General features: G+C 67.2%; 49 protein-coding genes (1 of these 49 only partly in view). 11 read left to right on the forward strand and 38 right to left on the reverse strand.

What is annotated here, in order from left to right; all coding sequences use genetic code 11:
* From EAH76_RS03595 to EAH76_RS03630, 8 genes are all read right to left on the reverse strand, one after another.
* A protein-coding gene (locus tag EAH76_RS03595; protein ID WP_140848158.1) for a S41 family peptidase crosses the window boundary here: on the reverse strand, positions 1 to 727 show its 5' portion. 611 nt of this gene lie to the left of the window's left edge; 727 of the gene's 1,338 nt are visible here — the first part of the coding sequence; the start codon lies at positions 725 to 727; the stop codon falls past the left edge of the window.
* A 131-nt stretch (positions 728 to 858) separates the two neighbouring features.
* Positions 859 to 2,043: a murein hydrolase activator EnvC family protein gene (locus EAH76_RS03600; RefSeq protein ID WP_140848159.1), complete on the reverse strand. Its 1,185-nt coding sequence runs from the start codon at positions 2,041 to 2,043 to the stop codon at positions 859 to 861.
* A 3-nt stretch (positions 2,044 to 2,046) separates the two neighbouring features.
* Positions 2,047 to 2,469: a 23S rRNA (pseudouridine(1915)-N(3))-methyltransferase RlmH gene (locus EAH76_RS03605; protein WP_140848161.1), complete on the reverse strand. Its 423-nt coding sequence runs from the start codon at positions 2,467 to 2,469 to the stop codon at positions 2,047 to 2,049.
* Positions 2,470 to 2,631: 162 nt separating this feature from the next.
* On the reverse strand, positions 2,632 to 3,033 hold the full coding sequence (gene rsfS / locus EAH76_RS03610) for a ribosome silencing factor (RefSeq protein ID WP_140848163.1): 402 nt from the start codon (positions 3,031 to 3,033) through the stop codon (positions 2,632 to 2,634).
* 8 nt (positions 3,034 to 3,041) lie between these two features.
* A complete protein-coding gene (locus tag EAH76_RS03615) occupies positions 3,042 to 3,659 on the reverse strand; it encodes a nicotinate-nucleotide adenylyltransferase (RefSeq protein WP_140848399.1) in 618 nt (205 codons plus the stop codon).
* Positions 3,656 to 3,940: a type II toxin-antitoxin system RelE/ParE family toxin gene (locus EAH76_RS03620; protein ID WP_140848165.1), complete on the reverse strand. Its 285-nt coding sequence runs from the start codon at positions 3,938 to 3,940 to the stop codon at positions 3,656 to 3,658. The genes EAH76_RS03615 and EAH76_RS03620 overlap by 4 nt, the downstream gene beginning before the upstream one ends.
* Positions 3,937 to 4,203 carry a CopG family transcriptional regulator gene (locus tag EAH76_RS03625; protein ID WP_140848167.1) on the reverse strand — a complete coding sequence of 89 codons (267 nt, stop codon included), beginning with the start codon at positions 4,201 to 4,203 and terminating at the stop codon, positions 3,937 to 3,939. The genes EAH76_RS03620 and EAH76_RS03625 overlap by 4 nt, the downstream gene beginning before the upstream one ends.
* 31 nt (positions 4,204 to 4,234) lie before the next feature.
* Entirely contained in the window at positions 4,235 to 5,503 is a 1,269-nt protein-coding gene (locus EAH76_RS03630) for a glutamate-5-semialdehyde dehydrogenase (RefSeq protein ID WP_140848169.1), read from the reverse strand.
* 77 nt (positions 5,504 to 5,580) lie between these two features.
* Between EAH76_RS03630 and EAH76_RS03635 the strand changes: the two genes are divergently transcribed.
* Entirely contained in the window at positions 5,581 to 6,642 is a 1,062-nt protein-coding gene (locus tag EAH76_RS03635) for a DUF3667 domain-containing protein (RefSeq protein WP_140848171.1), read from the forward strand.
* Positions 6,643 to 6,992: 350 nt separating this feature from the next.
* Here EAH76_RS03635 and ftsH read toward each other — a convergent pair whose 3' ends face one another.
* The 12 genes from ftsH to EAH76_RS03695 all read right to left on the reverse strand — a co-directional run bounded on the left by ftsH (position 6,993) and on the right by EAH76_RS03695 (position 19,001).
* Positions 6,993 to 8,960: an ATP-dependent zinc metalloprotease FtsH gene (ftsH, locus tag EAH76_RS03640; RefSeq protein WP_140848173.1), complete on the reverse strand. Its 1,968-nt coding sequence runs from the start codon at positions 8,958 to 8,960 to the stop codon at positions 6,993 to 6,995.
* Positions 8,961 to 9,051: 91 nt separating this feature from the next.
* Positions 9,052 to 10,161 (reverse strand): tRNA lysidine(34) synthetase TilS, encoded by a 1,110-nt coding sequence (tilS, locus tag EAH76_RS03645; protein ID WP_140848175.1) that lies wholly within the window; start codon positions 10,159 to 10,161, stop codon positions 9,052 to 9,054.
* 1 nt (position 10,162) lies between these two features.
* Entirely contained in the window at positions 10,163 to 11,158 is a 996-nt protein-coding gene (locus tag EAH76_RS03650) for a tetratricopeptide repeat protein (protein ID WP_140848177.1), read from the reverse strand.
* A 64-nt stretch (positions 11,159 to 11,222) separates the two neighbouring features.
* The gene (locus EAH76_RS03655; protein WP_140848179.1) at positions 11,223 to 12,185 is read right to left on the reverse strand and encodes a helix-turn-helix domain-containing protein; all 963 of its coding nucleotides are present in this window, start codon (positions 12,183 to 12,185) and stop codon (positions 11,223 to 11,225) included.
* A gap of 106 nt (positions 12,186 to 12,291) precedes the next feature.
* Positions 12,292 to 14,559 carry a phosphoenolpyruvate--protein phosphotransferase gene (gene ptsP, locus EAH76_RS03660; protein WP_140848181.1) on the reverse strand — a complete coding sequence of 756 codons (2,268 nt, stop codon included), beginning with the start codon at positions 14,557 to 14,559 and terminating at the stop codon, positions 12,292 to 12,294.
* 178 nt (positions 14,560 to 14,737) lie between these two features.
* Positions 14,738 to 15,760 carry a Holliday junction branch migration DNA helicase RuvB gene (gene ruvB, locus EAH76_RS03665; RefSeq protein WP_140848183.1) on the reverse strand — a complete coding sequence of 341 codons (1,023 nt, stop codon included), beginning with the start codon at positions 15,758 to 15,760 and terminating at the stop codon, positions 14,738 to 14,740.
* A complete protein-coding gene (locus tag EAH76_RS03670) occupies positions 15,757 to 16,017 on the reverse strand; it encodes a hypothetical protein (protein ID WP_140848185.1) in 261 nt (86 codons plus the stop codon). The genes ruvB and EAH76_RS03670 overlap by 4 nt, the downstream gene beginning before the upstream one ends.
* A 90-nt stretch (positions 16,018 to 16,107) precedes the next feature.
* The gene (gene ruvA / locus EAH76_RS03675; RefSeq protein WP_140848186.1) at positions 16,108 to 16,701 is read right to left on the reverse strand and encodes a Holliday junction branch migration protein RuvA; all 594 of its coding nucleotides are present in this window, start codon (positions 16,699 to 16,701) and stop codon (positions 16,108 to 16,110) included.
* 43 nt (positions 16,702 to 16,744) lie between these two features.
* Positions 16,745 to 17,230: a crossover junction endodeoxyribonuclease RuvC gene (gene ruvC, locus EAH76_RS03680; RefSeq protein WP_140848188.1), complete on the reverse strand. Its 486-nt coding sequence runs from the start codon at positions 17,228 to 17,230 to the stop codon at positions 16,745 to 16,747.
* A gap of 319 nt (positions 17,231 to 17,549) precedes the next feature.
* Positions 17,550 to 18,293, reverse strand: coding sequence for a YebC/PmpR family DNA-binding transcriptional regulator (locus EAH76_RS03685; protein WP_140848190.1), 744 nt, complete (start codon positions 18,291 to 18,293; stop codon positions 17,550 to 17,552).
* 111 nt (positions 18,294 to 18,404) lie between these two features.
* The gene (locus EAH76_RS03690) at positions 18,405 to 18,644 is read right to left on the reverse strand and encodes a DUF2312 domain-containing protein (RefSeq protein WP_010185731.1); all 240 of its coding nucleotides are present in this window, start codon (positions 18,642 to 18,644) and stop codon (positions 18,405 to 18,407) included.
* A 63-nt stretch (positions 18,645 to 18,707) separates the two neighbouring features.
* Complete coding sequence (locus EAH76_RS03695) at positions 18,708 to 19,001, reverse strand: DUF1244 domain-containing protein (RefSeq protein ID WP_140848192.1); 294 nt, start codon at positions 18,999 to 19,001, stop codon at positions 18,708 to 18,710.
* A gap of 79 nt (positions 19,002 to 19,080) precedes the next feature.
* On the opposite strand from EAH76_RS03695, the gene pyk reads away from it, so the two are divergent.
* Positions 19,081 to 20,538 carry a pyruvate kinase gene (gene pyk, locus EAH76_RS03700; RefSeq protein ID WP_140848194.1) on the forward strand — a complete coding sequence of 486 codons (1,458 nt, stop codon included), beginning with the start codon at positions 19,081 to 19,083 and terminating at the stop codon, positions 20,536 to 20,538.
* A 144-nt stretch (positions 20,539 to 20,682) separates the two neighbouring features.
* Here the strand turns inward: pyk and EAH76_RS03705 are convergent, their stop codons facing one another.
* Positions 20,683 to 21,303 carry an HAD family hydrolase gene (locus EAH76_RS03705; protein WP_140848196.1) on the reverse strand — a complete coding sequence of 207 codons (621 nt, stop codon included), beginning with the start codon at positions 21,301 to 21,303 and terminating at the stop codon, positions 20,683 to 20,685.
* Positions 21,304 to 21,308: 5 nt separating this feature from the next.
* A complete protein-coding gene (gene ykgO / locus EAH76_RS03710) occupies positions 21,309 to 21,434 on the reverse strand; it encodes a type B 50S ribosomal protein L36 (RefSeq protein WP_010160916.1) in 126 nt (41 codons plus the stop codon).
* Positions 21,435 to 21,606: 172 nt separating this feature from the next.
* On the opposite strand from ykgO, the gene EAH76_RS03715 reads away from it, so the two are divergent.
* Genes EAH76_RS03715 through gpmA form a run of 3 tightly spaced genes read left to right on the forward strand, consistent with a single transcriptional unit; the run spans position 21,607 to position 24,067 of the window.
* On the forward strand, positions 21,607 to 22,242 hold the full coding sequence (locus EAH76_RS03715) for a DUF4136 domain-containing protein (RefSeq protein ID WP_140848198.1): 636 nt from the start codon (positions 21,607 to 21,609) through the stop codon (positions 22,240 to 22,242).
* Positions 22,239 to 23,357 (forward strand): M14 family metallopeptidase, encoded by a 1,119-nt coding sequence (locus EAH76_RS03720; RefSeq protein WP_140848200.1) that lies wholly within the window; start codon positions 22,239 to 22,241, stop codon positions 23,355 to 23,357. The genes EAH76_RS03715 and EAH76_RS03720 overlap by 4 nt, the downstream gene beginning before the upstream one ends.
* Positions 23,358 to 23,380: 23 nt before the next feature.
* The gene (gpmA, locus tag EAH76_RS03725; protein WP_140848202.1) at positions 23,381 to 24,067 is read left to right on the forward strand and encodes a 2,3-diphosphoglycerate-dependent phosphoglycerate mutase; all 687 of its coding nucleotides are present in this window, start codon (positions 23,381 to 23,383) and stop codon (positions 24,065 to 24,067) included.
* Between the two features lie 201 nt (positions 24,068 to 24,268).
* Here the strand turns inward: gpmA and EAH76_RS03730 are convergent, their stop codons facing one another.
* Positions 24,269 to 24,907: a hypothetical protein gene (locus EAH76_RS03730; protein WP_140848204.1), complete on the reverse strand. Its 639-nt coding sequence runs from the start codon at positions 24,905 to 24,907 to the stop codon at positions 24,269 to 24,271.
* 120 nt (positions 24,908 to 25,027) lie between these two features.
* Here EAH76_RS03730 and purE point away from each other — a divergent pair, with 120 nt between their 5' ends.
* Positions 25,028 to 25,519, forward strand: a complete 492-nt coding sequence (purE, locus tag EAH76_RS03735) for a 5-(carboxyamino)imidazole ribonucleotide mutase (RefSeq protein ID WP_140848206.1) — start codon at positions 25,028 to 25,030, stop codon at positions 25,517 to 25,519.
* Between the two features lie 157 nt (positions 25,520 to 25,676).
* Positions 25,677 to 26,747 carry a 5-(carboxyamino)imidazole ribonucleotide synthase gene (locus tag EAH76_RS03740; RefSeq protein ID WP_140848208.1) on the forward strand — a complete coding sequence of 357 codons (1,071 nt, stop codon included), beginning with the start codon at positions 25,677 to 25,679 and terminating at the stop codon, positions 26,745 to 26,747.
* A 226-nt stretch (positions 26,748 to 26,973) separates the two neighbouring features.
* Here EAH76_RS03740 and EAH76_RS03745 read toward each other — a convergent pair whose 3' ends face one another.
* From EAH76_RS03745 to EAH76_RS03770, 6 genes are all read right to left on the reverse strand, one after another.
* Positions 26,974 to 28,863 (reverse strand): CocE/NonD family hydrolase, encoded by a 1,890-nt coding sequence (locus EAH76_RS03745; RefSeq protein ID WP_140848210.1) that lies wholly within the window; start codon positions 28,861 to 28,863, stop codon positions 26,974 to 26,976.
* A 307-nt stretch (positions 28,864 to 29,170) separates the two neighbouring features.
* Positions 29,171 to 29,473 carry a hypothetical protein gene (locus EAH76_RS03750; RefSeq protein ID WP_140848212.1) on the reverse strand — a complete coding sequence of 101 codons (303 nt, stop codon included), beginning with the start codon at positions 29,471 to 29,473 and terminating at the stop codon, positions 29,171 to 29,173.
* 23 nt (positions 29,474 to 29,496) lie between these two features.
* Positions 29,497 to 32,307, reverse strand: coding sequence for a M16 family metallopeptidase (locus EAH76_RS03755; protein WP_140848214.1), 2,811 nt, complete (start codon positions 32,305 to 32,307; stop codon positions 29,497 to 29,499).
* 226 nt (positions 32,308 to 32,533) lie between these two features.
* Entirely contained in the window at positions 32,534 to 34,675 is a 2,142-nt protein-coding gene (locus tag EAH76_RS03760) for a penicillin acylase family protein (RefSeq protein WP_140848216.1), read from the reverse strand.
* Between the two features lie 47 nt (positions 34,676 to 34,722).
* Complete coding sequence (locus EAH76_RS03765) at positions 34,723 to 35,793, reverse strand: hypothetical protein (protein ID WP_140848217.1); 1,071 nt, start codon at positions 35,791 to 35,793, stop codon at positions 34,723 to 34,725.
* 159 nt (positions 35,794 to 35,952) lie between these two features.
* Entirely contained in the window at positions 35,953 to 38,286 is a 2,334-nt protein-coding gene (locus tag EAH76_RS03770; protein ID WP_140848219.1) for a TonB-dependent receptor, read from the reverse strand.
* Between the two features lie 215 nt (positions 38,287 to 38,501).
* Between EAH76_RS03770 and clpB the strand changes: the two genes are divergently transcribed.
* Positions 38,502 to 41,081, forward strand: coding sequence for an ATP-dependent chaperone ClpB (gene clpB, locus EAH76_RS03775; RefSeq protein ID WP_140848221.1), 2,580 nt, complete (start codon positions 38,502 to 38,504; stop codon positions 41,079 to 41,081).
* 64 nt (positions 41,082 to 41,145) lie between these two features.
* On the opposite strand, the gene EAH76_RS03780 is transcribed toward clpB, so the two are convergent.
* The 5 genes from EAH76_RS03780 to xseA all read right to left on the reverse strand — a co-directional run bounded on the left by EAH76_RS03780 (position 41,146) and on the right by xseA (position 50,173).
* Positions 41,146 to 44,190, reverse strand: a complete 3,045-nt coding sequence (locus tag EAH76_RS03780) for a TonB-dependent receptor plug domain-containing protein (protein WP_241659538.1) — start codon at positions 44,188 to 44,190, stop codon at positions 41,146 to 41,148.
* 271 nt (positions 44,191 to 44,461) lie between these two features.
* A complete protein-coding gene (locus EAH76_RS03785; RefSeq protein ID WP_140848225.1) occupies positions 44,462 to 47,425 on the reverse strand; it encodes a TonB-dependent receptor plug domain-containing protein in 2,964 nt (987 codons plus the stop codon).
* Between the two features lie 205 nt (positions 47,426 to 47,630).
* Positions 47,631 to 48,569, reverse strand: coding sequence for a M23 family metallopeptidase (locus EAH76_RS03790; RefSeq protein ID WP_241659539.1), 939 nt, complete (start codon positions 48,567 to 48,569; stop codon positions 47,631 to 47,633).
* The gene (locus EAH76_RS03795) at positions 48,566 to 48,766 is read right to left on the reverse strand and encodes a DUF2093 domain-containing protein (protein ID WP_140848227.1); all 201 of its coding nucleotides are present in this window, start codon (positions 48,764 to 48,766) and stop codon (positions 48,566 to 48,568) included. Before EAH76_RS03795 ends, EAH76_RS03790 begins: the two co-directional genes overlap by 4 nt.
* A gap of 12 nt (positions 48,767 to 48,778) precedes the next feature.
* Positions 48,779 to 50,173 (reverse strand): exodeoxyribonuclease VII large subunit, encoded by a 1,395-nt coding sequence (xseA, locus tag EAH76_RS03800; RefSeq protein ID WP_431357968.1) that lies wholly within the window; start codon positions 50,171 to 50,173, stop codon positions 48,779 to 48,781.
* Here xseA and purD point away from each other — a divergent pair.
* Positions 50,173 to 51,438, forward strand: coding sequence for a phosphoribosylamine--glycine ligase (gene purD, locus EAH76_RS03805; RefSeq protein ID WP_140848229.1), 1,266 nt, complete (start codon positions 50,173 to 50,175; stop codon positions 51,436 to 51,438). The genes xseA and purD overlap by 1 nt on opposite strands.
* Positions 51,439 to 51,476: 38 nt before the next feature.
* Positions 51,477 to 52,109 carry a helix-hairpin-helix domain-containing protein gene (locus tag EAH76_RS03810; RefSeq protein WP_140848231.1) on the forward strand — a complete coding sequence of 211 codons (633 nt, stop codon included), beginning with the start codon at positions 51,477 to 51,479 and terminating at the stop codon, positions 52,107 to 52,109.
* Between the two features lie 189 nt (positions 52,110 to 52,298).
* Here the strand turns inward: EAH76_RS03810 and EAH76_RS03815 are convergent, their stop codons facing one another.
* Entirely contained in the window at positions 52,299 to 53,432 is a 1,134-nt protein-coding gene (locus EAH76_RS03815) for an acyltransferase family protein (RefSeq protein ID WP_140848233.1), read from the reverse strand.
* Positions 53,433 to 53,792: 360 nt separating this feature from the next.
* Complete coding sequence (locus EAH76_RS03820) at positions 53,793 to 55,118, reverse strand: hemolysin family protein (RefSeq protein WP_140848235.1); 1,326 nt, start codon at positions 55,116 to 55,118, stop codon at positions 53,793 to 53,795.
* Positions 55,119 to 55,286: 168 nt separating this feature from the next.
* Here EAH76_RS03820 and EAH76_RS03825 point away from each other — a divergent pair, with 168 nt between their 5' ends.
* Positions 55,287 to 55,964 carry an OmpA family protein gene (locus EAH76_RS03825; protein ID WP_140848237.1) on the forward strand — a complete coding sequence of 226 codons (678 nt, stop codon included), beginning with the start codon at positions 55,287 to 55,289 and terminating at the stop codon, positions 55,962 to 55,964.
* Positions 55,965 to 56,113: 149 nt separating this feature from the next.
* On the opposite strand, the gene EAH76_RS03830 is transcribed toward EAH76_RS03825, so the two are convergent.
* Together EAH76_RS03830 and EAH76_RS03835 are read right to left on the reverse strand one after the other, a co-directional pair.
* Positions 56,114 to 56,542 carry a nucleoside deaminase gene (locus EAH76_RS03830; RefSeq protein ID WP_140848404.1) on the reverse strand — a complete coding sequence of 143 codons (429 nt, stop codon included), beginning with the start codon at positions 56,540 to 56,542 and terminating at the stop codon, positions 56,114 to 56,116.
* Positions 56,543 to 56,600: 58 nt separating this feature from the next.
* Complete coding sequence (locus tag EAH76_RS03835; protein ID WP_140848239.1) at positions 56,601 to 56,888, reverse strand: hypothetical protein; 288 nt, start codon at positions 56,886 to 56,888, stop codon at positions 56,601 to 56,603.
* Between the last annotated feature and the right edge of the window lie 177 nt (positions 56,889 to 57,065).

Genomic DNA, 57,065 nt, shown 5'->3' on the forward strand with positions numbered 1-57,065 from the left:
CGCGCAACCCCCCGCCATTGCCGCGCAGATCGACGACATAGCCGAGCGGATCGTGGCCGAGCTGCTTGACGATGCCGCGGATCGCGGCGGTGACGGCGTCGCCGGTATGTTCGGAAAACGCCGTGATGGTGATCAGCCCGACGCCATCCTTGACGCTCCATTTGACGGGCCGCTGGACGACCTTCTCGCGCACCAGGGCGACCACGATCGGCTTGTCATGCCCCGGACGCAGCAGCGTCAGCGTGACCTTGGTGCCGGGGGTGCCGCGCATCTTGCCGATCGATTCGTCGAGCGTGTCGCCGAAGATCAGTTTGCCGTCGATATGCGTGATGTAATCGCCCGACTTGATCCCGGCGCGCGCGCCCGGCGCGTCGGGCTGCGGCGACACCACCTTGACCGCGCCGTCCTCCATCGTGACGGTCAGGCCGAGCCCGCCATAGCTCCCCATCGTCTGGATGCGCAGATTGTCGTAATCGAGCCCGGTCTCGTACGCGCTGTGCGGATCGAGCGCGGCGAGCATGCCTTCGATCGCGCCCTTGACCAGCACCTTGTCGTCGACCTTGTCGACATATTCGGCCTTCACGCGATTATAGACGTCGAGGAACACCGCCATCTCGCGATAGGTGCCGTTGTCGACCGCCGCCATCGCGCTCGTCCCGACGGGCACGATCGCCAGCACCGCCGCGATTGCGGAGGCGTGAAGCAGCGAAGTGGTGAAACGCGACATCGATCAATACTCGGCAGGCAGGAGGTCTTTCAGGCACCGTAGCGGGGTTTGCGCAGGGATCAAAGCGGGGCGATGATTGCCGCATTCGGGGTGAACCGAGGCTGACCGGGATTGTCCGCCAGTGGCGCGCCTCATCCGACCAACGCCGTCAGATCGACCGCGCGATCGCGCCGGCGCAGCTCGACCGTCACGCTCGGCGCGTCGCCGCGCGGCGCTTGCCCGATCGGCGCGCCCTGGCCGAGCCTTTCGCCGATCCGCGCGCTGGTGCTGCCGAGGCCGGAGACGAGCGTCGTCCAGCCGCCACCATGATCGAGGATCACGATCGTGCCATACCCGCGAAACGGCCCGGCAAAGGCGACGCGTCCGGCGGCGGGCGCGACGACCTGCGCGCCCGCCAGCGGCACGATCGTCAGCCCGCGCGAATGGACGCCGCTGTCCGACAGCTCGCCGAGCCCGGTGACGATCCGGCCCTGCACCGGCAGGCGATAGGGCGGCGCGCTGTGTGACCAGGCGACCGAAGCGACCGGGGCGGCGATGGCGCCGGGGCGCGGCGGGCGTGCCAGCGGCCCTGGCAGGCTTTCGAGGCTTTCGCGCGTCGCGGCCTGGTTGCCGATCGTGTCCATCAGATCGACGATGTCGCGCGCTTTCTCGCCGAGCGCGATCGCACGGTCGGATTCGATCAGCGCGTCGCGTCCGAATGCCCGCGAGCGCAGCCGGTGCGCCGCCTCGAGCCGGGTCAGCGCGAGCCGCTGGGTCTCGAGCCGCGACCGGCTTTCGGCAAGCGCCCGCGTCGCGAGCGCGCCGGCCGCCTGGAGTTGGCGCGTGCGGGCGAGATCGGCGCGGACATCGGCGGTCCGCGCGCGGATCACCGGCAGCGTGTTCGCCAGCACCGCGCGGACATGGACGAGATCGTCGACCGATCCGGGTTGCACCAGGCTGATGATCGCGGGTCGCCGGGCCAGCGATTGCAGCGCGCCGAGCAGCCGCGCGACCGGCACCTGTTTCGCGGCGAGCCGGGTGCGTTGGGCCGCGAGCAGACGATCGACGATCGCGAGCCGCGCCTGCCCGGCGGCGATGTCGGCCTCGGCCTGCTGGATGCGCGCGGCGACGGCGGCTTCCTGCGCCTGCGCCTGGCGCGCCTGGTCGCGTTCGGCGGCGGCCTGGCGTTCGAGCGCGGCGGAGCGGCGGGCGGCGGCGTCGGACTGCGCCTTGGCGGCGGCGAGTTGCGCGCGCTGGTCGACGGGGGCCTGCGCCAGCGCGATGCTTGCGCCCATCACCCCCACGACACCTGCAATGACCAGACCCCGCCCCCGCATGGCCTATCCTTCGCGGTGATAGGGGTGATTGGCAAGGATGCTCGTCGCGCGGTACAATTGCTCGGCGAGCATCGCGCGGGCGAGCAGATGCGGCCAGGTCGCGCGCCCGAAGCTGAGCAGCAGATCGGCCGAAGCGCGCTGCGCATCGTCGAAGCCGTCGGCCGCCCCGATAAGGAAGCGCGCCTCGCGCACGCCGCTGTCGCGCCATTTCTCGAGCGTGGCCGCCAGATCGCGCGACGGGAGCACTTGCCCCGTTTCGTCGAGCATGACGATCCGGCAGCCGGGTTCGACCGGCGGCATCTTGCCGCCGGTGTCGGGCAGTTCGGTCATCTTGTACGGCCAGGACAGCCGCTTGGCATAGCGTTCGACGAGCTCGGCCTCGGGCCCCCGCCCGATCCGCCCGCGCGCGACGATGTGGAGCAGCATGCTTGCCTCCGTTGCGGACGACGCTCAGCGTTTCGCCGCTACACGTTTCCCGGCGGAGGCCGGGGCCCAGCCGCGAAGGTCGCTATAGGCGAGCGCTGCGCACTCCGCCGCACCGCTTGCTCCTGGACCCCGGCCTTCGCCGGGGAGCAGGAGATACAGTGATCAGTCTTCGATAACCGGTGCGGCCGGCGGGGTCGGCGCATCGCCGAACGCCCACATCCGCTCGAGATTGTAGAAGGTGCGGACCTCGGGGCGGAACAGATGGACGATCACGTCGCCGGCATCGAGCAGCACCCAATCGGCGGTCGGCAGACCTTCGATCCGCGACGGCCGGCCGTATTCGGCCTTGATCTTCTCGCTGAGCTTCTGCGCCATCGAGGCGACCTGGCGGGTCGAGCGGCCGCTGGCGATCACCATGTAATCGGCGATGCTCGATTTGCCCGCGAGCGGGATCGAGATGACGTCGACGGCCTGGTCGTCGTCGAGCGACGCGAGCACGAGGCGATGCAGCGCGTCGACCTCTTCGGGTTCGGACGCGCGATAGACGGGAGAAGTTGAGGCCAAGATGATTCCTATGCAGAAGGTGGGGTCGGGACGGCTGGCAGGAAATGCCGCTGCCAGGCGGGGTCGGCAGCACGAAGCTGCGTCGCGGAGCGCGGGTCGGGGCGGAAGCGCAACAGCACGAGTGCCGGCAATCTCCACTGCGTCCAGTTCTTCGCCTGGTGTGCGGGCCGACGTGCGCGCCGCAACCAACCCATCGCGGGAGCCGCGAGAGCAGCACGTTCATACCCCGGACGCGCGATTACCGCAATCGGAACCTCACGGGCGATCTGGCGCCACCCTTTCCACTGGTCGAACTGCGCGAGATTGTCCGATCCCATCAGCCAGATGAAGCGCTTTTTGGGGAAGGCGCGGCGGAGTTTGGTGACGGTGTCGACGGTGTAGCGCGTGCCGAGCTTGTGCTCGATCGCGCTGACGCGGATCGGCGCGTGGCGCGCGATCCGCACTGCGGAGGCGAAGCGCGCGGCGAAGGGCGCCATGTCGCCGCTCTTTTCCTTCAGCGGATTGCCGGGCGAGACGAGCCACCACACTTCGTCGAGCCCCAGCGCATCGAGCGCGGCGAGGCTGATCGCGCGGTGGCCGGCGTGAGCCGGGTTGAACGAGCCGCCGAGGATGCCGATGCGGGTCAGGTCCGGATCCAATTCTCACGCGCATGGCGGATGCGCAGCACCTCGATGTGCGCGTCGGTTACCCGATATAGGAGGATATAATGGGTGGGCGCGACGCGCCATTTTCGAGCATCGACCTCGGGGATCATCGGTCCCGCTGCCGGACTCACCGCGAGAAAATCGGCGGCTTTTTCGATCAGGGCCGCAATGCTCTCGGCAGCCTCCGGAGAATAGGCCGACCAATAATCGTCAATCTCCTCAAGATCGGCGATCGCGGGGTCGCTCCATTCGACAGTCCTCATGCGGCCGCGCGCTGCTGCCTCCGGCGGCGCAGGTTTTCGAAGACATCAGCCTGCGGGGTCAGCGCGCCACGGTCGGCCGCGTCGATCCCGACCTGGATGAACGCGAGAAGCTCGGCGTCGCTTTCGACGGCATTCCGGATCGCTTCGGCTGCGAATGCGGCTTCGGTTATCCCGCGCGAGGCCGCAGCCTTGGCGATTCCCGCAGCCGTCTCATCGTCGAGGTCGACCGTGACCGATCGCGAAAAGGGCGCAGGATGGTTCATCGCCGCAGAGTACGCCCCAGCCCCACCGCCATCAACCCCGCACCTGTCCGGTGCCGTAGCCGACCCATTTGTAGGTCGTCAGCCCCTCGAGCGCGACGGGACCGCGCGCGTGGAGCCGGCCGGTGGCGATGCCGATCTCGGCGCCGAGCCCGAACTCGCCGCCATCGGCGAACTGGGTCGAGGCGTTCCACAGCACGATCGCGCTGTCGACCTCGGCGAGGAAGCGGGTCGCCACGGCCTCGTCGGCGGCGACGATCGCATCGGTATGGTGCGAGCTGTGTCGGGCGATGAAACCGAGCGCGGCATCGACCCCGTCGATCAGGTCGACCGAGGCGATCGCCTCGAGATATTCGGTGTCCCAATCGGCGTCGGTCGCGGGCACCAGCCCGGGGATCAGCGCATGCAGCGCCGGTCCGCCGCGCACTTCGCAACCCGCAGCGGCAAGCGCTGCGACCAGCCCGGCCGGATCGGGATAGGCCTGGTCGATCAGCAGCGTCTCCATCGCGCCGCATACGCCGGTGCGGCGCATCTTGGCGTCGACGACGATCGCCTCGGCCATCGCCGGATCGGCCGAGCCATCGACATAGATATGGTTGATCCCGTCGAGATGCGCGAGCACCGGCACGCGCGCCTCGGCCTGGACGCGCGCGACGAGCCCCTTGCCGCCGCGCGGGACGATCAGGTCGATCGCGGCGCCGCCCGACGATCCATCGGCGGTCAGCATCGCGCCGACCGCGGCGCGATCGGTGGTCGGCACGAGCTGCGCCGCATCCGCCGGAATCCCTTGCGCGACGAGCCCCGCCACCAACGCGGCGTGGATCGCGCGGTTGCTCTCGATCGCTTCCGATCCGCCGCGCAGGATCACCGCATTGCCCGCCATCACGGCGAGCGCCGCGGCGTCCGCGGTAACATTGGGGCGGCTCTCATAGATGATCCCGATCACCCCGATCGGCACGCGGACGCGCCGCAGGCGCAGACCGTTGGGCCGGACGCTCTCGTCGATCACCGCGCCGACCGGATCGGCAAGGCCCGCCACCGCGGCAACACCGTCGGCCATGCCGGCGACGCGACCCTCGTCGAGCTTGAGCCGATCGAGCATCGCGCCCGACAGGCCGGCAGCGCTCGCCTTCGCCATGTCGCGCGCATTGGCCGCGAGGATCGCCGGGGCGGCATCGCGCAATGCCTGCGCCGCCGCGCGCAACGCCTGCGCCTTCACCGCGGTCGGCAGCGTGGCAAGCGTGCTGGCGGCTCTCCGGGCGCGGTCGGTCATCGTGGCGAGCAGGGTCGGAACGTCGGTCATGCGGCGGGCTTTATCACGAGCGGAGCGATTGCCGCAAAACCTATCGCCACCACGAAACCGGCTGCTATGCTCCCGCCATGTCGGGGGAAATCGAAGCAGCGGGCGACATCGCCACGGGAATTCTTGTCGCGCATGCGGTCGAGCCGCCTGCCGGTGGGTCGCTTGCGGACTCGCACAGCCACGGCCTGTGCCTGAATTGCGGGACGGCGCTCCACGGCGAGTTCTGCTCCGCCTGCGGGCAGGCCGGGCATGTCCACCGCTCGCTCGGCGCGATCGGGCATGACCTGCTCCACGGCGTGTTCCATTTCGAGGGCAAGATCTGGCGCACGCTGCCGATGCTGGTGTTCCAGCCGGGTGCGCTGACGCGGCGCTATATCGCCGGCGAGCGGGCGCGCTTCGTCTCGCCGCTCGCGCTGTTCCTGTTCGCGGTGTTCCTGATGTTCGCGACGATCCACGCGTTTGGCGGTGAGCTCGAAAGCGACCTTTCCCCCGAGCGGCGCGGCGCGGCGATCGCGCGTGTCGATGCCAATATCGCCAAGGGTAAGGCACAGATCGCCCAACTGCAGGCCGCCCCGCGCACCGCCAAAACCGAGGAGCAGATTGCGCAAGTGGAGCAGGAATTGCGCGGGTTGCAGACCTCGCGCGGCGTGCTCACCGGGTCGAGCACGACGCTCGACGATTGGCAGACCGCCAACGTGCGAACCGAGTGGCACGCACTCGACCATGGCATCGCGAAGTTCCGGGAGAACCCCGGGCTGGTGCTCTACAAGCTGCAGTCGAGCGCGTACAAATACAGCTGGGCGCTGATCCCGATCTCGACGCCGTTCGTGGCGCTGCTGTTCCTGTGGCGGCGGCGCTATCAGCTCTACGATCACGCCATCTTCGTGACCTACTCGCTGGGGTTCATGATGATGTTCGCAGCCTTGCTCGGCGTCGCTTGGGCGATCGGCGTTTCGGGTGATCTGATCACCTGGGCCGTTATCCTGGTGCTGCCGACGCATATGTTTGCGCAGCTGCGCGGGGCCTATGAGCTGCGCAAGCGCTCGGCGCTGTGGCGGACGGTGGCGTTGCTGTTGTTCGCGTGGATCGCGCTGATCGCCTTTGCCAGCCTGTTGCTGGTGATGGGGTTGATGGAATAGCCCGGCCACGCCGCGGAAAGTCACACGAAAGTCGCACCATCGCGTGCGGTGCGCAGGGGTGTCCGTCGTCCGGCCGAGCACTGTCCGACCCGGTGCGAGACCATAGCGCATTTTCGCCGTGTAGGACAGCGATCGCGGCGACCTATCGCCTTCGGACTCTCCCCCAGCGCATGTCTTCGGACCCGCCAAGCCGTGTGCTAGGGCAGCAGATCGCGCGGCACGGTAGACCCCGGCACCGGGCCGGGGTGAGATGGGCCAGCGGTGCGTGCGTCGGCGCTAGCGATCCCGACACGAAAAGGCCGCGCCCGACAGTGTCGGACGCGGCCTATCACCCTTGCCGTGCGGGCGTTTTACGCCCCGGCAGGGGCCGGATTGCCGAACGGCCCGCCGCCCTTGGGCCGGCGTGTCTTAGGGATCGACGTGCCAGCACCGGGCACGATCGACACCTTCGCATCGGGATCGTCGCGACCGATATCACCGTCGAAGGCGAGCCGCTTGATCTCGTCGCCGGTCAGCGTCTCATATTCGAGCAGCGCACCCGCGATGCGATGGAGCTGTTCGATATGCTCGGTCAGGATCTCGCGCGCCTGCATCAAGCCGCCATCGACCAGCTTGCGGATCTCGCTGTCGATCATCAGCGCGGTCTCGTTCGACATGTTCTGGCGCTGCGTCTGCGAGTAGCCGAGGAAGGTCTCGCCCTGCTGCTCTTCATATTGCAGCGGGCCGAGCGCGTCGGACATGCCCCATTGCGACACCATCGCGCGGGCGAGCTTGGTCGCCTGCTTGATGTCGCCCGATGCGCCGCTCGACACCTTGTCATAGCCGAAGATCAGCTCTTCCGCCACGCGGCCACCCATCACGGTCGCGAGATCGGCGTACATCTTGTCGCGGTGATACGAGTAATTGTCACGCTCGGGCATCGACACGACCATGCCCAAAGCGCCACCGCGCGGGATGATCGTCGCCTTGTGGATCGGGTCCGAGGCAGGCGTGTGGACCCGCACCAGCGCGTGGCCGGCTTCGTGATAGGCGGTCATCCGCTTTTCGTCGGTGGTCATCACCAGCGAGCGCCATTCGGTGCCCATGATGACGCGGTCCTTGGCGGTCTCGAACTGCGCCATCGCGACGAGTCGCTTGCCGAGCCGCGCCGCCATCAGCGCCGCCTCGTTGACGAGGTTGGCGAGATCGGCACCCGACATGCCCGGCGTACCGCGTGCGAGCGTGCGCGCATCGACGTCGGGTGCGAGCGGCACCTTCTTCATATGCACTTCGAGAATCTTCACACGGCCCTCGATATCGGGCAGCGGCACCGTCACGCGGCGATCGAAACGGCCCGGACGCAGCAGTGCGGGATCGAGCACGTCGGGGCGGTTGGTCGCCGCGACGATGATGATGCCCTCGGACGCCTCGAAACCGTCCATCTCGACCAGCAGCTGGTTGAGCGTCTGCTCGCGCTCGTCATTGCCGTTGCCGAGGCCCGCACCACGGTGACGGCCGACCGCGTCGATTTCGTCGATGAAGACGATGCACGGCGCCGACTTCTTGGCTTCGGCGAACATGTCGCGCACGCGGCTCGCGCCGACGCCGACGAACATCTCGACGAAGTCGGACCCCGAAATGGTGAAGAACGGCACGCCGGCCTCGCCTGCGATCGCGCGCGCGAGCAGCGTCTTGCCGGTGCCAGGCGAACCGACGAGCAAGGCGCCCTTGGGGATCTTGCCGCCGAGACGCGCGAACTTGGTCGGGTCTTTGAGGAACTCGACGATCTCCTGCAGTTCCTCGCGCGCCTCGTCGATACCGGCGACGTCGTTAAAGGTCACGCGACCTTCCTTCTGCGTCAGCATCTTGGCGCGGCTCTTGCCGAAGCCCATCGCGCCCGAGCCCGAATTCTTCTGCATCTGGCGCATCACGAAATAGCCGAGACCCAGGAACAGGAAGAAGGGCAGCGAATTGACCAGCAGGATCTGCCAGATCGGCGTCGGATCCTCGGGCTTCGCGGTGATCGTGACGTTCTTTTCGCGCAGGCGGTCGGTCAGACGCGGATCCTGCGGCGCATAGGTGCGGAACTTGCTGTTGTCGCTCATCGTGCCGGTGACGACTTCACCGGCGATGTTGACGTCCTTGACCTGCCCGTTCTGGACGCGGTCGAGGAATTGCGAATAGGCGATCCCGTTGACGTTGGGGCCGACCGAACGATTGTCGATCAACGTCACGAACAAGGCCAGCGCGACCAGGATGCCGACCCAGATCAGCAGCGATTTCATCCAGGGGTTGGGCCCGCCAGAGTCGCCGCCGGGCTGCTTGTCATTGTCGTTCATGGGCACGGGATACCTTTCGAGACCCATAAGATAAGCACAGCGCGATTAATGGCAATGCAACGGCCCCCGCAATCGTCGATCAAATCGTCGATCAGAGTGAGCGACGGGGCGGTTGTGGCGCAAAATTCCACACGGTGTCGTGGACGCTGACGAGAATTCCCGCATGGGTCGCGGCTTTGCCGGCTTCGAGCGAGTCGAGCAGGGGTTCGATATTGGCCGAGTCGGTGAAGGCCGGGGTGGTGATGGCGTGCGCCGCGCGGACGGCGTGGATCGCGCGGCGGGCGAGGCGGCGGCGGAGTTCGCGGGGCAGGTCCGAGACGTCGAGGTCGATTACGACGCCCCCCTCCCCCGTCATGCCGGGCGCGTCGCGGCATCCACTGTGCCGCACGTCCTGCGGATGTTGCTCTTGGACGGCGGTGGCCCCCGGCACGAGGCCGGGGTGACGGTTGGGGGTTGGGCGGCGGCGGGTCTGCCATAGCCAGTCTTCCATCCCCCGAATCGTGGCATCGGCCTCCGCCGCGTGCGTCGCGGCGCGCGCGATCTGCACCGGATCGAGCCACGGCGTGTCGCGGAGCAATGCGCGAAAGCGGGTGCGCTCGTAATGCGGGTCGCCGTTGCTCGGATCGTCGACGAAGGGCAGTGCGTGCGTCACGGCAAGCGCGCGCAATTCGGCGACGCGCCAGTCGAGCAACGGCCGGATCAGCGCGATCGCGCCGACTTGCTGGTACGCGCGGATTCCGCCCAGCCCGGCGACCCCTGCCCCGCGCGCCGCGCGCATCAGGAAGGTCTCGGCCTGATCGTCGGCATGGTGCGCGGTGGCGAGGCACACCGCCCCCGCCGCAGTCGCCCAGTCGAACAGCAAGGCGTAGCGCCGGTCGCGCGCGCGGCCCTGCACGGCGCTGGTGCCGATCGGCGCGTCGATTACCAGCGTCGTGTGCGCAATACTGAGCGCGTCGCACCAGTCTGCGACCATCCGCGCCTCGTCGGCGGCGGCGGGACGCAGCCGGTGATCGACCGTCGCGGCGATGATCTGTCCGGGAAAAGCGGCGACGGCGAGCGCGAGCAGCGCCATGCTGTCGGGCCCGCCCGATACCGCGAGCGCGAGGCGTTCCGTGGCAGCGAGCGGGCGCGCTCGTTCGAAATCGTGGCGGAACCGCGCGACCAGTGCCGGCTCGACCGGCACGCGGTCGGCGGCGTTCATCTCACGAGCAGTTGGAAGCGGCACGGCCCTTGGCGACGCCCGCCTTCATCCGCGCATCGGCCTCGACCTTCGCGCCATAGCTGCGCTGGAGCTCGGTATAGACCTTGCAGACCTGCGCGGCGGGCTTGTCGAGCTTCACCAGCGCCTGGGCGAGGTAATAGAGGCTCTCGGGCGCGCGGTCGCCATCGGGCCATTTCTTGTAATTGTCGTAGAAAGCGAGGCTCGCGCGCGACGGCTGGCCGTCTTCGAGATACGAGCGGCCGAGCAGATTCTGCGCATAGCTCGCACGCTTGTGCGTCGGGAATTTGGCAACGACGGTGGTGAACTGCGCCTCGGCCTCGGGATAGAGATGCGCCGCCCACAAGCGATAGCCGTAGAGATAGGTATCCTCGGCGACGTCGCCCGAATCGGGGCGCTCGACCGCGGCGACCTGCTGCGCGCGCGCCGGATCCTTGGTGCTGACCACCGGCGGTGGGGTCACGCTCGGCTTGGCAGGCGTGGCGCGTGGGGGCGTGGCGGGCCGGTCGGGCGTGCGGTCGGAGGTCGGGCGCGTGGGCACGGGCCGGTCGAAGCCGCCGCCTTCATCGATCGGCGCGGGCGCCGGCGTCGCCGCTGCGGCAGCCGCCGCGGCATTGGCCTCGAGCGTCTTCATCCGGCTGTCGAGCCCCTGCAGCCGGTGCTGGTTGGTCTCGGTCTGCGCGGTCAGCGTGCGCAGCTGGTTCTCGAGCGAATCGACGCGCGCGGTGAGATCGGCGACCGGGCTGGTCGGCGAGCCGGCGAGGATCGCGTCGGGATCGGCGGGGCGATTGTCGGGCTGGATATATTGGCCGCCGCTACCGCCGGGGAACACCTTGCGCTGGACCGCGCGCATCTCGCCCTCGAGCCGGTCGACCCGGCCCTCGATCGCGCGCCCGCCGCCATTGCTCTGCGCTTGCGCGGGCAGCGCGCCGAGCATGCTCCCGGCGAGGAGGAAAGCGATCATTAGATGGTTACGCATTCGTACACCCCCCGGTGCTGGTAAAGCGGGCAACATAGCCGAAAATCGCGTGGTGTCGCCAGCGTTAAGGCGCAGCCGGCGGCGCGGCGGCGGGCGCTGCCGGCTCGGGCGCGACCGCGGCGGGCGCCGCGATGTTGAGCGGCTGGAGCGACGCGGGTGCGGAGGTCGCGCTGCGGGTCCGTGTCGAGCGCGTCTCCTCGCGGCGTGCGGTCGGCCCGGCAGCGGCCGACGGCGTCGCCCCGGCGACAGGCGCCGTGCCGCGCGCGGTCAGCGCAGCGGCGTCGAGCGGGACGTCCTTGATCGCGCGCTTGCCGTCGCCGAGCGGCGCCACGGCGGTGCCGCCGACGGTGACCTGCAATTTGTCGGGACGCCCGACATTGATCATCGGGCCGACCGCATCGGCGGGAACGGTGTAGCTCTCGCCCGCCTTCATCGTGCCGAGATGGAGCGTCGTGTTGGCCTTGTCGTAGATCCGGAGCCACACCTCGTCGGTCGCGGTCAGCACGACCGCGCCGCTCGGCACGCTCGGCGACGGCGCCGCGACGGGCGCGGCGGCGATCGTGTTGGCGCTTTCGGTGGCCGGCGTGCTGACGGGTTCGCCATCACCGCGGAACAGCGTCGTGCCGTAGAACAGCACCGCGCCGATCACCACCACGACCGCGATCAGCAGTGCCGTGATCGCCAAGCCGCGCGGCGGAACGCGCGACGGCTCGTCGATCTCATAGGCTTCGTAATTGGTGCGCTTGGCGCTCGGCTGGTCGCTCGCGCCGCGCACTTCGCGCGCGATCGCGACCTCGTCGACGCCGACCGCGCGGGCATAGGCCTTGGCGAAACCGACCGAATAGGTGATCGACGGCAGAGCGGCGTAATTGCCCGTCTCGATCGCCTCGAGCTGGCGCACCGGGATACGCGTCCGCGCGGCGACCTCGGCAAGCGACAGCCCCTGCGCTTCACGCGCTTCACGCAGCGTATCCCCCGCGGTCTTGGGGAACAGCTTCGGCTCGTCGGCCGGGATCGGTTCGGTCATCACTTCCTCCGGCAAGGCGCGTGCGGCCCGTGTCTCCCTTGCCCAGCGGCTGTCTCACAAAGGGGGCGGGACAAGTCAACGCCTTGTCGCGCCGCCCGCCGTGCTATCATGCCAGCTCAACACCATTTTCGCCCGCCCAGGCGAGCAGCGCACCGCGCATGTCGCGCGGTGGAGTCTTGAGCAGATCGGCCATGAATGCGGCAAGCGCGGCGCGATCGAGCGAGCGCACCATCGCCTTGATCGGCCCGACCGCGGCGGGGGTGATCGACAGGCGTTCGATGCCGAGCCCGATCAGCGCCATCGCCTCGAGCGGACGCCCGCCCATCTCGCCGCAGACGGTGAGCTGCACGCCGGCCGCACGCGTCGGCGCGACGAGTTTCGCGAGGAAGCGCAGGATCGCCCCGCTCAGCCAGTCGTAGCGTTCGGCGAGCTTGGGATTGGCGCGGTCGGCGGCGAACAGGAATTGCGTCAGATCGTTGGTGCCGACCGACAGGAAGGAAATGTTGGGCAGCAGCAGGTCGAGCTGTTCGGCGAGCGCGGGCACTTCGAGCATCGCGCCATAGCGGATCTCGTTGGGCATCTTCTTGCCGCGCGCGCTCAACCATTCGCGCTGCGCCTCGAACAGCGCGCGCGCCTCGTCGAATTCCCATGGCTCGCTGACCATCGGGAACATGACGCTGAGCGTCCGCCCCGCCGCCGCCTCGAGCAAGGCGCGCGCCTGGACCTTCATCAACCCGCCGCGTTCGAGCGCGAGGCGGATCGCGCGCCAGCCCATCGCGGGGTTCTCCTCGTCGGCGTCTTCCTTGTTGAGATAGGGCAGCGCCTTGTCGCCGCCGATATCGACCGTGCGGAAGATCACCGGGCGGTCGCCGGCGGCATCGAGCACGTCGCGGTAGAGCTTCTGCTGGCGCTCGCGCGACGGTAGCGTCGCCGAGACGAGGAACTGGAACTCGGTGCGGAACAGCCCGATCCCGTCGGCGCCGGTCACGTCGAGCGCGGCGACATCGTCGCGCAAGCCTGCATTGACCATCACGGTGAGGCGATGCCCGTCCTTGGTCACCGGTGCCTCGGTCTTGAGCGCGGCGAACACCGCGCGGCGCTTCTGGCGCAGGTTGAGCGCGGTATCGAACGCCTCTTCCATCGCGGAAGAGGGCCGCGCGAAGACGTTGCCCGCGGTGACATCGAGCAGCAGCAGATCGCCCTCGCCGATCAGCCGCCGCACGTCGCGCACGCGGCCGAGCACGGGCACCCCCATCGCGCGCGCGACGATCGTGACGTGCGCGGTGAGCGAACCTTCCTCGAGCAACACGCCCTTAAGCCGCCGCCGGTCATATTCGAGCAACTCGGCCGGGCCGAGATTGCGCGCGATCAGGATGGTGTCCTGCCGCAGGCCCATCTGCGCCGCGGTACCCATCTGACCCGAGACGATGCGCAGCAGCCGGTTCGACAGATCCTCAAGATCGTGCATCCGGTCGGCGAGCAGCGGATCGTCGATCTGGCGCATCCGCATGCGGGTGCGCTGCTGGACGCGCTCGATCGCGGCCTCGGCGGTCAGCCCCGAATCGATCGCCTCGTTGATCCGCCGTGCCCAGCCCTCGTCATAGGCGAACATCTTGTAGGTCTCGAGCACCTCCTCATGCTCGCCGCCGCCGCCGAACTCGGCCTGGCTGGCGAGCCGCTCGATCTGCTCGCGCATCTTGTCGAACGCGGCATAGACGCGGTGGCGCTCGGCCTCGGTATCCTCGGCGACGGTATGCTCGACATGGACGCGCGGCTGGTGGAACACGGCGTAACCGCTCGCCATGCCCTCGACGAGCTTCAACCCCATGATCCGCATCGGCGCGGTCGATTGCGGGCGCAAATTGGAGGCACCGCTGGCATCGACCAGTTCGGCATTGGCGATCAGTTCGGACAGCACCATCGCGACGGTCTGCAACGCCTCGATCTCAACCTCGTCATATTTGCGCGGGTCGACATGCTGGACCGACAGCACGCCGATCGCGCGCTCGCGCCGGATGATCGGCACGCCGGCAAAGCTGCGGAACTTCTCCTCGCCCGTTTCGGGGTTCTGGACGAAGTCGGGATGGCTCGACGCTTCGTCCAAGTTGAGGATCTCGGCCTGCTGCGCGATCGTGCCGACCAGCCCCTCGCCGAGCGCCAATTTGGTGACGTGGACCGCCTCCTGCGCGAGGCCGCGGGTGGCGTAGAGTTCGAGCACGCCCTCGCGCAGCAGGTAGATCGAGCACACTTCGCTCGCCATGCCTTCGCCGACGATGGCGACGACGGCGTTGAGCTTGGCCTGCGGCGCGGTGCGCGAGGCCATCACGTCGTGGAGACGAACGAGGATTTCGCGGGCGGAGGCGGCTGCAGTCATGCCAGCGGGGCTAACAGATTGAGGCGGGGCTTGGCTATCGTGCGGCGCACAAGATTTGCTTCTCCGTTCCTCCCCTCCCCTTCAGGGGAGGGGTCGGGGGTGGGGAAGTGCCTCGCAGAGAGCCAGCGCCCATTACAGCCCCACCCCAACCCCTCCCCTGAAGGGGAGGGGCTTTTGGTCAGCTATCGAACAGGCTCTCCTGCGCGCCCTCGGGCGGCGTGAGGCCGAGATGCTTCCACCCGCCCGCATTGAGACACCGCCCGCGCGCGGTCCGCGCGATCAGGCCGAGCTGGATGAGATACGGCTCGATCACTTCCTCGACCGTGTCGCGCGGCTCGCTCAGCCCCGCCGCCAGCGTCTCGACCCCGACCGGGCCGCCGCGATAGATATCGGCGATCATCATCAGATAGCGCCGGTCCATCGCATCAAGCCCGAGCCGATCGACCTCGAGCCGGTTGAGCGCGGCATCGGCGGCCTTCGCATCGACCAGATCGTGCCCCGCGGCATGCGCGAAATCGCGCACCCGGCGCAGCAGCCGCCCGGCGATCCGCGGCGTCCCGCGCGAGCGGCGCGCGACCTCGGTCGCGCCATCGGGCGATAGCGGCAGGTCGAGCAGCCGGGCGGCGCGCGACACGACCTTTTCGAGCTCCTCGATGCTATAGAAACTCAACCGCACCGGGATGCCGAAGCGATCGCGCAGCGGCGTGGTGAGCAGCCCCTGCCGCGTCGTCGCGCCGATCAGCGTGAAGCGCGGCAGATCGATCCGCACCGAGCGCGCCGACGGCCCCTCGCCGATCATCAGATCGAGTGCGCGGTCCTCCATCGCGGGATACAGCACTTCCTCGACCGCAGGCTGGAGCCGGTGGATCTCGTCGATGAACAGCACGTCGCCATCCTCGAGATTGGTGAGCAAGGCGGCGAGGTCGCCCGACTTGGCGATCACCGGCCCCGAAGTGGCGCGGAAGCCCACGCCCATCTCGCGCGCGACGATCTGCGCGAGCGTGGTCTTGCCGAGCCCCGGCGGACCGAAGAAGAGCACATGATCGAGCGCATCGCCGCGTGCCTTGGCGGCGGCGATGAACACGCGCAGATTCTCGCGCGCGGCCTTCTGCCCGACGAAATCGTCGAGCGATTTCGGGCGCAGCGCGGCATCGACGTCTTCGGGCGTGCGCGCGGGAGAGAGGAGAGGCTTGTCGGTCATGCTGTCCAAATCGTTCGATAGCCTTGGGCGCCGATCTGGTCGATCCGCCAGAATCGATCCTTGAGATAGGCGAGCACCGAATCGGGCACCGGGCCGACCTCCATGATCGATACCTTGTCGGGATCATCGAGATACGCGCGCGCGATGATCCCCGACTCTTCGAATCGATAGATCAGGTGGTTGTAGATCTCTGCGATGCCGCCATCGTCGTTCCATAGGATCTCGCGGATATGCTCAATCGTCGCGACCGCTTGCACGGCGTCCCCGGTTCGCGGATCTGATCCCCGTTCGCTCACGAAACGGTGCTCCGGCGTTCGCCGGTCGCGGCCTCCCGCACCGCCGCCATGCTACTTCGCCGCCTTGCGCAGCGCGAGGCGCACCAGCGCGTCGAGCGTCGCGCCCGGCCCCAATTCCTCCTCCGCCGCGGCCACCGCGCCCGAGGCTTCGGCCGGACGGAAGCCGAGGTTGAGCAGCGCCGAGACGGCATCCGCGCCCGCCCCGACCGGCGCGACCGACGACGCGGCATGGCCGAGCTCGACCCCGCCGATCTTGTCCTTCAATTCGCGCACGATGCGTTCGGCGAGCTTGGGCCCGACGCCGTTCGAGCGCGCCACCATCGCCTTGTCTTGGCTCGCGATCGCGCGGGCGAGGTCGGTCGGCTCGAGCGCCGAGAGGATCGCCAGCGCGACGCGCGCGCCGACCCCCTGCACGCCGGTGAGCAAGCGGAACCAGTCGCGTTCGGCCGCGCTCGAAAAGCCGACGAGGCGGATGAAATCTTCGGCGACGAGCATCTCGGTGTGGAGCATCACCGCCTCGCCGACCGGGCCGATGCTGGCGAGCGTGCGGCTCGACGCGCCGACGAGATAGCCGACGCCGCCGACGTCGATCACGGCATGGTCGAGTCCGGTCGCGTCGAGGCGGCCTTTGAGATGGGCGATCATGCAGCGGTACGTAACAGGAACGGGCGCTTGCGGGAAAGCGAAATCAGGGCAGCCGCCGCGCGCTCGCGATATGGTGCGCGTGGCAGATCGCCACCGCCAGCGCGTCGGCGGCGTCGGCGCCGTCGATCTTGACGCCGGGGAGCAGCACCGAGACCATCGCATGGACCTGCGCCTTCTCTGCACCGCCGGTGCCGACCACGGCCTTCTTGACGAGCCGTGCGGCATATTCGCCGACCTCGAGGCCCGCGCGCGCGCCCGCGCACAGCACGACGCCGCGCGCCTGGCCGAGCTTGAGCGTCGATTGCGGGTTCGAATTGACGAACACTTCCTCGACCGCGCAGCCGTCGGGCGCATGGTCGATGATCAGCGCCGAGAGCATCGCATCGAGATGCGCGAGGCGGCGCGGGAGCGTGGCGGCGGTGTCGGTCTTGAGCTTGCCGTTGGCGACGTGGCTGAGCCGGTTGCCCTCGGCGCGGATCAGCCCCCAGCCGGTGGTGCCGAGGCCGGGGTCGAGGCCGAGGATCAGCATTGCGCTGCGAAAACGGGATTCAGGCGAAGGCGCGAAGGCACGAAGACGGGGTTTGTTCGCGCGGAGGCGCTGAGACGCGGAGAAGAAGATGGTGTGCGGGCTACGCCCTTCCCGTCATCCCGGGCTCGTCCCGGGGTCCACCGGGGTCCGAGAGCATCACGCGCAGCAAGTGCGGCACGGTGGATGCCGGGACGAGCCCGGCATGACGAGGAGGGGATGGTGCCGGAAACCGAGCGCAACACCTCCGCGCCTCCGCGCCTCCGCGCGAACAAACCGTCTTCTTCTCTTCGCGCCGTCGCGTCTTCGCGTGAAACCCAGATCACCCAAGCTTCTCGAGGATCGCGTCGGACACTTCGTAATTGCCCCACACGGTCTGCACGTCGTCGTCATCGTCGAGCGTGTCGATCAGCTTGAACAGCGTCGCCGCATCGTCCTCGCCGACCTCGACCATCGTCTGCGGGCGCCAGGCGAGCTTTGCACCCTCGGGCTCGCCGAGCACCGGGGTCAGCGCCGTCACGACCTCGTGCAGCGTCTCGTTCGAGGTCCAGATCTCATGGCCGTCCTCGCTCGACTGCACATCCTCGGCGCCGGCTTCGAGCGCGGCCTCGAACACCTTTTCGGCATCGCCCGCCGAAGCCGGATAGGAAATCAGCCCCATCCGGTCGAACGCATGGCTGACCGAGCCCGAAGCGCCCATGTTGCCGCCATTCTTCGCCATGCCGGTGCGAACGTTGGTCGCAGTGCGGTTGCGATTGTCGGTCAGCGCTTCGATGATCAGCGACACACCGCCGGGGCCAAAGCCCTCATAGCGGATTTCCTCGTAATTCTCGGTGTCGCCCTTGCTCGCCTTGTCGACCGCGCGCTGGATATTGTCCTTGGGCATCGACTGCGCCTTGGCGGCGTTGATCGCCATGCGCAGCCGCGGGTTCATGTCGGGATCGGGCAGGCCCATCTTCGCCGCGACGGTGATTTCGCGGCTGAGCTTCGAGAACATGCCCGAGCGCTTCTTATCCTGCGCGCCCTTGCGGTACATGATGTTCTTATATTTGGAATGGCCTGCCATTGGATCTCTCTCAAACTACAGTGTCGTCACCCCGGACTTGGAGCCGGGGTCCATGGGCGACGCGCGGCCGATCGCATGGATGCTGAAACGAGTTCAGCATGACGGGTCGGCTTAGTCGAGCCCGAGCGCCTGCTTGTAGGTCTCGAGCAGCGCCTCGGCCTCCTCGCGGTGATGCTTCTCCATCTTGCGCAGGCGCACGATCGAGCGGATCGTCTTGACGTCGAAGCCGGTCGACTTGGCCTCGCCGTACACGTCCTTGATGTCGTCGGCGATGCCCTTCTTTTCCTCTTCGAGGCGCTCGATGCGCTCGATGAGAAGGCGTAGCTGGTCTGCGGCGATGATGTCGCTCACGGTAAATCCCCCGGGGTTTGAATCAGTGAAAGGCGCGCGCTTTAGGCCAGAGCGGCGCTCGCGTCACGCATTCTTCGCGACGCTTTGGCGCATCCGCTCGAGCTGCTCGGGCGTCGCGTCGCCCTGATGCTCGGCCTTCCACTGCGCATAGGGCATGCCGTAGACGATCTCGCGCGCGGCATCCTTGCTCATCGTGCCGTCGGCCTCCTCGACCCAGTCCGACAGGCAGTTGCGGCAGAAGCCGGCAAGCCCCATCAGATCGATATTCTCGGCGTCGCTGCGGTGGCGCAAATGCTGCACGAGCCGCCGGAACGCGGCCGCCGCTACGGCATCATCCAGTCCATCCAAATCGCTCATCTGTTCGCTCCACGGTTGATCGTGGCGAGATAGGAGGTAGAGCAGCAGCCGTACAGCCTCCCCACGGCAAGGACCTCCCATGATCAAGACCATCCGCCCACGTGCGCGCAAGGTACGCATCCTCGCCACGCTCGGCCCCGCCAGCAGCAGCCCCGAAATGATCGCCGCTTTGTTTGAAGCGGGCGCCGACGCCTTCCGCGTCAACATGAGCCACGGCGACCAGCAATCGAAGATCGCCGTCATCCAGTCGATCCGCGCGCTCGAGAAGACCTATCAGCGCCCGACGACGATCCTCGCCGATCTGCAGGGGCCAAAGCTGCGCGTCGGCAAGTTCGAGGGCGGCAAGATCGAGCTGATCAAGGGCCAGACCTTCACGCTCGACCGCGACACCACGCCCGGCGATACGACGCGCGTCGAGCTGCCGCACCGCGAGATCTTCGAAGCGATCGAGCCGGGCGCGCGCCTGCTGCTCGACGACGGCAAACTCGTGCTGCGCGTCACCGACCACACCGACACGACGATCGTCACCGAGGTCGTGGTCGGCGGCGCGCTGTCGAACAGCAAGGGGCTGAACGTCCCCGACGTCGTGCTGCCGATGGCGGCGCTGACCGAGAAGGACCGCAGCGATCTCGCCTTCGCGGTCGACCAGGGCGTCGACTGGATCGCTTTGTCGTTCGTCCAGCGCCCCGAGGATCTCGCCGAGGCGCGCAAACTGATCGGCGGCAAGGCGTCGCTGCTCGCCAAGATCGAGAAGCCGCAGGCGATCCAGCGGCTCGAGGAAATCGTCGAGATGTGCGACGGCGTGATGGTCGCGCGTGGCGATCTCGGCGTCGAGATGCCGCCCGAGAGCGTGCCGCCGCTGCAGAAGCGCATCATCGAAGTGTCGCGCCGCCTCGGCCGCCCGGTGGTGGTCGCGACGCAGATGCTCGAATCGATGATCACCTCGCCCTCGCCGACCCGCGCCGAAGTGTCCGACGTCGCGACCGCGATCTATGACGGCGCCGATGCGATCATGCTGTCGGCCGAGAGTGCTGCCGGCGCCTGGCCGACCGAATCGGTCGCGATGATGAACGCGATCGGCGAAGCGGTCGAAAAGGATCCGACGCATGGCGACCGGATCCACTTCACCGTGATCCGCTCGGACCCGACCACCGCCGATGCGCTGGCGGAAGCCGCCAAGAACATCGCGCAGACGATCGATGCCGCGGCGATCATCTGCTTCACCGCCTCGGGCTCGACCGCACGCCGCGTCGCGCGCGAGCGGCCCGGCGTGCCGTTGATGATCCTGACCCCGAACCCCGAGACCGCGCGGCGTGCGGGCCTGCTGTGGGGCGCCTATGCGATCCTCACCAAGGACGTCGATTCGTTCGAGGAGATGGTTGCCAAGGCCAAGCGCATGGCGCTGCGCCATGCGCTCGCCAAGGCGGGCGACCGCATCATCCTGATCGCGGGCGTGCCGTTCAAGACCCCAGGGTCGACCAACGTGCTCCACGTCGTGCGGGTCAGTGGCGATGAGCTGAAGGGGTATGCGAGCTAGGCTCGCGCTGGCCGCTAAACCTAACCGTCACCCCGGGCTTGTCCCGGGGTCCACCGGGATGCACATCCTGCCGCCCGAGCGTGCGCGGCACGGTGGGCCCCGGCACAAGGCCGGGGTGACGACGACGGTAGATAGCGGAAGCGTTTAAAGAGCGGGCGCGGCGAGAATACCGTAGCGCGCCAGATCGCCGCGCAGCGTCGCGGCATCGGTGAAGACCACCGCGCCCATCCCGACGCTCTGCGCGCCGGCGACATTGTCCTCGCGGTCATCGACGAACAGCGTGTCCTCGGCGCGCAGGCCGAATCGCTCGAGCGCGAGGCGATAGATCGCCGGATCGGGCTTGGTCAGCAATTCGTCGCCCGAGACGACGATGTCGTCGAAGCGATCGAACACATCGGCCTCGCGGTCGCGGAACGACGGCCAGAACTCGCCCGAGAAATTGGTGATCGCATACAGCGGCACACCCGCCGCCTCGAGCTCGCACACGAGTTCACGCATCCCCGGCAACATCCCGCCAAGCTGCTCGCCGAAACGCGGCCCCCAGGCGGCGATCAGCGCGGCATGCTGCGGATGCGCGGCGGCGAGCTCGGCCGAGGTCTCGGCGAACGGACGGCCAGCATCATGCTGGAAATGCCATTCCTTGGTCGCGACATCGCGCAGGAATGCATCGAGCGCCCGATCGTCACCGATCAGGCGCTCATAGAGGAATCTGGGATTCCAATCGTACAAGACGTTGCCGACGTCGAAGACGACGGCCCGCGCCACGTCGCTTAGCCCTGGCGGGCCTTGAAGCGGCGGTTGGTCTTGTTGATGATGTAGGTACGCCCACGACGACGGATCACGCGGTTATCGCGATGACGGCCCTTGAGCGACTTCAGGGAATTGCGGATCTTCATGATCGATTCGCTTTGCAAAATCTGGAATGTGGAAAAGAGCGGCTGCGCATATGGTCGCCTCCCCTCCAAGTCAAGCGCGACCGCGCCGATAAGCCTCGCTATAGCGACGGAACCCGGAGGCCGGGTCCGGGCGTTACACCCGTGCAACGACTGCGGTAACAAGGACAAGAGTATGAAGCTGGCTTTGGGAATGGCGATCGCCGCGGCGGCGAGCTTGAGCGCCTGCGCGACGACGACGACGAGTGGCCCGGTCGAAGTGACCCGTTTCCACCTCGGGTCGATGGCGGCACCGCTCGAAACCGGCACGCTCGCGGTCGAGCCCGCGCCCGGCGGCGGCCCCGCCAGCCTCGAGTTCAAGACCTATGCCGCCGCGGTGCAGACCGAGGCGCTCGCGCACGGCTTCACCGTGCCCAAGACCGACCCCGAGGCGCAGTATCTCGCGGTGGTCGGCTTCACCCGCACGACGCGCCCGGCAGCGCCGCGCAGCGGTGGCAGCGGCGTGAGCATCGGACTCGGCGGTGGCGGCTATAGCGGCGGCGGGTATCGCGGCGGTGGCGGCGGCGTCGGGCTGGGCGGCGGCATCTCCTTCCCGATCGGCAAGCAGAAGTATCGCACCGTCGTGCTCACCGACCTGACCGTGCAGATCCGCCGCCGCCGCGACGCGACGGTGATCTGGGAAGGCCATGCGCAGACCTTCTCGCCCGGCGAGGCACCCTCCGCGCAGGCGAACGCCGCCGCGGCCAAATTGTCGCATGCGCTGTTCCTGGGCTTCCCCGGAGAATCGGGTCGCACTATTACGGTGCGATGAGCATCACCATCAACGCCGCTTTCGATAGCGGGAACATCGACGTGGTCGCCATCGCGGGTGACCACGTCGATCTCGCCATCCGGCTCGATCATCAGTCGGACTTCTTCCAGTGGTTCCACTTCCGCGTCGCCGGCGCGAAGGGGCGCACGCTGACGCTCCGCATCACCAACGCCGCGCAATCGGCCTATCCGTTCGGCTGGCCGGGCTACAAGGTCCGCGCGAGCACCGATCGACTCGCGTGGCGGATGATCCCGACGCGCTATGTCGACGGCGTGCTCGAATTCGAATGGAGCGGCGACAGCGAGCTCGTCTGGTTCGCCTATTTCGAACCCTATACGATCGAGCGCCATGACGCTTTGGTCGCACGGATCGCGCTTGAACCGGGCGTGACGCATCGCGAGCTCGGCCAGTCGCTCGACGGGCGTGCGATCGATTGCCTCGACATCGGCACCGGCCCCAAGCAGGTCTGGCTCTATGCGCGCCAGCATCCCGGCGAGAGCATGGCCGAATGGTGGATGGAAGGCGCGCTCGAATGGCTGACCGACGCGGCCAACCCGGTGGCCCGCGCTTTGCGCGAGAAGGCGACCTTCCACTGCGTGCCGAACATGAACCCCGACGGGTCGTTCCGCGGGCATCTGCGCACCAACGCGGCAGGGGTGAACCTCAACCGCGAGTGGTACACCCCGACCCTCGAGAAGAGCCCCGAAGTGCTGTGCGTGCGCGATGCGATGGATGCGACCGGCGTCGCCTTCGCGATCGACGTGCATGGCGACGAGGCGATCGCGGCGAATTTCTTCGCCGGGTTCGAGGGCATCCCGTCCTGGACCGACGCGCTCGGCGCCAAATATACCGAGTTCGGCGAGCGGCTCGCGGCGCATTCGCCCGATTTCCAGACCGCGCGCGGGTATGACAAGGCGGCACCGGGCAAGGCGAACCTGTCGATGTCGACCAACCAGCTCGCCGAGCGGTTCGGCGCGGTGTCGATGACGCTCGAAATGCCGTTCAAGGACCATGATCCGAACCCCGATGCCGAGTTCGGCTGGTCGGGTGCGCGCTCAAAGACGCTGGCGCATGCCTGCCTCGAAGTGCTTGCCGACATGATCGACGCGATCTAGGTCCCCTCGCAAAGGAGACCCAGATGCCCACCCTCGTCCTGATCCGCCACGGCCAGTCGGCCTGGAACCTCGAGAACCGCTTCACCGGCTGGTGGGACGTCGATCTGACCGACAAGGGCGTCGAGGAAGCGCGCGCCGCCGGACGGCTGATGGCGGAGAAGGGGCTCGATTTCGACCTCTGCTTCACTTCGCTGCAGACCCGCGCGATCAAGACGCTCAATCTCGCGCTCGAGGAAATGCGGCGGCTGTGGCTGCCGGTCGAGAAGGACTGGCGCCTCAACGAGCGGCATTATGGCGGGCTCACCGGGCTCGACAAGGCCGAGACCGCCGCCAAGCATGGCGACGCGCAGGTCCATATCTGGCGCCGCAGCTTCGACATCCCGCCGCCGCCGCTCGAAGCCGGCAGCGAATACGATCTGTCGAAGGATCGCCGGTACGCGGGGATCGCCATTCCCGACACCGAAAGCCTGAAGGACACGATCGCGCGCGTCCTGCCATATTGGGAGGGGCGGATCGCCCCCGCTTTGCGTGATGGGCAGCGTGTCGTCATCTCGGCGCACGGCAATTCGCTGCGTGCGCTGGTCAAGCATCTATCGGGGATCCCCGATGACGAGATCACCACGCTCGAGATCCCGACCGGGCAGCCGATCGTCTATGAGCTCGACGATTCGCTGGCGGCGACCGATCGGTATTATCTGAGCGAGCGCTGAGCGCTTAACGCCCCTCCGGAACGGGGAGGGGGACCGTGCACATTCAGCGAACGGTGGAGGGGTAGCAACGCGCGCTGCGCTCGATGTCTGCCCCCTCCACCACCAGCCTGAAGAAGGCTGGTGTGCGAGCGAGACTGTGTCCCACGGACACACTCTCGCTCGCGCACCCCCTCCCCCCGTTCCCGGGGGAGGATTTGCGGCTTACTGGCCCGTCGTAACCGTCGTCGTCGTCTTCTCGCTGACGCGGGCCGGCGCAGCGCGGCGCGTCGTCGTCGCCTTGCGCACGACGCGCTTGGTCGTTGCGGCACGCACGGCCGGCGCCGCGGTCTTGGTGGTCTCGGTCGTCACCGTCGTGGTCGGCGCAGGTGCCTGCACGACGACCGGCGGGGCCGAGCGGGCCGCTGCAGCGTCGGCAGCGGCCGAGGCGGCAGCCTGTTCGGCGGCATTGGCGCGCGCATTGGCTGCAGCAGCATCGGCCTGCGCGTCGGCAGCGACGTTGCGGGCATCGGCGGTCGCGGCATGCGCAGCGTCGTTATGCGCGCGCTGTGCCTGGCCGAGCGCGGTGTCGGCAAGCTGCGAGGCGCGATGCGCGTCGTCGATCGCTTCGGCCTTCTTGCCGGCGGCGAGATGCTCTTCGGCGGCGCGGAGCTGCGCCTGGGCGTCGGCCTGGAGGCGCGGCGTCTCGGCGGTCGCGCCGACCTTGGCCGACGCTTCGATCTTGGCGCGCGCTTCGGCGATCGCCTGTTCGGCGCGGTCATGCTTGCCCTCGGCGAAGGCGGGGGCGGAGAAAGCCAGCACGCTGGCGAGCGCGACGGACGAAAGGGTCGAAAAACGGGTCATGGCGTGTATCCGATATGACTGTATGGATTCGCCCAACCCGCGCCGCGCCAAACAAGTTCCGCTACCGATATGACGGCGGGAACGGTTGCCCTGCGCCACCCCGCTCGCTAGTCCGGCGCGATGGCACAGAGCGCGTCCCCCCTTGTCGGCATCATCATGGGCAGCACGTCCGATTGGGAGACGATGCACCATGCGGCCGATCTGCTCGCCGAACTGGGCGTGGCGCACGAGACCAAGGTCGTCTCGGCGCACCGCACCCCGCAGCGGCTTTACGACTATGCGACGGGCGCCGCCGAGCGCGGATTGCAGGTGGTGATCGCGGGCGCTGGCGGTGCGGCGCATCTGCCGGGCATGGCGGCGGCGATGACGCATCTGCCGGTGCTCGGCGTGCCGGTCGAGAGCAAGACGATGAAGGGCCTCGATAGCCTCTATTCGATCGTCCAGATGCCCGCGGGGATCCCGGTGGGGACGCTGGCGATCGGCAAGGCGGGTGCGAAGAATGCGGCGTTGCTGGCAGCGGCGATCCTCGCGCTGTCGGACGCGGATTTGAGCGCGCGGTTGCAGGCGTGGCGCGCGGCGCAGACCGATGGCGTGGCTGTCGATCCGGAATGATGCTCGACGGCTGCTTCCTGTCTCCTCCCCTCCCTGAAAGGGAGGGGTTGGGGGTGGGTCGGCCTAGGGCGGGCGTCCGGCCGAACAACGGGCCCACCCACCCCCGGCCCCTCCCTTCCAGGGAGGGGAGGCTCTCTTACCCAACGGAACTGCGCGCATGACCCCCCTCCCCCCCGGCTCGACCATCGGCATCCTCGGCGGCGGGCAGCTCGGGCGGATGCTCGCGGTCGCGGCCGCGCAGCTCGGCTATCAAACGCGGATCCTCGCGCCCGACGAGGAAGCCGTCGCCGCGCAGACCGCTTCCAGCTACATCCGCGCCGATTATCACAGCCATATCGTGCTCGACGAATTCGCCGCGGCGGCCGACGTCGTCACCTATGAGTTCGAGAATATCGCGCTCGCGCCGGTCAGCTATCTCGCGGGCAAGGTGCCGGTCCACCCCGCGCCCGCGGCGCTCGGCATCGCGCAGGATCGGGCGATCGAAAAGGCGTTCGTCGCCGAGATCGGCGGACGGACCGCGCCCTGGGCGAAGGTCGAGACGCGCGACGCGCTCGCAGCGGCGGTTGCGGCAATCGGCACGCCGGCGATCCTCAAGACGCTGCGCATGGGCTATGACGGCAAGGGCCAGGTCCGCATCACCGCGCCCGACCAGATCGACGCGGCCTGGGACGCGATCGGCCAGCGCCCGGCGATCCTCGAAGGGTTCGTGACCTTCAGCCACGAATTCTCGATCCTGCTGGTGCGCCGCGCCGACGGGCAGATGGTGAGCTATCCGCCGCCGTGGAACCAGCACGAGGACGGCATCCTCGCAACGTCGACGCTTCCAGCACCGGGTGAGATCGCTGCGCAATGGGGCGAGGCGGCGGCGCTGGCGGGGCGGATCGCCGACCGGCTCGATTATGTCGGGGTGCTCGCGTGCGAGTTCTTCGCCGGTGCTGACGGTCCGGTGTTCAACGAGATGGCGCCGCGCGTCCACAATTCGGGGCATTGGACGATCGAGGGCGCGGTCTGCTCGCAATTCGAGAACCACATCCGTGCGATCTGCGGCCTGCCGCTCGGCGACACCGCGCTGACGGCCCCCACGGTGGCGATGGAGAATCTGATCGGCGACGATGCCGATCGCTGGGCCGAGATCCTGGCCGAGCCCGGCGCGCATCTGCACCTCTACGGCAAAGGCGCGAGCCGGCCGGGGCGCAAAATGGGGCATGTCACGCGGCTGGGGCGGTAGTCCTCAATCCTCCCCCGGGAACCGGGGGAGGGGGACCGCTCGGCTTCTTCAGCCGAGGGGTGGAGGGGGCCTCGCCGCGGGCGCGGCGTTTGCGGCGAGGCCCCCTCCACCACCAGCCTGAAGGGGGCTGGTGTGCGAGCGAGAATGTGTCCCCCGGACACATTCTTGGCCTGCCGGGGGCAGGCCAAAGCTCGCACACCCCCTCCCCCGATTCGCGAGGGAGGATTTAAGGCACCACCGGCAGCGCGATATAGCTCTGGTCGGGCCCGCTCACCGTCACCTGCTGCGTCGCCTTCACGTAATCCGCCGGCTTGGCGTAGAAGATATTCGGCACGAAGCTCTGCGGGTTGCGGTCATACAGCGGGAACCAGCTCGACTGGACCTGCACCATGATGCGGTGCCCCGGCAGGAACACATGGTTCGCCTGCGGCAGTGCCCAGCTATACGCCAGCGGCACGCCGGGTTTCAGCGCGACGGCATGGTCGAGCCCCTCGCGGTAGCGCCCGCGGAAGATGTCCATGCCAACAGCGAGCTGATAGCCGCCCATCTTGGGGTCGCTCGGCACCTGGTCGGGATAGACGTCGATCAGCTTGACCACCCAGTCGCTGTCGGTCCCGCTCGTCGCGGCGGTGAGATGGACGACGGGCTGCCCCGCGATCGTCACCGGCTGGGTGAGTACGGGGCCGGTAAAGGTCAGCACGTCGGGGCGGCTCGAGACGATGCGCTGGTCGCCGACCAGCCACGCCTTCCAGTGATTGTCCTCGTAACTCACCGGCCGCACCGGACGCGGCACGTTGGTCACCGGATGCGCCGGATCGGAGATGTAATCTGCGGTCTGTACCGGTCCGGTCGCGGGCGTAAAGCCGACCGCGTCGCCCGGCTGGAGGAACAGCTTGGTCATAGCCGGCGTCGCCGACCAGGCGGGGAGCCGCTGCCACTGGTTGGTGCCGCTCTGGAACGCGGTGACGGGCGCGACATCCATCGGCGTGCCCTTTAGGTAATGCGCAAGGAACGGGCCGAGCACATTGCGGCGCCACCATTTGGCGGTGTCCTGGTCCCATTGGATATCGCCGAGCGCCTTGCCGTCGTCGATCTGCTGGCCGTGATACCAGGGGCCCATCGTCAGATAGACCATGTTGCCGGCGGTATCCTTGGGCTTCAGCGCGCGATACACCGCGGTCGCGCCGTAGATATCCTCCTGGTCCCACAGGCCGTGGACGAGCATGACCGGTACCTTGAGCGGATAACGCGCGAGCACCTGGTCCATCGCCTGCGCCTGCCAGAAGCTGTCATAGGCCGGGTGCGCGGCGATCTTGCGCCAGAAGCCGATCTGGTCGAGCCCGTGCGCCTTGGCGAGCGCACCGGTCGAGCCGGCGCGCATCACCGCGTCATACTCGTCATAGGTGGTGCGCGCGTAGGGCGACGAATTGTCGCGTGTCGCGATCTGCTCCCAGATGTAATCGATCCCGACGCGAAACGCGCCATTGTGGAACCAGTCGTCGCCGCGCCAGCCATCGACCATCGGGTTCTCAGGCACCGCCACCGCGAGCGCCGGATGCGGGTTGATGAGCGGCATCAGCGACAGGAAGCCGTCGTACGAAATGCCGAGGATCCCGACCTTGCGGTTCGACTCGGGCAGATGCTTCACCAGCCAGTCGATCGTGTCGTAGGTGTCGGTCGAATCGTCGGTGTGCGTCGGGTTGAGCGCGGTGTCGTGAAGCGGCGGGTTCATCATCGCGATGCCCTGCGACCCGTATTTGCCGCGCACATCCTGCACGACGCGGATGTAGCCGCCGTCGACGATCACGTCGGTGGCGTTGTCATAACCCGTCAGGCTCGTCGCTAGGTCGGCATTGTTGCCGCCCTTTCCGGTCATCCCGTCGGCGTTGTACGGCGTGCGGGTCATCAGAATGCCGGCGTCGTGCGCGCCCTTCGGGATCAGGATCACGGTGTGGAGCTTGACCCCGTCGCGCATCGGAATCTCGACGATGCGGCGCTCGTAGTTGAAGCCTTCGGTCGGGGGCACGAGCTTGGCGGGGCGCTCGTCATAGCTTTGCGCCTGTGCGGCGAGCGGCGAAAGCGCCAATGCCGCACCCAACATCCAACGTGCCTTCATGCCCCACTCCCGTTCGTCGCCCCGGCTAAACCTATGATGCCCCTCGCCGTCATCCCCGCGAAAGCGGGGATCCCGCTGCCTGGCCCGCGCTTCGAAGAAGAAGCGGGACCCTCGCTTTCGCGAGGGTGACGGCGGTGGGCCGATCAAAACGCATCACGCTGCCGGGTTTTACCGGACCACTGTCCCGACGCGATGAGTGTGTTGCACGGCAAGCCCCGGCACAAGCCCGGGCGGCGGTCACGCGCACAAAAACGGCCCGCGCTCCGATTGGAGCGCGGGCCGTCTTCATCGCACAAAACGAACGGCGTTACGCCGCGCGCGTGCCCGTCATCGGGAAGCTGCCGAACGCGCCCGCGCCGACGGTGCCGGTGAGCGTGTCGCCCTCGGCGGTCGCCTTGCAGTCGAGCGTCATCGGCATCGGCACGACGATCGACATCTTCCAGCTGATCGTGTCACCCTCGACCGTGCCGTCGGTGATCTCAACCGAACCCATCGCGCCGTTCTGCGAACCGGTCCAGGTAGCGCCGTCGGTCTTGACCGTCAGCGTCGCCTTCTGGTCGCCGAGCGGCGACTTGACGACCGTATCCCACGTCCCATCAACTGCAGCCATGATGTGTCTCCTGACAATAATTTCTAGCGCACATCCGCCACGGACGCCGCCGGGATCACCTCGACCGGCAGGCCGATGCTGTCAAGCTGGCCCCGGACCTTGCTTGCGTCCCCGACGACGATCCACACGAAGCGTTTCGGGTCGAGCGCCGCGCGTGCCGCAGCGTCAAGCTGGCCTGCTGTGAACGCGCGATATTTTTGCGGCAGCGTCGCATAATAATCGTCGGGCCGGCGATACAGGTCGTTCTGCTGCATCGCGCCGAGCACCGCGGCCGACGTCTCGAAATTGCCGGGCAGCGAGCTGATCGCATCGGTGATCGTGCGCTCGAATTCCTCGGGCGTGATCCCCTTGGTCGTCACGAAGTCGGCGAAGTCGGTCTGGAGCGACTTGATCGACTCGCCGGTCTTGTCGGCCTGGACGCCGGTGCCGAGCAGATACGGCGTGTCATATTGCGCGCGGCGGAACGAGCCGTTGACGCCGTACGACCAGTGCCGCGCCTCGCGCAGATCCATGTTGACGCGCGACAGGAAATCGCCGCCGAGCGTGTCGTTCGCGGTGATCACCGGCAGCAGATCGTCGGTGCCGACCAGGCTGGTCGGCGCGCCCGCGAGGATGAACGACTGCGGCGAATCGGGCCGGTCGATCAGCACGATCTTGGGCGCCGACGGCGCGGTCTTGACGCTGAAATCCTTAACGCCGGCGGGCCCGGTCGGCTTCCAGTCGCCGAAGCGCGCGTCGAACGCCGCCTTGACCTCGGCGAGCGGACGATCGCTGACGACGAAGATCTTGGCCTTGTCGGGACGAATCCAGGCCTGCTGGAAGGCGACCAGATCGTCGCGCGTCAGCGCCGCAACCGCCTTCGCGTCGCCGCTGCCGAGGCCCTTGGCGTAGGGGTAGGCCGCGCCGTAGACGAGCTTGGGATAGACGCGCGACGCGAGGCCCTGCGGGCTCGTCAGCTCGGCCGAGATGCGCGAGAGCTGCTGGTTTTTGAGCCGCGCGACTTCTGCCGGATCGAATTTCGGATTGCGCACGATGTCGGCGAACAGATCGAGCGATCCCGCCAGATTGGCGCTCGGCGTGAAGAAGCCGACGCCGGTGCGATCGGACCCCGACCCGCTGTTGATGCTTGCACCGAGCCGCTCCTTGGCTTCGGCGATCGCGATCGAATCGCGCGTCGTCGTGCCCTCGTCGAGCATGTCGAGCGTCAGCGCCTGCGTGCCGAGCTTGCCCGCCACATCGGCCGCGATGCCGGCGTCGAACACGATCGCGCCCTGCGTGATCGGCACGGCGTTGCGATAGGCGTAGACGAGTTCGATGCCGTTCTTGAGCTTGGCATGCTCGACCTTGGGGAAGACCAGGCTCGACAGCGTGCCGAGCGGCGGCAGCGCGCCGCGCGTCCCCTTGAAGGGCGCCTCGGGTGCGGCCGCAACCTTGGCCGGCGGCGTCGCCTCGACATAGGCCTCGCGCGCGCCGGGCACGACGGTCAGCGCATAGACCGGACGCGTCAGCCATTTGGCGCTCACCGCCTTGACCCGCGCGGGCGTCTCGGCGGCGAGTTCGGCGAGCTGCTTCTTGTAGAAGCCGGGATCGTTTTCATAGAGCGCGCCCTCGGCGAGTGCGACCGCCTTGCCGCCGAAGCCGCCGGTAGATTCGAGCCCGGCGATCCGCCCCGCCGCATCGCGCGTCGCGACGCGCGCGACCTCGTCGGCGGTCGGGCCGTTGGCGATGACGTCGGCGATGATCTCGTCGAGCCGCTTGGCGACGAGCGCGGGGTCGACGCCCGGGCGCACATCGGCGCTGACGACGAACATGCCGACCTGCGCGAAGCTCTCATTGTTCGCCGAGACGCGCACCGCGAGCTTTTCCTTGCGCACCAGCGCATTGTCGAGCCGGCTGCTCGACAGCCCGCCGAGCACGCCGGCCGCCACATCGAGCGCGACCGCATCGGGGTTGTTGATGCCGGGCACCGCCCACATCCGGTAGATCCGCGTGTTCGAAACGCGGTCCTTCATCACCTCGCTTTTCGGCGCGGCGAGCGTCGGGACGTCGGCGGTCGGGACGACGCTCTCGGGCCCCTTGGGGATCGCGCCGAAATATTTGGTGACGAGCGTCTTGGCGGTGGCGGCGTCGACATCGCCCGACAGCACGAGCACGGCGTTGTTCGGGCCGTAATGCCCGCGGAACCACTCCTTCACGTCGGCGACGCTTGCCGAATCGAGATCGGCCATCGCGCCGATCGTGGTGTGGCCATAAGGGTGCGTAGCGGGGAACAGCGCCTCGGTCTGCTTGTACTGGACGAGGCCGTACGGCTGGTTGTCGCCCTGGCGCTTCTCGTTCTGCACGACGCCGCGCTGCTCGTCGACGACCGCGGGCGTGATCGCGCCGAGGAGGTAGCCCATCCGGTCGCTCTCGAGGAACAGCGCGCGGTCGAGCGCCGCCACCGGGACCGTCTCGAAATAGTTGGTGCGGTCGAAATAGGTCGTGCCGTTGAGATCGGTCGCGCCCATCGCCTTGGTGTAGGTGAAATAGTCCTTCGGCGCGTTCTCGCTGCCGTTGAACATCAGATGCTCGAACAGATGCGCGAAGCCGGTCTTGCCCTTGGGCTCGAACTTCGACCCGACATTGTACCATACCGACACCGCGACGACGGGCGCCTTGCGATCGGTGTTGACGATGACGCGCAGGCCGTTGGGCAGGCGGAATTCGCTATAGGGGATGTCGACCTGCTTGACGAGATCGGCGACGGGAACGGGCTTGGGCGCGGTCTGCGCGAGCGCAGGCGTGGCAAGGGTTGCGAGCGCTACACCAGAGAGCGCGAGCAGCTTGACGGTCATGGAAATCCCCCGGGGAATGGCGCCTCAAAACAGGACTATGGTGGGAGGCTATAGTAGCGCTCTGGCGGTAGCAATCGCTTCCTCCGTCCCTTTTTCGAGGGCCGACTGCGCCCCTTCCTCCCCTCCCTGGAAGGGAGGGGTCGGGGGTGGGTCGGCCCGTGGCGGGCGTCCGGTCACATCTCGGGCCGACCCACCCCCAGCCCCTCCCTTCCAGGGAGGGGAGCACCTAGGGCCGGTAGACCCGCTCGACATTCTTCCGCAGATCCTCGCGCCAGAACAGCACCGGCTTGAACCTATGCGCCGCGAACAACGGCGCCTGATCGGCATAATGCGGCGAATCCGGCCGTGTCGTCGCCGCGCCGTACGGCTGGATCGACTGCGAGCGAACGCGTCCGGCCTTGTCCCACGCCATGTCCATGATGAAGCTGTCGCCATGCTTGACGACGAGCCGCCCGTCATCGGCCTCGTCCCAGGTCGAGGCGGCGCGCAGCACGTCGGGCGCGCCGTCGAGCGGGAGATCGGCGGTACCGTGGCGCAACCGCAGCAGCGTGCCGAGCGGCGGATCGAGCGTGGCGAAATGCAGCTGGAGATACGCTGCCGCCTTGGCCAGCGCATCGCGCGGATCGAGCTCGGGGCGGCGTTGATAATGCCATTTCTGCCCGGTCCGCAGTAGGATCGCGGCGAGCGCCTGGCCGCTGTGATGGCCGTCGAAATTCCAGTTCCAGCCGCGCAACAGGCCGAGCGCCTGCTTCAGTTGCGCATCGCCCTTCGGATCGATCCGCGCGACATCGCCATACCATTTCGACGCCCAGCTCAGCTTGCTGACGCCGGTGTCGAACTTGATCCGCAGCAGATCGTCGGCCGAGATCGACGGGTCGGCGCCGAGCAGTTCGACCGCCCGCGTGCCGCGATTGGTCGTGTCGGTCTCGATCCCGAGCAATGGCGAATAGTCGCCCGGCTTGAGTTCGGCCCCCGCCCCCGCCGCCTGGAACGGCGTGTTGTTGGCATTGGCGAGAAAGCCCGAGGCCGGGTTCACGTTGCGCGGCACCTGCGCGAACGGCACCGTCCCCGGCGCGAGGTCACGCGACGTGTCGCCGCGCAGGACATGGCGATAATCGAACCCCGGCTTCCGGTTGGGGAAGCTGGCATTGTAAAAATAGGCGATATTCCCCGCGGCATCGCCGTAGAGGAAGTTGGTCGCGGGAACGCCCTGGATCGCGAGCGCCTTCTGCCACTCGCCGAAATCGCGCGCGCGCGTCAGGCGGTAATATTCCTCGACCATGCGGAGCTGGTCGGCACCGGCATAGCGGATCGCGAACGCGCCGCTCTTGTTGACGATCACCGGCCCCTGCACCGCGCGATAGACCATCTTGGGGATCGGCAGCACGAACGGCCCGAAGCGCACCTTGAGCCACACGCGGCGCGCCTCGAGCGGGAGCCACTTGCCGTCGAAGCGATAGTCGGTGCCCGCGGCATTGCGCACGAGCTTGTAGACGTCGGTCAGATCGGGGCGGTTGACGGTGTTGGTCCAGCCGAGATGTTCGTTATGCCCGAGCACCGGGAAGGGCACGCCGGGGAAGGTCGCGCCCGAGAAATGCCAGCCGGTGCCCGATTGCACGCTGAGTTCGTACCACGCGACCGGCCCGCTCCACGGCTGATGCGAGTTCGACAGGACGCGGGTAAAACCGTCCGCCGAGCGCTTGGGCGCGACGACGAAGGCGTTCGAGCCGTTGGGCATCGCTTCGCCGGTCGCGGGCAGTGCGGTCGGATCGGGGCTGTCGGGCGCGGCACCGGCGGTCTCGGCCGGCAGCGGCTTGTCGCCCGACAGCGCGCCGAGCGTCTGGTCGAGCCCGAAGAAGAACGGCGTGCGCAGCACGAAGCCGGTCGCGATATCCTCGCCATTCGCCGGGAACAGCCGCGCGAGCCGGATCTCGCCGGGGTGGCGCCGCGCATAGGCGTTGAGCCCGCTGGCATAGGCATCGAGCAAGGCGCGGACATCCGCGGGCTGCTTGTCGTAATCGCGCTGCGCGGTCTCGCGCGCGCCGAGCAGCGCCAGCGTGTAATCGACCTTCGCGCCGTCTGCGCCGGTCATCGCGCCGAGCCGCCCGCGCGCCATCGCCACGGCTTCCTGCAGCGTCGCGAAATCGTCCTCGGCATGAGCATAGGCGACGCCATAAGCGACATCGGGATCGGTCTTGCCGAAGATGTGCGGGACACCGAAGCGGTCGCGCGCGATCACGCTGTCATAGCGTTGCTCGGGCGGTGCGACGACGCGTACTGCGGCGAACGGCTCCCACACCGCCAGCCCGGTCGCGACAACAAGCATCATCGCCGCCAGCCATGCGGCACCGGCCTTTATGGTCCGCATTCGGATCCCCTCTCGGCGGCGAATAAAGCAGCCTTGCGGGGATTAGGCTAGACGTGCTTGCGCGCGACCGACCAAATGAAGCTGTCATACCAGAAATGGAGCAAAGAGCAGGCGATGAACGGCGCTAGGAAAACGCGCACGCTGCCGGTCATCGCGGCAGCATAAGCGAGGCCGAACAGGATGCTGCCGCCCCAGAAATACAGCATCGCGCGGCCCTGCCGCCCGCCCGAGGCCTGCGTCATCCGCCCGCCCTCCTTGACCCAGACAAGCGCGAAATATTGCACGGCGTGGTAGAGATTGATCACCGCCAGCGCGACGATCGGCGGGGTGAAGCCCCAGGCGATGATCGACACCGTGCCCGTCGCAACCAGCGTCGCGACCTTGTGCGCCGACACCTGGTAGCCGGCGCGCATCGCCCGCCGATAATCGACGATCGCCCAGCCGAGCACGATCGCATAGGCCAGCAGCGCGACGACCCGGATGCCGCTATTGTACCCGGCGAGCACGCCCGGCAGGCTCGCCAGCGTGGCAAGCGCGGTATGGTCGAACTTCGCAAAACTGTGGAGGTGCGTCGCGAGCGCCGCACCCGCCGCGAGCGGGCCGACATAGAGCAAGGTGTTCAGCCGCAGATCGGTCTTGCGCAGCATCTCGGGCGGGTTACCCGCCTTCATGTCGTAGATCCGCGCGAAGCCGAAATTCTGCATCGCCGAGTGATAGACATCCCAGAACACCGCCAACACGCTCGCCGCGACGAGCGCGATCGGCGAGAGGAACAGCACCGCAATCAACACGATCGGCGCGACGGTCAGCTTGCCGCGATGCGCCGCGAACACCGTGCGATTGCCATAGGCGCGCGGGACCACGGCGATGAGATGCGCCCAGGTCGTGATCGCGATGACCGCGAACATGCCCTTGATCGCAACCGACGCAGCGTCGTGCGGTGCCGCCAGCGCCCAGCCGCCAAGCCACAGCTCGACCGCGAGGAACGCAAAGAGCGGCGCGCCCCAGAACAGCAGCGCATCGCGGAGCGGCCCGAGGATCGCACGCGACGGGTCGGACAGCGAGCCGGGTACCGGTGCTTCGGCGGTCCAGCGCAGAGCGGTGTAGTTGGTTGCCACGGTATCCCCAGAGTCCCTGCCGTTTCCGCACGAGACTAGGGCCGTCGGGGTTAACATCGTCCTTGCGGCCTGGTGCGAGCGTGAGGGCAGCCCGTGTTGTCGGGCTGCCCTCATCGGCGCTTCGCGTCCGCTTCTCCCGACGGGAGGAGAAGGGTCGGCTTAGAACGCCGCCTTGATCGTCACGAAATACTGCGCGGGCGCGCCCGCCAGCAGCGTCTGGTTGTCGCCCGAATAGCCGAAGCCGTTCGATCCGATCGTCGCCACATAGCGCTTGTCGAACAGGTTGGTCGCGTTCGCCTGGATCTCGAACTTGCGATCGGCGATCGTCACGCGCGCGCCGATCGTCGCGTCGACCAGCACGCGGCCGGGCACCGACTGGTCGTTGGTGTAGGTGAAGTAGCGGCGGCTCATATAATCCGCGCCGACACGGCCGAAGAAGATGCCCTTGTCATAGGTCAGCTCGCCCTTGATCAGGTGCTTGGGCGTGTCGACGGTCTGCTTGCCGCGGATGTTCTGCACGACGCCGCCGACGCTGACATTGTCGCGATAGGTCGAGTCGTTGTAGCTGTACGAGCCATAGACGCCGAAGCCGTAGCCGAGCTTCGCCTCGAGCGCGGTCTCGAGCCCGTAGGCGCGCACCGAACCGACGTTCGACAGGATCGCCGGATTGCCGATGATCCCCGCGCCGACGCTCTGCGCGAGCGTGCGGTTCGAGAAATCGACATAATAGCCCGCGAGCAAGGCTGTCACGCCGCGATAATGGTAGCGGCCGCCGACCTCGAACGTGTCCGACGATTCAGGCTTGAGCTTGTTGGTGGTGAGCAGCGCGTTGAAGCCCGCCTGCGTCGTCGCGAACGGGCCGCTGGTGGCCGAGGCGACGAATGCACGCGTCACTTCGGTGAAATCGCCGAACAGTTCGAACGCGCTGCCGATCTTGTAGTTTAGCCCGGCGTGCGGCTGGAAGAAGTCCTTCACCTGGATGCGGCCCGAAGCGAGCCCGCCCGACACGATCGGGGTCGCCTTGTTGGTGACGGCAAAGCCCTTCCAGCCGAGATCGACCGTCAGATCGCCGAGCGCGATCTTGTCCTGCACATAATATTGCACGGTGTCGGTCTGGTAGGTGTTGTACCATTGCGTCGCGAACGGGAGGTACTGGAACTCGCGCGCGCTGCGGGTCGGCGTGGTGCGGCTGTCGAGCGCGTAATAGCGCCGCGCCTGGCGGAAGTCGTTGAGCTCGTACCAGCCGCCGACGGTCAGATCGTTGAAGCCGAGCGTGGTACCGAGCGAGCCGAACACGCCCTTGCGGTGAATGTCATATTCGGTCGTGCGCACCGAGATCGGCACGCCCGACGGCGACGGGACATACGGCGTGAACCACAGGCCCTGGCCATGATTGGCGTGGTAATAGGCCTTCAACGCGCCATGGACAGTCGCATCCTTGGCGGTCTCGACGCCGAGCGAGGCGAGATAATCCTGCCGCAGGCCGGCCGCGTCGAAATAGACGTCGTCGGCATTGGCATAAGGCGCGGGCGTGACCGAACCTGCCGCCGGGTTGAGCTTGATCGCGCCGGTATAGCCGCTGTTCGCGCCGGTATCGGCGATCAGCACCGCGAGCGGGAAATTGTTCGCGATATTGTCGTTCCGGTAGCCCAGCCGCTTGATCATATCGAGCGAGAGATCCTGATAGTCCTGCTCGCGCCGGTCCGAATAATCGAACGTGCCGACAAGCCGCACCGGGCCGACCGGCGCGACGAACTTGGCGTTGACCTGGTTCTGGCGCTGGACGCCATAGCCCTTCCATTTGTCGGTATCGAGGAAGCCGTACGAGACATAGGCGCTCGGCCCATTCTCGCCGAGCACGCCGGTGTCGAACCGCCCGAACGCGCGCACGGTGTTCTCGCTGCCATAGCTGGTGTTGAGCGTCAGCGCGGTGGTCGGCTTGGGATCGCTCGAGAAGAATTCGATCGTCCCGCCGAGATTGTTGGTCGCCTGCGCGCCGATCGAGCCCGATCCCTGCGACACCAGGGTGCGGCCGATATTCTCCGAGGAAATCGCGCGGCTGATGTGGAGACCGTTGGTGTTGCCATACGATCCGTCGCCGAGCGGAATGCCGTCGAGCGTGAAGCCGATCTGGTTCTGGTTAAAGCTGCGGATCGAGACGCGCTGCGACCATTCATACGCGCCGAACGCATCGGCCGACTGGAAATTGACGTTGGGCAGCTTGGCGATCGCCTTCAGCGGGCTGGTGCCCGGCGCGAGGATCGCGATGTCGGCCTGGCCGAGCTGCTGGACCTGCCGCGTCTGGCCCTTGCCGACGATGATGATGTCGTTGCCGGCATCGTCCGCGACCGGGTCCGCGGCCGGTTCGGCATCGGGTGCAGGCGCTTCGGGCGCAGGCGCGGGCGCCGGTGCGATCGCGCCGTCGCGCGCGGAGGCGGCGAGCGGCCATGCAAGGGCGGCGCCCGCGAGCAGGCAAAGCGTGAAACGGCGCATGATGAGGTCCCCGATTTGATCTTTTTTACGGCGCTACTCCCCGCGCCCTGTGGCGGTGCCTAGCCACGCTGCGTTGCGGAAATACGTACATTCCGTGGCAAGCCGATGACGTTCGTTACGGCTAGACATCAAACACGAGATCGCGACGGGCGCAGCCCCTTGTGTTGCATAAGTGCAACACTACATCGAGTCGGAAGAAGGAGGGACACTTCCATATGAATATCGAAAAATTCACCGACCGCGCCAAGGGCTTCCTGCAATCGGCGCAGACCGTCGCGATCCGGATGAGCCATCAGCGGATCGCACCCGAGCATCTGTTGAAGGCGCTGCTCGAGGATGAACAGGGCATGGCGTCGGGGCTGATCACCGCGGCTGGCGGCGACCCGAAGCGTGCCGTGAACGAGACCGATCTCGCGCTGGCGAAGATCCCGGCGGTGTCGGGCAGCGGCGCGCAAGCGACGCCGGGGCTCGATAACGACGCCGTCCGCGTGCTCGACCAGGCCGAGCAGATCGCGACCAAATCGGGCGACAGTTTCGTCACCGTCGAGCGGCTGCTCGTCGCGCTGGCGCTGTCGCTCAATACGGTGGCGGGCAAGGCGCTCAAGACCGCGGGCGTCACCCCCGAAGCGCTCAACACCGCGATCGACCAGGTGCGCAACGGCCGCGTCGCCGACAGCGCGGGCGCCGAGGACAAGTTCGACGCGCTGAAGAAGTTCGCGCGCGACCTGACGCAGGCCGCGCGCGACGGCAAGCTCGACCCGGTGATCGGCCGCGACGAGGAAATCCGCCGCACGATCCAGATCCTCGCGCGCCGCACCAAGAACAATCCGGTGCTGATTGGCGAACCCGGCGTCGGCAAGACCGCGATCGCCGAGGGGCTCGCCTTGCGCATCGCCAATGGCGATGTTCCGGATACGCTGAAAGACCGCAAGCTGATGTCGCTCGACATGGGCTCGCTGATCGCCGGCGCGAAATATCGCGGCGAGTTCGAGGAGCGCTTGAAGGGCGTGCTCGACGAGGTGAAGGCCGCCGAGGGCGACATCGTCCTGTTCATCGACGAGATGCACCAGCTGATCGGCGCGGGGAAATCCGAAGGCGCGATGGACGCGGGCAATCTGCTCAAGCCCGCGCTCGCGCGCGGCGAGCTGCACTGCGTCGGCGCGACCACGCTCGATGAATATCGCAAATATGTCGAGAAGGACGCAGCCCTCCAGCGCCGCTTCCAGCCGGTGTTCGTCGGCGAGCCGACCGTGCCCGACACGATCTCGATCCTGCGCGGGTTGAAGGAGAAGTACGAACTCCACCACGGCGTGCGGATCACCGACGCGGCGATCGTCGCGGCGGCGACCTTGTCGAACCGCTACATCACCGACCGCTTCCTGCCCGACAAGGCGATCGATTTGATGGACGAGGCCGCGAGCCGCATCCGCATGGAGGTCGAGAGCAAGCCCGAGGAGATCGAAATCCTCGACCGGCGGATCATCCAGCTCAAGATCGAGCGCGAGGCGTTGAAGCGCGAGAGCGACGAAGCCTCGCGCGACCGGCTGGTCAAGCTCGACGGCGAACTCGCCAATCTCGAGCAGCAGTCGAGCGAGCTGACGACGCGCTGGCAGGGCGAGAAGGACAAGATCTCGGCCGAGGCCAAGCTCAAGGAGCAGATCGATGCCGCGCGGCTCGAGCTCGAGCAGGCGCAAAGGGCCGGCGATCTCGCCAAGGCGGGCGAGCTGTCCTACGGGCGCATCCCCGATCTCCAGCGCCAGCTCGATGCCGCGGCGGGCGCGACCAAGGGTGCGATGTTGCGCGAGGAGGTCACGGCCGAGGACATCGCCGGCGTCGTCGCGCGCTGGACCGGAATTCCGGTCGAGCGGATGCTCGAGGGCGAGCGCGACAAGCTGCTCGCAATGGAAGCGACGATCGGCAAGCGCGTGATCGGCCAGCATAACGCGATCCGCGCGGTGTCGACCGCGGTGCGGCGCGCGCGTGCGGGGTTGCAGGATCCGAACCGGCCGCTCGGCTCGTTCCTGTTCCTTGGACCTACCGGCGTAGGGAAAACCGAGCTGACCAAGGCGCTCGCCGAATTCCTGTTCGATGACCCGACCGCGATGGTCCGCATCGACATGAGCGAGTTCATGGAAAAGCACGCCGTCGCGCGGCTGATCGGCGCGCCTCCGGGCTATGTCGGTTACGAGGAAGGCGGCGTTCTCACCGAAGCGGTTCGTCGGCGGCCGTATCAGGTCGTGCTGTTCGATGAGGTCGAGAAGGCGCATGGCGACGTCTTCAACATCCTGCTGCAGGTGCTCGACGACGGGCGGCTGACCGACGGCCAGGGCCGCACGGTCGATTTCACCAACACGATCATCGTGCTGACCTCGAACCTCGGCAGCCAGGTGCTGACGACTTTGGGCGAAGGCGAGGATGTCGCGAGCGTCGAGCCGCAGGTGATGGAGATCGTCCGCGGCCACTTCCGGCCCGAGTTCCTCAACCGGCTCGACGAGATCGTGCTGTTCCACCGGCTCGGCCAGGCGGAAATGGCGCCGATCGTCGACATCCAGGTCAAGCGGATCGCGACGTTGCTGGCCGAACGCAAGGTCGCGCTCGATCTCACCGATGCCGCACGCGTGTGGCTCGGGAGGGTCGGCTATGACCCGGTGTACGGCGCGCGACCGCTGAAACGCGCGGTGCAGCGCTATCTGCAGGATCCGCTCGCCGATCTGATCCTGCGCGGGAGCGTCAAGGACGGCGCAACGGTGCGGGTCGATGAAGGCGACGGGAAGTTGGAGCTGGTGGTCGAGTGATGCAAAAAGGGGCGGCTCCTTCGCAGGAGCCGCCCCGATCTTGTACCCTTTGCAGGGGTGTCGCTTACCAGTCGACCTTCGCGCCGAAGCGGACGAAGCGGCCGATAAAGCCCTGGCTTTCCCAAGCGACGTTGTAGCCGAAGCCCGCGTCGTAGGTCTGGCCCGGATTGAAGTCCGGCTTCACGTCGAAGATGTTGAGCACGTTGGCGTACAGCGTGAAGCGGTTGTTGACCTTGATCGTCCCCGTCATGTCGACGTTGATGAAGCGGCGCGCACGGCACTTGTACGGCGTGCCGTCCGAATAGGCATAGACCGAAGCGCCGATGCTGTCGGTGCAGCTGTCGGGGTTCCCGCCGTAATCGACCGACGCCATGCTGTAGCCGCCGGTGTAATAGGCGGTGCCGCTGATCGAGCCCTTGCCGTTGAAGTCGAGCGTGTTCGACCAGCTGCCGCGCCACTTCGGCGCACCCGAGCACGACGTGATGTTGCAGGGGCTGAGCGACCCGTCGAAGCGCTGGACCGAGCCGCCCGGCGTGACCTGCTCGAGGTTGATCAGGTAGGTCGCGTCGATCCGGCTGGTCAGGTTGATGCCATGACCCAGCGGAAGCCGTGCCGTGCCCGAGAAATCGAGGCCCGACGTCGTTTGCGACGTGGTGTTGACGAACTGATACTGGATGAAGCCGAGCTGCGGCAGTGCGGTCGGGAAGCTCGGATCGGCGACACCCGGCTTCACGGTGATCCCCGGCAGGTTCACGACACCGTTGTTCGCATAATAGGCCGCTGCCACACCCGAATAATCCGGCGCCCCGATCAGGCCCTTGATCTTGATGTGGTAGTAATCGACCGTGAACGACAGGCGACGCGTCGGCTCGATGACGATGCCACCGGTGATGCTGGTCGAACGCTCGGGCTTGAGGTTCGGGTTGCCCGACGAGGTCAGGCCATAGCTGTAGGGCAGCGTCGCATAGGAATTGCCGCCATGCGCTGCGATGTACGCAGCGCCACCCGGCTGCGATGCCAGCACGTTTGCAGTGATATAGCCCGTCGTCGGCTGACCATAGGCCTCCTGGAAGCTCGGGATGCGGAAGCCGCGCGAGATCGTACCGCGCAAGCGCACCTGCTCGATCGGCTTGAAGATCGCGGTGAACTTCGGCGAGAAATTGCTCTGGCCCGACGAATAATCGTCATAGCGGCCCGAGCCGTTGAGCGTCAGCATGTCGAACACCGGCGCGTCGATTTCGAAGAAGGCCGACTTGACGTTGCGGCTGCCGACCGTGCTCACCGAGTTGATGCTGTAATAGCGATCCGCCGGGTTGATTTCGTTCGGAGCGTTGGCGCTCGGATTGTTGACCGACTCATGACGGTAGGCGACGCCGACCGCAGTCGTCAGATCACCGCCCGGAAGCGTGAAGAACGACTTCGAGAGCGTACCCTGGACCTGCCACAGCTTCGAGGTCGACAGGTTGTTGTTGACCGGCGCGATATAGTCGCGGGTCGCCTGGCTGTTGAGCGACGGGTCGACGAAGTTGTACGAGCCGTCGTTGATCACGTCGAGCAGACGCTGCGCGTTGAGATAGCCCTTGTTGGTGACCTTCAGATCGACCTCGGAATAGGTCGCATCGGCATTGTAGTGCCAACCCTCTCCGAAGGTGCCCGCGATACCGGCGGCGAAGCGATAGGTCTTCGCATCGGTCTGCGTCTCACGCGGCTGGTCGTAGCGATAGTTGACGCGCGCCTGATAGCCCTGCGCCGCGAACGGGTTGTTCGGGTTGAGCGTGCCGTTGGCCGCGGTGCAGGCAACGGTCGTGCCGCGCGGGCAGACGAACGCCGGCAGCAGAACCGGGCTCAGCGTGTATTGCGTGCCGCCTGCTGCGGTCTGACCGGCAAAGGCGAGTGGCGCGATGCTGCTGCTCGACTGCGTCTCGTAGAAATTGCCCATGACATAGGCCTGCGCCTGGCTGCCGATGTTCGCGGTGCCGTGGAGCGTGGCGCCGAAGCGCTGCTGCTTCGGAATTTCCATCAGATACTGGTTGATCAGGTCCTGCCCGCAGATCTGCGAACCGGTCGGCGTGCCCGCGGCTGCGGCCTGCGCCTGCTGCGCCGGGGTCAGCGTGATCGCGGTCAGATTGCGGCAGCCAGCACCCGGATTGAGCAACTGGAATTGCGAGCCGGCAACCGGGCTGCCGTTCTGATAGGCGCGAACGACCGGGACGCTGGTCGTGCCGAGGCCGTTGAAGCTGCCATCGCCCTGGATGCCGTTGACCGTCTCGTTGGGGAGGCAGGTGCCGCCGCCAGCCTTACAGATGCCGCTGTAATTGTTGGAGTTCCACGGATAGCCGCGATCGCGCGCGTAGATCGGGTTGCTCTGCTGGTATTCGACATTGGCGTAGACGTTGAAGCCCTGATCGCTGAGCTTGCCATAGCCATAGGTCAGGTCGACGCGGTTCTCGCTGCCGTCGCCGCGCTCCGAGATGCCGGCCGATGCGTTGGCGTGGAGGCCGACGATCTGCTTCTTGACGACGACGTTGACCACGCCGGCAACGGCGTCGGCGCCGTAGGTTGCCGATGCGCCGTCCTGCAGCACGTCGACCTTCTCGACGATCGACTGCGGGATGGTGTTGAGATCGACGAAGCTGCGCTGGCCGTCATCGCCGAGCGGGTAGATTGCCGAACGCAGGCCGTCGAACAGCGTCAGCGTGTTGCCGGTCGTCAGACCGCGCAGCGACACCGCGGTCGCGCCGGTCGCGAAGCCGAAGCTGTTCCAGGCGCGCGTCATCGTGCCCGCGCCGTTGGCGGGGATCGTCTGCAGCGCTTCGGCGATCGTGTTCTGGCCACGCAGCGCGAAATCCTGCGCGGTAAGCGTGTTGATCGGCGCGGCACCGGCAGCGGCGCTGTTGCGGATCAACGTACCGGTGACGACGATGTCCTGGCCGTTATTGGTATCCTCGACGGGCGCCTGCGAGGCTGGCAGCGGCGCGGGCGTGGCGGCGGGAGCTGCCGGAGCCTGATCCTGCGCGAAGGCGGGGACGGCGAAAGCGAGCAGCGCGACGCTCGAGGCGGCGCCAGCCAGCAGTCGTGTCTTGCGGGCGATAGAAGACGATTGAGTCACATGCGATTCCTTGCTGAACGCTGCACCACGATCGCTCGCGGTGCTGCGTAGATGGCAAGTCTCGTAACCGAACATGCGCTCGGCCCCCCGAGACATGTGCAGTGGATGAAGCTGTGCTGAACCGCTGTAAAGTCGGGTTGTATCCCGATAAGTCGGTTTGGTTACGGACTGTCACCGAAAGGCAACAGCCTGTAATCTCACGATAAATCCGATCCGGACCTAATTGGGGCGATTCTCTTGCGAAAACCGCCCCTTGCCAGATCCGGCTAGGTCAGAACTTGAAGTTCGCCCCGGCGCGGAAGCTGCGACCGACGATCCCGGCCATGTGCCAGGTCGGCAGGTAGTTGGCGCCCGAGTAGGATGCCGGCGCCAGCGGTGCCTTCTCGCCGGTGATGTTGCCGACATAGAAGTTGAACGTGAAGGCGTCGTTCACCTTGAAGGCAGCATTCACGTCGGCATAGATGAACCGCTTGATGTAGCAGAAGTTCTGGCCGGTGCCGTAGAGGTTGCCGCCTGCGCACGAGATGTCGTCGCCTTCGTCGGCAGCAACTTCCTTGATCCGCGACACGTAATAGGTCGTCGCGGTCAGCGAGACCGGACCGAACTCGATCGTGTTCTGCCAGTTGCCGCGAACCCGCGGGGTGCCCGCACCCGACGAAAGCTCGTAAGGTCCAAGCGTACCGGCATACTTCTGGATCTTGCTGCCGTTGCCCGGATCAAGGTCGTACTGGATCACATAGGTCAGATCGAGACGGCTGGTGAACCGCACGTTCTCGGAGATCGGCACCCGCACGTTGGCGCCGAAGTCGAGGCCCGAGACCTTTACCGAGCCGGCGTTGACGAACGGCACGTTGATGATCAGCACGCGCGGCAGCGCGTTCGGGAACAGCGGATCGGGCGCATCGACCGCAGAAACGGTGTAGCCTGCAGGCAGCGCGGTCCCGGCGAAATAGTTCGCGCGGGCAATGGCGGCATCCGGACCGGTGACGATCACGTCGGTCTTCTTGATGTTGTAGTAATCGACCGTGAAGCTGACGTTGCGGACTGGCTCGGCCACGATCCCGGCGGTGAAGCTACGCGACTTCTCAGGCTTCAGATTGGGATTGCCGGTCGCGCCCGAACCAAGGCTGTAGGCCTGGGCATAAGGGTTGGTGTTGCCACCGGTGACGAGGCCACCGTGTGCCAGCTGGAAGCTTGCGGGCGGCGTCACCGTCACGAAGCCGGCATAGCTCGACTGCGGGTTGTTTTCCGCGAAGGTCGGTGCGCGGAAACCGTTCGAATAGGTACCGCGGATCGCGAGCTGCTTGATCGGCGTCCACTTGGCGCCGATCTTCGGCGAGAAGTGGCTGAACCCTTCCGAATAGTGATCGTAGCGGCCCGAACCGTTGACCTCGAGCGTGTCGAGGATCGGCGCGTTGACTTCGAAATAGCCGGCGAACACGTCATGCGTACCGAAGGCCGCCGAGGTGTTGGCGTACTTGGTCAGGCCCGGGTTGTTGCTGTTGTTGACTTCGGTCTCGTGGCGGAACTGGCCACCGACGGCGACCTGCAGGTTACCGCCCGGCAGCGCGAACAGATCCTTGGCGACCGACGCATCGACCGAGATCAGCGAGGTGTGCGACGGCGTCGTGTAGGTCGGCGCGATCGTGTTGCGGACCGCCTCGGTGTTGAGCGACGGATTGACGAAATTGTAGGCGCCGGTGTTGACCGCGTTCCGCAGCCCGGCGATGTCGAGCACGCCGTGGTTTTCGATCGCGAAATTATCGCGCGCGCCGACCGCATCGACCTTCCAGTGATAATCGCCAGCAATGTCGCCGTTGAAGCCGACTGCGCCACGGATCACTTCGTTGGTGCGGATCGAATAGCTCGGGATGTCACCGAACGCATAATAGATGCGCGCCGCATTCGCCGCGGCATCGGCCGCGGTGGCGCCGGTGTTGGTGGCATACGGGTTGTTCGGGTTGAGGCGACGGTCGGCCGCGGTCAGGCAGTTGGTGCCGGCCGAGCAGACGAAATACGGCAGGACGATGCCCGGGTTGCTCGACGACTGGGTCGGCGACGCACCATAAGGCTGCGTCTGACGGATCGCGTTGGGCGAGCGGCCGATCGTGACCTGGCTGTGCGAGTAGCTGCCGGTGGCATAGCCCTCGATCGAGTCGCTGAGACGCACGCTCAGGCGGCCGGAGAAGTTGTAGCGCTCCTGCGAAGGCTGGATGTCATTGTAGCGCGTGCCATATTCCTGGCCGTAATCGTGCTTACAGCCGGTGCCACCAGCGGCGCCCGCGACGGTGAAGGTGCCACGCGTGCACTGAGCGGTCCCGCCGAGCAGCGTGTAGGTGCCCGAGGCGGTGCCGCCAGCGAACGGATCGTTGAGGTTGGTCTGGGTCGCGCGACGCACGACGGCATTGGTCGATGCGGTCGTCAGCGAGCTGTCGCCGGTGTTGTTGTCGAGGCCGCCGATCGAGCTCAGATCGTTGGTGTTGTACGGGAAGCCGCGCGTCGTCGCGCCGATCGGCTGATCCTTCTGGTATTCGCCGTTGACGTAGACGTTCCAGCCCTTGGCGTCATAGTCGCCATAGCCCGCCGTCAGGTTGGCGCGATAGCGGGCGCCGTCGCCCTTCTCGGTCACGCCGCCTTCGACGGTGCCCGAGACGCCGGTGAAGTGCTTCTTCATGATGATGTTGACGACGCCGCCGATCGCGTCGGCACCGTAGCTCGACGATGCGCCGTCCTTCAAGACTTCGATCCGCTCGACCGCGCTGAACGGGATCGAGTTGAGATCGACATAGGCGTTGTGGCCGTCATCGTTGAGCGGGAAGTTGGTCGAACGCAGGCCGTCGATCAGCACCAGCGTCGACGAAACGCCGAGGCCACGCAGCGAGACGGCGGCGCCGCCGGCCGAGAAGCCGTTGGTGAAGCCGGTCGAGATCGAGCCCGCGCCATCGGCCGAGATCGAGCGCACAGCGTCGTTGATGTTGGTGATGCCCGCGCGCGACAGCGTCTCGGTCGTCAGCACGGTAACGGGCGAAGGCGTTTCGGAATTGGTGCGGCGGAAGATCGAGCCGGTGACGACGATGTCCTTGCCTTCTTCGGCAGACTGAGTCGGCGCGGGATCGGCTGGCAGCGGCGCGGTGGTCTGCGCAAAGGCCGGACCGGCCGAAAGCGCGATCAGCAGAGCGACGGGCGCGGCGGTGGAACGAAGACGCGCGACTGCGCGGACTTGCATGGACTGCATCGAAAAACTTTCCCCATTGATGCCAGTGGCATCGGTGTCTTCGACGACTACGGACCCCCCGTGTCGTCGTGATGGAGAGAGACTGTAACGCTACTGGAATATTGTAAAGAGGCCGCGACGGAACTTTTCCAAGTGTCGCTGCAATGCAACACTATTCCAAATGAAACCGGTTTTGCGTCACAAACACCGCGTTCGCAGGGCTTGGCTATTCCGAACGCGGCATCGGCCCCGCGACTAGCAACGGATCGATCTTCGCCTCGCGCCATTTGAGGCTCCAGTGCAGATGCGGTCCAGTGGCGCGCCCGGTCTTGCCCGAGAGCGCAACCGGCTGCCCGCGCCGCACGCGCTCGCCGACGCGCACGTCGATCCGTGCGAGGTGGAGGAAGGCGGTGTTGAGACCGTTGCCGTGATCGATCATCAGCAGATTGCCCTCAAGCGTGAAAGGGTGGTCCGCGGCCAGAATAACCACGCCGTCGGCGGGGGCGAGGATCACCGAGCCCTGTGGCTTCGCGACATCGAGCCCCGAATGGTACGATCCGGCCTCACCATTCTGGTAGATCCGCTGCGAACCGAACAGCGTCGAGATCCGCCCAGTGGTCGGCCACAGGAAGGTCTGTCGCCATCCTTGCGAATCCGACTGGACGCGCCGCGCGGCGTTGATCTGCGCGAGCTCAGCGGGCCGCAGACGGTCGAATTCGGGCTGTGGCAGCGGGATCTTGGGCAAGGTCGAGAGGCGCGAAATGTCCCAGCCGCGCGGTGCGATCGTCAGCGTGTCGCGCACGACGCGCCCGTCGTCGAGCGTCGCGAGAAGGCTCGCGCTCGGGCCGGCATCGCGATCGAAGCCGATCAGGAACCGACCGTCGGCCGCGACCGGGATCGCCGCGCCGTTGAAGCTCAACAGGCTGGTGCCGGCGGGGGCGATGCCGATGACGATGCCGCCCTGGATCATCGATCCCGAATAGCTGAAGCTTACCGGCAGCGGCGCGCGCTGCGGCTGTTGGGTGGCGAGGCGGCGCACCGGCGGTGCCGTGACGCGCTGGACGGTCCGGGGCTCGGGCTGCGTCGCGCAACTGCCGAGCGTGATCAGCAAAGCGAGTGCGGCGGCACGGTACAGGATGGTCGAAATGCCCCCCCGGGCCTTCATGCGGGCGTCATCGCTTCGGTCGCGATCGCCGCGCTGGCATAGGCCTCCTGCTTGGCGACGCTCCAATAGCGCAGATCGTCGAGCGCGATGCGCGTGCCACTCACCGCGCAGACGACATGGTCGCCCGGTGCCAGCACGCGAAACCCGTTCGCCATGAAGTGGAGCCGCGCTGGACGATCGGTATTGGACATCAACATGGCGCGGCTCTTTTAGAGGAGGGTGGGCTGTTCGGGCGGAGGCGCACCATATGCCTTGGCGGCGCTGCGCTCAACCTTGGCGTCGATTTCGCCGTCGCGGAAGTGGAGCGTGACGGTGCCGGCGCTGCGTGCCGCGCTCGCCGATCCGACCACCGCGCCGGAAGGCCTGGCCGACACGAACGCATAGCCGCGATCGAGGATCGCATTGGGGCCGAGCGATTCGACCAGCCGCCACGTCGCGCTCAGCCGGTCGCGCCCGCGCTCCAGCTGGCGGTCGAGCGTCGAGAGCCGCAGCGCGCCCGCCGAGCGATCGAGCTGCCCGCGCGCGACGACGACGCGGCGCTCGAGCCCGCGGTCGAGCCGCGCGCCGAGATCGTCGGCCTTCTGCCGCTGCGGCCCGAGCAAGGCTTCGCGACGGGGCAGGACGCGGACCAGCGCATCGAGCCGCTCGCGCCCGCGCTCGGCATAACGCCGCGCGCATTTCTCGGTGCGATTGCCATAGCCCGCGAGCGTCAGGCGCAGGTCGGCGAGCACCGGCACCGCCATTTCCGCCGCAGCCGTAGGAGTCGGCGCGCGCAGGTCGGCGGCGAAATCGGCGAGCGTGGTGTCGGTCTCGTGGCCGACGGCCGAGATCAGCGGGATGCTGCACCTGGCGATCGCGCGGACGACGACTTCTTCGTTGAACGCCCACAGATCCTCGATCGAGCCGCCACCGCGTGCGACGATGACGAGGTCTGGCCGCGTCTCTGGCGACATCGCGTCGAACCCGGCGATCGCGGCCGCCACCTCTTCGGCGGCGCCCGCGCCCTGCACCTTGACCGGCCAGACGAGCACATGCGTCGGGCAGCGATCCTCGAGCCGGTGGAGGATGTCGCGGATCACCGCGCCGGTCGGCGAGGTGACGACGCCGATGCGGCGTGGCAGGAACGGCAGCGCCTTCTTGGCGGAGGGTGCGAACAGCCCCTCCCCCGCCAGCTTGGCCTTCAATTTCTCGAGCAGCGCCATCAGCGCACCCTCGCCCGCCAGTTCCATCCGGTCGATGATGATCTGGTATTTCGAGCGGCCGGGATAGGTCGTGATCTTGCCGGTCGCGATCACCTCGGCGCCGTCCTGCGGGGTGAAGCCCAGTTGCGCGACATTCCCCTTCCAGATGACGCCGTCGATCACCGCGCTGTCGTCCTTGAGGCTGAGATAGGCGTGGCCCGACGAGACGCGCTTGTAGCCCGAGATCTCGCCGCGCAGCCGGACGAAGCCGAATTCCGTCTCGACGACGCGCTTGAGCTTTCCGGCGAGTTCCCCGACACTCATCGGCGCGGCGTTGTCGCCGGCAGCCGGCTCGGCTACGAGGCCGCCCAATCCGGCGCCCATCCCCTCGCGCCGCGCAATCTCTAGAAAAGGGTCCGCCATTGAATGTCCTGTTGATCGGCTCGGGGGGTCGCGAACATGCGCTGAGCTGGAAGCTCGCGCAATCGCCGCGCCTGCGTACACTGTTCGCCGCACCCGGCAATCCGGGCATTGCAGCGCATGCGCAGATCGTATCGCTCGAGCTGACCGATCATGCCGCGGTGGTGGCCTTCTGTGCCGAGCAGTCGGTCGAACTGGTCGTGATCGGCCCCGAGGCGCCGCTGGTCGATGGTCTCGGCGATAGCCTGCGCGCCGCCGGCATCGCGGTGTTCGGGCCGGACAAGGCGGCGGCACAGCTCGAAGGCTCGAAGGCGTTCACCAAGGCGCTGTGCGATCGCGCCGGCATCCCGACCGCGGGCTATGTCCATGCCACCAGCCGCGCCGAGGCGCGCCACGCGCTCGATCGCTTCGGCGTCCCCGTCGTGGTCAAGGCTGATGGCCTGGCGGCGGGCAAGGGCGTGACGGTCGCGATGACGCGCGAGGAAGCCGAGGCGGCGCTTGCCGATCTGTTCGGCGCGCGCGGCGGCGAGGCGGTGATCGAGGAGTTCCTCGAAGGCGAGGAAGCCAGCCTGTTCGTGCTGACCGACGGCAAGGACATATTGAGCTTCGGCTCGGCGCAGGACCACAAGCGCGTCGGCGAAGGCGATACCGGCCCCAACACCGGCGGCATGGGCGCGTACAGCCCGGCGCGCGTGCTGACGCCCGAGCTCGAAGCCCGTGCGATCGAGGAGATCGTCAAGCCGACCGTCGCGGCGATGGCGACAGCAGGGACGCCGTTTTCGGGCGTGCTCTATGCCGGGCTGATGCTGACCGCGGACGGCCCCAAGCTGATCGAATATAACGCCCGCTTCGGCGACCCCGAATGCCAGGTGCTGATGGCGCGGCTCGACGAGGATCTGCTCGAGGTATTGCTGCCGGTGGCGAATGGGACGCTCGGAGAGCGCGGCCCCGCGAAATGGGTCGCGCAGACCGCGCTGACCGTCGTGCTCGCCGCCAACGGCTACCCCGGCACGCCGGCGAGTGGCGGTTCGATCGACGATGTGGCCGAAGCCGAGGAGACCGGTGCTTTGGTGTTCCAGGCGGGAACGCGGCTCGAGGGCGCGCAGCTCGTCGCATCTGGCGGGCGCGTGCTTGCGGTGACGGCGCTCGGCGACACCGTCGCCGCCGCGCAGGCCGCCGCCTATCACGCGGTCGACCAGATCGTCTTCCCGAGCGGTTTCTGCCGCCGCGACATCGGCTGGCGCGAGATTGCGCGCGACGCGGGCTGACCTTGTGCGTTAGCCTTTGTGAAATTCAGGAGTAGCGTATGTCTTCCGGTCCCCAGAACCCCAACCAGGCGATCGACGTCATGGTGCCGATCACCATTTCGCATGTGATCCTGATGATCGCGCTCGCCGCCGCGGCGCTGGCGATCCTGTGGTACGGCACACTGCTCCACCGCCGCCGCAAGGCCGCGGCAAAGCAGGTCGAAGAGAATTTCGCGATCGCCGAGGAACATGGCGCGACGGCGGAGCCGGGGAGCGTGTCGCTCGACGGAACACCGGCGGTTTCGTCCGACGTGCCGAGCACGGCAGATGGCGCGCGGGAACCCGCCGCCGAGGTGCCGGTCGTGGCGCGAGCGCCAGTTTCTGCTCCAGCTCCAGCTCCAGCTCCAGCTCCAGCTCCGGCTCCGGCTCCCCTCGCCGCGGCGCCGATCGCGAGCGACCTCACGCAGATCAAGGGGCTCGGCCCCAAGCTCGCCGCGACGCTCGCCGAGCAGGGCATCACCCGCGTCGAGCAGATCGCCGCGCTGACCCCCGACGCGGCCGCCGCGCTCGATGCCAAGCTGGGCGTCTTCAAGGGCCGCATGACGCGCGACCGCTGGATCGAACAGGCCACGCTGCTGAGCGCGGGCGACCGGGCGGGCTACGAGGCGGCGTTCGGGAAATTGGGCGGGTAAGCGCCAGGGGGCGGACGCCTTCGCTTTGCAGCGCAGCCAGGATGCAATCCCGTCGGGTTCATCGCCACCGTGGTGGCAGCGATCGCCGATAGTCTCGTGCGATCTTCCCCTGCCAGGGGGAGGTGGCGCCGAAGGCGACGGAGGGGGAGGTTGGATGCCCGCGCCGTTTTACCTACTCCTGCGCCAGCGCTAGCGGACATCACCGACACGAACCGGTCGCCGACCGCCCCCTCCGTCACGCTGCGCGCGCCACCCTCCCCGGGCGGGGGAGGATTGTGGTAATTGAGCGGCGGCTGGTTGCGGAACACGGCGCATCCGCCGCCGGATCGCTTTCTCGGCCCGACCGAACAGCCATGCGATCCCAACGATGAGGACAGTGGTAACCGACCATACGGAGATGCTCCCCATCCGCCCGAGATGAAACGGCCGAAATACGGTGCCGGCAATACCCAGCAATGGGACGTGCGTGGCATAGAGCGGATAGGACAGGTCGCCCATCTCGGTCACAATCCTGGTCGATCGCGGCGCCAACTCGGCGGACGCTGTGATCCAGATCACCGGCGGGAACAGTAGAAAAACGATGCAGGCATCGCCAGCCACGACAGGCACGCGGAATAAGCCGAGCAGGACGAGTGCCAACGGGAAAATCGCAATAGCGGCAAGGCCGAAGCGGCGCGGTGTCGCGCCGACGTTTCGATGCCATATCCGCCGAAGCAGCAATCCGGCGAAGAACCCGTACATCACGCGTGGGATTGCAGGGATCATTGTGCCGGGGGTCGACCCAACATCCGCGCTGCCAGTCCACACGATCGCCATAAGATACAGAAGGGCCGAGAGCGCGACGACCAAAACTAGCGCAATGCGCGTCATGCTGTGGATCGTCCCAGCATAGACGATATTGGCCAAGAGTTCGTACACCAGACTCCATTGAGGCGAATTCAGCGGGAAGGCGGGGCCAGTGCCGATCCAGAACATTGGTAGCATAACCGACTGAAACGCCTGTGCGGGAATAAGCACGTCATTGGACACGCCGCGCCATTCGAAATTGAACGCCCCCAGGATGAGGCCGACGGCAATTGCCGGAAACAGGCGCCGCAGCCGATCCCGCAGGAACGCCAGCTTTCCGATCAGGGCCAAGCTCAGCTTCCCATCGTATGCACCGCTGAAAACGAACCCGCTGAGAATGAAGAAGAGGTCGACGGCGAGATAGAACCGTTTGAACACGTCCAGACCGCCGGCTTCAAAGTGCAAATGAAGGAGCAGCACTAGAATGGCGCCCACACCTCTCAGCCCATCCAGTCCTGTCCGTCGCATCGCCGCCATATTTGCCCCCCGCTAGTAAGCGGCCTTAAGGCGCGACAGTTAATAAGGCGGTCGGCGGGGCACTTTTCGTGCGGGGCGCATTGCCGATCCGCCAACGGGTGTGACCTCAAAACGACGGCGGGGTCATCGCTGCATGAACCGATTACCGCCCGTTTCCCACCAGAAGCAGACATGCCGATTTCGTCGCCGCGGCGGGGGCGGGGGCCGTTCGGTGGCCTGCCCCAAACGCAGCGGCCCCGGCCTTCGCCGGGGCGACGTTTGTGAACTAGGGCAGGAGCCCCACTCCCCGCGCCGTCCAGCAAGCCTGCCTACCGCAACCGCCGTCCAGCCACCCGCAACACCCGCCCCCAGCGCCTGCGGCTAGCCCAGCCGGAACCCAGCCTCGCGCGCCCGGCTCACCAGCAATTTGTCGATCCGGCGCCCGTCGAGATCGACCACCTCGAACTTCCAGCCCTGCTCGACGAAGCTTTCGCCCTCGCCCGGCAGGTGGCGGAACACCGCCAGCGCCAACCCCGCGACGGTCGCGTAATCGCGTTCCTCGGGCAGATCGATCCCGAGCCGCTCGGCGAGCGCATCCGCCGCCATGTTGCCCGCCACCAGTAGCGAGCCGTCGTCGCGCGTCACCACCGAGGGCGCATCGTCGGGATCGGCGTCCGAGGCGAACTCGCCCGCGATCGCCGCGAGCAGGTCGGCGGGGGTGACGATCCCCTCGAAATGCCCGTATTCGTCATGGATCAGCGCCATCGGCACCTCGGCCTGGCGCAGTGCGTCGAGCGCGTCCATCGCGTCGATCTGGTCGAGCACCACCGGCGCCTGGCGCATCAGCGCGCGCAGGTCGAACGCGCCGCCGCGCAGCAGTGCCGAGGCGATGTCGCGCGCCTGGACCACGCCGATCACGGTATCGACCGAGCCTTCGGTAACCGGCAGCCGGCTGTGCGACGCCTGCAGCAGCGCGGCACGGATCCCGGCATCGTCCATCGTCGCGTCGATCCACTCGATATCGGTGCGCGGCGTCATCACCTCGCGCACCGGGCGATCGGCGAGGCGGACGACGCCCGAGATGATCGAGCGCTCATGCTCCTCGATGATGCCCGACTTGCTCGCCTCGGCGACGATCAGATGGAGTTCCTCGGCGGTGACATGCTCCTCGCTCTCGCGCTTCAAGCCCATCAGCCGGAACAGCAGCCCAGACGACGAATCGAGCAGCCACACGAGCGGCGCGGTAAGGCGCGCCAGCAGCAGCACCGGCCCCGCCATCACCGCGGCGAGCGGCTCGGGCGCGCGCAGCGCGATCTGCTTGGGAACGAGTTCGCCGATCACCAGCGAGGCATAGGTGGTGATGCCGATCACGATCGCGAAGCCGAGCGACTGCGTCGCCTCGGTCCCGAACCCGAGGAACCCCAGCCGCGCCGCGACCGGGCCGCCGAGACTCGCGCCCGAATAGGCGCCCGAAAGGATCCCGATCAGCGTGATGCCGATCTGCGTCGTCGACAGGATCTTGCCCGGATCGGCGGCGAGCGCGAGCGCGGTGCGAGCGCCGCGGGCACCGACGCGCGCCATCGCCTCGAGCCGCGCCTTCCGCGCGGAAACGATAGCGAGCTCGGACATCGCGAAGACGCCGTTGACGAGGATCAACACGGCGATGATCGCGACGTCGATCCAGGGAAAGGGGGGAAGCGGGGGCATGGCGCCGGGCACCTTTCGCGCGAATCGGTTCATTGCACAACCGTTCTCGCACCCGTTAAAGCCCCAGCGGCGAATTCGACGTCGGTGCGCGAGCGGAACAGCCCCCCGCGTCTGCCGGGTTGGTTCGGCCGTATCGGCCCGCAACGGCTGCACCAGAGGGATATCAGAATGACCACCGTCCGCACCCTGGCCACCACCGCAGCGCTGGGCGCGCTGCTCGCGACGGGCGCGTGCGCGACCGATCGCACCGTGCGGCCGCAGCCCGTATCGGACACCGCAGTCGGCGGGATCGACGGCGCGCTCGGCGGCTATCTGCTGGGCGATCTGGTCGGCGGGCGCCATGCGCGCACCGCGAAGATCGCCACGGCGGGGATCGGCGGCATCGTCGGCCCCGGGATCGGCGCCTATATGGATGCGCAGGAAGCCGAACTGCGCGCGCGGACCGCGGGCACCGACGTCCAGCTGACGCGGCGCGGCGACGATCTGATCCTCACCATCCCGTCGGGCAACGCTTTCGCCTATAAGAGCGATAGCGTCGCGCCGGGCTTCGAGCGCACGCTCGACCAGATTGCCGGCGTGCTTCGCGAGCATGATCATGCGTTCGTCGATATCTACGGCCATACCGATTCGGTCGGCTCGGATTCGTACAATCAGGGCCTGTCCGAGCGCCGCGCCGCATCGGTGGCGGCGTATCTTGCCGGGCACGGCGTCAACCGTGCGCGGCTCGGCACCAAGGGATTCGGCAAGGCGCAGCCGATCGCCTCGAACGACACGCCCGAAGGCCAGTCGGCGAATCGCCGCGTCGAGATCAAGATCGTGCCGATCGCCGATACCGACCTGCGCTAGGCGCAGCGCTGCCCGCCATCCAGCACCCTGCCGCGCCGTCCGTCACCCCAGCGCAGGCTGGGGTCTCGTGATGCTCGCGCGGTGCCTCCACGCCGGAGACCCCAGCTTTCGCTGGGGCGACGGCCCGCTGGGGTGACGGCTAGCGGTTCTCAGCGCCGCTCGGCGAAGAACGCCTTGAGCAGCCCCGCCGCCTCGCCCTCGCCGATCCCCGGAAAGATCTCGGGCCGGTGATGCACCGTGCTTTGCGAGAACAGCCGCGGGCCGTGCTCGACCGCGCCGCCCTTGGCATCGCTCGCGCCGTAATAGAGCCGCGCGATCCGGGCATGCGCGATCGCCCCGGCGCACATCGCGCATGGCTCGAGCGTCACCCACAGATCGCACGCCTTCAGCCGGTCGTCGCCGATCGCCGCCGCCGCCGCGCGAATCGCCAGCATTTCGGCATGCGCGGTCGGATCGTGCAGCGCGCGCGGGGCGTTCGCCGCGGTCGCAATGATTCGCCCGTCGAGCACCACCACCGCGCCGACCGGCACTTCACCGGCGGCACCGGCGGCGGCAGCGGCATCGAGCGCAGCGCGCATGAAAAGGGGCATGGGGATCACGATCGTCCCCATGCCCCACTCCGCCGCGAATCGCTACTTACTGCGTGGTGACGCTGTTGCCGTCGGTGCCGGTCGGCTTGTTGACGCGCAGCGTCGGGACCGAGATCGTCTTGGTCGTCGTCGTCACGGTCGGGACTTCGATCGCCTTGTTTTCGCTACCGAATTCGACCGTTGCCATATTGGCGGTGACCTCGGGCGCCTTGCCGCCATTGACGCTGAGCGATGGCAGCGAGCCGGCCCTGGTGTCGATCTTGAGCATACCCAGCGATACGAGTGCGATCACGACAAGGGCAGCAAGCCCGACCAGAGCCAATAGAAACCGCATGATCTTCTCCAACAGGGCATTCGAATCGTTGCCGTAACCAACGCGGTGTCGTCCTGAAGGTTGCAAGTCGTGCCAAACGCCCTACGAATCACCCCATGCGGTTGACCGGACGCCTCACGTTCGGTATGCGCCCCGCCTTCACGAGCTGCTTCACGGCTCAATCTGGTATTCAGGAAT

This window comes from Sphingomonas glacialis, assembly GCF_006439055.1.
Lineage (GTDB): Bacteria > Pseudomonadota > Alphaproteobacteria > Sphingomonadales > Sphingomonadaceae > Sphingomonas > Sphingomonas glacialis_A.

What these genes read in the sequence shown, in the direction of transcription:
- EAH76_RS03715 (WP_140848198.1), top strand. Translation starts at nt 21,607, where the DNA reads ATGAAGCTGGCTTTGGGAATGGCGATCGCCGCGGCGGCGAGCTTGAGC.
- EAH76_RS03825 (WP_140848237.1), top strand. Translation starts at nt 55,287, where the DNA reads ATGACCACCGTCCGCACCCTGGCCACCACCGCAGCGCTGGGCGCGCTG.
- ruvB (WP_140848183.1), bottom strand. Translation starts at nt 15,760, where the DNA reads ATGACCGACAAGCCTCTCCTCTCTCCCGCGCGCACGCCCGAAGACGTC.
- EAH76_RS03790 (WP_241659539.1), bottom strand. Translation starts at nt 48,569, where the DNA reads ATGAAGGCCCGGGGGGGCATTTCGACCATCCTGTACCGTGCCGCCGCA.
- EAH76_RS03730 (WP_140848204.1), bottom strand. Translation starts at nt 24,907, where the DNA reads ATGACCCGTTTTTCGACCCTTTCGTCCGTCGCGCTCGCCAGCGTGCTG.
- EAH76_RS03635 (WP_140848171.1), top strand. Translation starts at nt 5,581, where the DNA reads ATGTCGGGGGAAATCGAAGCAGCGGGCGACATCGCCACGGGAATTCTT.
- EAH76_RS03695 (WP_140848192.1), bottom strand. Translation starts at nt 19,001, where the DNA reads ATGAGCGATTTGGATGGACTGGATGATGCCGTAGCGGCGGCCGCGTTC.
- EAH76_RS03600 (WP_140848159.1), bottom strand. Translation starts at nt 2,043, where the DNA reads ATGCGGGGGCGGGGTCTGGTCATTGCAGGTGTCGTGGGGGTGATGGGC.
- pyk (WP_140848194.1), top strand. Translation starts at nt 19,081, where the DNA reads ATGATCAAGACCATCCGCCCACGTGCGCGCAAGGTACGCATCCTCGCC.
- purE (WP_140848206.1), top strand. Translation starts at nt 25,028, where the DNA reads ATGGCACAGAGCGCGTCCCCCCTTGTCGGCATCATCATGGGCAGCACG.
- EAH76_RS03750 (WP_140848212.1), bottom strand. Translation starts at nt 29,473, where the DNA reads ATGGCTGCAGTTGATGGGACGTGGGATACGGTCGTCAAGTCGCCGCTC.
- EAH76_RS03785 (WP_140848225.1), bottom strand. Translation starts at nt 47,425, where the DNA reads ATGCAGTCCATGCAAGTCCGCGCAGTCGCGCGTCTTCGTTCCACCGCC.
- EAH76_RS03770 (WP_140848219.1), bottom strand. Translation starts at nt 38,286, where the DNA reads ATGCGCCGTTTCACGCTTTGCCTGCTCGCGGGCGCCGCCCTTGCATGG.
- EAH76_RS03620 (WP_140848165.1), bottom strand. Translation starts at nt 3,940, where the DNA reads ATGAGGACTGTCGAATGGAGCGACCCCGCGATCGCCGATCTTGAGGAG.
- gpmA (WP_140848202.1), top strand. Translation starts at nt 23,381, where the DNA reads ATGCCCACCCTCGTCCTGATCCGCCACGGCCAGTCGGCCTGGAACCTC.
- EAH76_RS03685 (WP_140848190.1), bottom strand. Translation starts at nt 18,293, where the DNA reads ATGGCAGGCCATTCCAAATATAAGAACATCATGTACCGCAAGGGCGCG.
- ptsP (WP_140848181.1), bottom strand. Translation starts at nt 14,559, where the DNA reads ATGACTGCAGCCGCCTCCGCCCGCGAAATCCTCGTTCGTCTCCACGAC.
- EAH76_RS03740 (WP_140848208.1), top strand. Translation starts at nt 25,677, where the DNA reads ATGACCCCCCTCCCCCCCGGCTCGACCATCGGCATCCTCGGCGGCGGG.
- EAH76_RS03755 (WP_140848214.1), bottom strand. Translation starts at nt 32,307, where the DNA reads ATGACCGTCAAGCTGCTCGCGCTCTCTGGTGTAGCGCTCGCAACCCTT.
- EAH76_RS03605 (WP_140848161.1), bottom strand. Translation starts at nt 2,469, where the DNA reads ATGCTGCTCCACATCGTCGCGCGCGGGCGGATCGGGCGGGGGCCCGAG.
- EAH76_RS03820 (WP_140848235.1), bottom strand. Translation starts at nt 55,118, where the DNA reads ATGCCCCCGCTTCCCCCCTTTCCCTGGATCGACGTCGCGATCATCGCC.
- EAH76_RS03630 (WP_140848169.1), bottom strand. Translation starts at nt 5,503, where the DNA reads ATGACCGACGTTCCGACCCTGCTCGCCACGATGACCGACCGCGCCCGG.
- EAH76_RS03810 (WP_140848231.1), top strand. Translation starts at nt 51,477, where the DNA reads ATGTCTTCCGGTCCCCAGAACCCCAACCAGGCGATCGACGTCATGGTG.
- EAH76_RS03795 (WP_140848227.1), bottom strand. Translation starts at nt 48,766, where the DNA reads ATGTTGATGTCCAATACCGATCGTCCAGCGCGGCTCCACTTCATGGCG.
- EAH76_RS03625 (WP_140848167.1), bottom strand. Translation starts at nt 4,203, where the DNA reads ATGAACCATCCTGCGCCCTTTTCGCGATCGGTCACGGTCGACCTCGAC.
- clpB (WP_140848221.1), top strand. Translation starts at nt 38,502, where the DNA reads ATGAATATCGAAAAATTCACCGACCGCGCCAAGGGCTTCCTGCAATCG.
- ruvA (WP_140848186.1), bottom strand. Translation starts at nt 16,701, where the DNA reads ATGATCGCCCATCTCAAAGGCCGCCTCGACGCGACCGGACTCGACCAT.
- EAH76_RS03655 (WP_140848179.1), bottom strand. Translation starts at nt 12,185, where the DNA reads ATGACCGAACCGATCCCGGCCGACGAGCCGAAGCTGTTCCCCAAGACC.
- EAH76_RS03760 (WP_140848216.1), bottom strand. Translation starts at nt 34,675, where the DNA reads ATGCGGACCATAAAGGCCGGTGCCGCATGGCTGGCGGCGATGATGCTT.
- ftsH (WP_140848173.1), bottom strand. Translation starts at nt 8,960, where the DNA reads ATGAACGACAATGACAAGCAGCCCGGCGGCGACTCTGGCGGGCCCAAC.
- ruvC (WP_140848188.1), bottom strand. Translation starts at nt 17,230, where the DNA reads ATGCTGATCCTCGGCCTCGACCCCGGCCTCGGCACCACCGGCTGGGGG.
- ykgO (WP_010160916.1), bottom strand. Translation starts at nt 21,434, where the DNA reads ATGAAGATCCGCAATTCCCTGAAGTCGCTCAAGGGCCGTCATCGCGAT.
- EAH76_RS03745 (WP_140848210.1), bottom strand. Translation starts at nt 28,863, where the DNA reads ATGAAGGCACGTTGGATGTTGGGTGCGGCATTGGCGCTTTCGCCGCTC.
- xseA (WP_431357968.1), bottom strand. Translation starts at nt 50,173, where the DNA reads ATGGCGGACCCTTTTCTAGAGATTGCGCGGCGCGAGGGGATGGGCGCC.
- EAH76_RS03835 (WP_140848239.1), bottom strand. Translation starts at nt 56,888, where the DNA reads ATGCGGTTTCTATTGGCTCTGGTCGGGCTTGCTGCCCTTGTCGTGATC.
- EAH76_RS03720 (WP_140848200.1), top strand. Translation starts at nt 22,239, where the DNA reads ATGAGCATCACCATCAACGCCGCTTTCGATAGCGGGAACATCGACGTG.
- EAH76_RS03830 (WP_140848404.1), bottom strand. Translation starts at nt 56,542, where the DNA reads ATGCGCGCTGCGCTCGATGCCGCTGCCGCCGCCGGTGCCGCCGGTGAA.
- EAH76_RS03650 (WP_140848177.1), bottom strand. Translation starts at nt 11,158, where the DNA reads ATGCGTAACCATCTAATGATCGCTTTCCTCCTCGCCGGGAGCATGCTC.
- EAH76_RS03815 (WP_140848233.1), bottom strand. Translation starts at nt 53,432, where the DNA reads ATGGCGGCGATGCGACGGACAGGACTGGATGGGCTGAGAGGTGTGGGC.
- tilS (WP_140848175.1), bottom strand. Translation starts at nt 10,161, where the DNA reads ATGAACGCCGCCGACCGCGTGCCGGTCGAGCCGGCACTGGTCGCGCGG.